This is a genomic window from Pseudonocardia sp. (assembly GCF_050250275.1).
Lineage (GTDB): Bacteria > Actinomycetota > Actinomycetes > Mycobacteriales > Pseudonocardiaceae > Pseudonocardia.
The window spans coordinates 3,073-60,743 of record NZ_JBFWOY010000027.1 but is presented as its reverse complement, the minus strand read 5'-3'; the positions used below and the strand labels follow the sequence as shown (position 1 = coordinate 60,743).

47 protein-coding genes, 2 tRNA genes and 1 pseudogene (1 of these 50 running past the window's edge) are annotated in these 57,671 nt (G+C 69.0%); 14 read left to right on the top strand and 36 right to left on the bottom strand.

The window, feature by feature from the left end; genetic code table 11:
- Window positions 1-929, bottom strand: the 5' portion of a protein-coding gene (locus tag AB7F12_RS22785; RefSeq protein WP_428502406.1) for a UDP-glucose dehydrogenase family protein. Its footprint begins 391 nt before the window's first position; only the first 929 of its 1,320 coding nucleotides appear in the window; it begins with the start codon at window positions 927-929; the stop codon falls past the left edge of the window.
- A gap of 95 nt (window positions 930-1,024) precedes the next feature.
- The gene (gene rfbB / locus AB7F12_RS22780) at window positions 1,025-2,011 is read right to left on the bottom strand and encodes a dTDP-glucose 4,6-dehydratase (RefSeq protein WP_428502407.1); all 987 of its coding nucleotides are present in this window, start codon (window positions 2,009-2,011) and stop codon (window positions 1,025-1,027) included.
- Window positions 2,012-2,181: 170 nt separating this feature from the next.
- Here rfbB and rfbA point away from each other — a divergent pair, with 170 nt between their 5' ends.
- Complete coding sequence (gene rfbA / locus AB7F12_RS22775; RefSeq protein WP_428502408.1) at window positions 2,182-3,090, top strand: glucose-1-phosphate thymidylyltransferase RfbA; 909 nt, start codon at window positions 2,182-2,184, stop codon at window positions 3,088-3,090.
- 64 nt (window positions 3,091-3,154) lie between these two features.
- Here rfbA and AB7F12_RS22770 read toward each other — a convergent pair whose 3' ends face one another.
- Window positions 3,155-6,574, bottom strand: a complete 3,420-nt coding sequence (locus AB7F12_RS22770; protein ID WP_428516816.1) for a tetratricopeptide repeat protein — start codon at window positions 6,572-6,574, stop codon at window positions 3,155-3,157.
- Window positions 6,575-6,777: 203 nt separating this feature from the next.
- Window positions 6,778-7,476, bottom strand: coding sequence for a sigma factor-like helix-turn-helix DNA-binding protein (locus tag AB7F12_RS22765; RefSeq protein ID WP_428499311.1), 699 nt, complete (start codon window positions 7,474-7,476; stop codon window positions 6,778-6,780).
- A gap of 287 nt (window positions 7,477-7,763) precedes the next feature.
- Here AB7F12_RS22765 and AB7F12_RS22760 point away from each other — a divergent pair, with 287 nt between their 5' ends.
- A complete protein-coding gene (locus tag AB7F12_RS22760; RefSeq protein WP_428499310.1) occupies window positions 7,764-8,975 on the top strand; it encodes a hypothetical protein in 1,212 nt (403 codons plus the stop codon).
- A gap of 1 nt (window position 8,976) precedes the next feature.
- The gene (locus AB7F12_RS22755; protein WP_428499309.1) at window positions 8,977-9,771 is read left to right on the top strand and encodes a hypothetical protein; all 795 of its coding nucleotides are present in this window, start codon (window positions 8,977-8,979) and stop codon (window positions 9,769-9,771) included.
- A gap of 87 nt (window positions 9,772-9,858) precedes the next feature.
- Here AB7F12_RS22755 and AB7F12_RS22750 read toward each other — a convergent pair whose 3' ends face one another.
- Window positions 9,859-11,178, bottom strand: coding sequence for a UDP-glucose dehydrogenase family protein (locus AB7F12_RS22750; RefSeq protein WP_428499308.1), 1,320 nt, complete (start codon window positions 11,176-11,178; stop codon window positions 9,859-9,861).
- A 128-nt stretch (window positions 11,179-11,306) separates the two neighbouring features.
- A complete protein-coding gene (locus AB7F12_RS22745) occupies window positions 11,307-12,233 on the bottom strand; it encodes a hypothetical protein (protein WP_428499307.1) in 927 nt (308 codons plus the stop codon).
- 891 nt (window positions 12,234-13,124) lie between these two features.
- Here AB7F12_RS22745 and AB7F12_RS22740 point away from each other — a divergent pair.
- Together AB7F12_RS22740 and AB7F12_RS22735 are read left to right on the top strand one after the other, a co-directional pair.
- A complete protein-coding gene (locus AB7F12_RS22740; RefSeq protein ID WP_428499306.1) occupies window positions 13,125-14,654 on the top strand; it encodes a sugar transferase in 1,530 nt (509 codons plus the stop codon).
- 86 nt (window positions 14,655-14,740) lie between these two features.
- Window positions 14,741-15,814 (top strand): LCP family protein, encoded by a 1,074-nt coding sequence (locus AB7F12_RS22735; RefSeq protein ID WP_428499305.1) that lies wholly within the window; start codon window positions 14,741-14,743, stop codon window positions 15,812-15,814.
- Between the two features lie 157 nt (window positions 15,815-15,971).
- On the opposite strand, the gene AB7F12_RS22730 is transcribed toward AB7F12_RS22735, so the two are convergent.
- The 16 genes from AB7F12_RS22730 to AB7F12_RS22655 all read right to left on the bottom strand — a co-directional run bounded on the left by AB7F12_RS22730 (window position 15,972) and on the right by AB7F12_RS22655 (window position 33,606).
- The gene (locus AB7F12_RS22730) at window positions 15,972-17,018 is read right to left on the bottom strand and encodes a polysaccharide biosynthesis tyrosine autokinase (protein ID WP_428499304.1); all 1,047 of its coding nucleotides are present in this window, start codon (window positions 17,016-17,018) and stop codon (window positions 15,972-15,974) included.
- Between the two features lie 330 nt (window positions 17,019-17,348).
- Window positions 17,349-18,764 (bottom strand): O-antigen ligase family protein, encoded by a 1,416-nt coding sequence (locus AB7F12_RS22725; RefSeq protein WP_428499303.1) that lies wholly within the window; start codon window positions 18,762-18,764, stop codon window positions 17,349-17,351.
- A gap of 2 nt (window positions 18,765-18,766) precedes the next feature.
- Window positions 18,767-19,438 carry an SGNH/GDSL hydrolase family protein gene (locus AB7F12_RS22720; RefSeq protein ID WP_428499315.1) on the bottom strand — a complete coding sequence of 224 codons (672 nt, stop codon included), beginning with the start codon at window positions 19,436-19,438 and terminating at the stop codon, window positions 18,767-18,769.
- 35 nt (window positions 19,439-19,473) lie between these two features.
- On the bottom strand, window positions 19,474-19,806 hold the full coding sequence (locus tag AB7F12_RS22715; protein ID WP_428499314.1) for an acyltransferase: 333 nt from the start codon (window positions 19,804-19,806) through the stop codon (window positions 19,474-19,476).
- 348 nt (window positions 19,807-20,154) lie between these two features.
- Window positions 20,155-21,183 (bottom strand): hypothetical protein, encoded by a 1,029-nt coding sequence (locus AB7F12_RS22710; RefSeq protein ID WP_428499302.1) that lies wholly within the window; start codon window positions 21,181-21,183, stop codon window positions 20,155-20,157.
- Between the two features lie 284 nt (window positions 21,184-21,467).
- Window positions 21,468-22,427, bottom strand: a complete 960-nt coding sequence (locus AB7F12_RS22705; protein ID WP_428499301.1) for a glycosyltransferase — start codon at window positions 22,425-22,427, stop codon at window positions 21,468-21,470.
- Window positions 22,428-22,471: 44 nt separating this feature from the next.
- The gene (locus AB7F12_RS22700) at window positions 22,472-23,560 is read right to left on the bottom strand and encodes a glycosyltransferase family 4 protein (protein WP_428499313.1); all 1,089 of its coding nucleotides are present in this window, start codon (window positions 23,558-23,560) and stop codon (window positions 22,472-22,474) included.
- Window positions 23,561-23,686: 126 nt separating this feature from the next.
- Entirely contained in the window at window positions 23,687-24,811 is a 1,125-nt protein-coding gene (locus tag AB7F12_RS22695) for a DUF1972 domain-containing protein (RefSeq protein ID WP_428517984.1), read from the bottom strand.
- 286 nt (window positions 24,812-25,097) lie between these two features.
- Complete coding sequence (locus AB7F12_RS22690; RefSeq protein WP_428499299.1) at window positions 25,098-26,114, bottom strand: glycoside hydrolase family 6 protein; 1,017 nt, start codon at window positions 26,112-26,114, stop codon at window positions 25,098-25,100.
- Window positions 26,115-26,182: 68 nt separating this feature from the next.
- The gene (locus tag AB7F12_RS22685; protein WP_428499298.1) at window positions 26,183-28,114 is read right to left on the bottom strand and encodes a galactose oxidase-like domain-containing protein; all 1,932 of its coding nucleotides are present in this window, start codon (window positions 28,112-28,114) and stop codon (window positions 26,183-26,185) included.
- A complete protein-coding gene (locus AB7F12_RS22680) occupies window positions 28,111-29,991 on the bottom strand; it encodes a glycosyltransferase family 2 protein (RefSeq protein WP_428499297.1) in 1,881 nt (626 codons plus the stop codon). Before AB7F12_RS22680 ends, AB7F12_RS22685 begins: the two co-directional genes overlap by 4 nt.
- A 223-nt stretch (window positions 29,992-30,214) precedes the next feature.
- Window positions 30,215-30,856: a hypothetical protein gene (locus tag AB7F12_RS22675; RefSeq protein ID WP_428499296.1), complete on the bottom strand. Its 642-nt coding sequence runs from the start codon at window positions 30,854-30,856 to the stop codon at window positions 30,215-30,217.
- A 77-nt stretch (window positions 30,857-30,933) separates the two neighbouring features.
- Window positions 30,934-32,331, bottom strand: a complete 1,398-nt coding sequence (locus tag AB7F12_RS22670) for a DUF2252 domain-containing protein (protein WP_428499295.1) — start codon at window positions 32,329-32,331, stop codon at window positions 30,934-30,936.
- A 91-nt stretch (window positions 32,332-32,422) separates the two neighbouring features.
- The gene (locus tag AB7F12_RS22665) at window positions 32,423-32,815 is read right to left on the bottom strand and encodes a PIN domain-containing protein (RefSeq protein WP_428499294.1); all 393 of its coding nucleotides are present in this window, start codon (window positions 32,813-32,815) and stop codon (window positions 32,423-32,425) included.
- On the bottom strand, window positions 32,812-33,078 hold the full coding sequence (locus AB7F12_RS22660) for a type II toxin-antitoxin system Phd/YefM family antitoxin (protein ID WP_428499293.1): 267 nt from the start codon (window positions 33,076-33,078) through the stop codon (window positions 32,812-32,814). Before AB7F12_RS22660 ends, AB7F12_RS22665 begins: the two co-directional genes overlap by 4 nt.
- Before the next feature lie 33 nt (window positions 33,079-33,111).
- Window positions 33,112-33,606 carry an HNH endonuclease gene (locus tag AB7F12_RS22655; protein ID WP_428499292.1) on the bottom strand — a complete coding sequence of 165 codons (495 nt, stop codon included), beginning with the start codon at window positions 33,604-33,606 and terminating at the stop codon, window positions 33,112-33,114.
- A gap of 289 nt (window positions 33,607-33,895) precedes the next feature.
- On the opposite strand from AB7F12_RS22655, the gene AB7F12_RS22650 reads away from it, so the two are divergent.
- Window positions 33,896-34,132, top strand: coding sequence for a hypothetical protein (locus AB7F12_RS22650; protein ID WP_428499291.1), 237 nt, complete (start codon window positions 33,896-33,898; stop codon window positions 34,130-34,132).
- 16 nt (window positions 34,133-34,148) lie between these two features.
- On the opposite strand, the gene AB7F12_RS22645 is transcribed toward AB7F12_RS22650, so the two are convergent.
- The 5 genes from AB7F12_RS22645 to AB7F12_RS22625 form a co-directional block, all read right to left on the bottom strand.
- Window positions 34,149-34,541: a permease gene (locus AB7F12_RS22645; RefSeq protein WP_428499290.1), complete on the bottom strand. Its 393-nt coding sequence runs from the start codon at window positions 34,539-34,541 to the stop codon at window positions 34,149-34,151.
- Between the two features lie 73 nt (window positions 34,542-34,614).
- Window positions 34,615-35,703, bottom strand: a complete 1,089-nt coding sequence (locus AB7F12_RS22640; protein WP_428499289.1) for an NADH:flavin oxidoreductase — start codon at window positions 35,701-35,703, stop codon at window positions 34,615-34,617.
- A gap of 175 nt (window positions 35,704-35,878) precedes the next feature.
- The gene (locus AB7F12_RS22635) at window positions 35,879-36,973 is read right to left on the bottom strand and encodes a cystathionine gamma-lyase (protein ID WP_428499288.1); all 1,095 of its coding nucleotides are present in this window, start codon (window positions 36,971-36,973) and stop codon (window positions 35,879-35,881) included.
- Complete coding sequence (locus AB7F12_RS22630; RefSeq protein ID WP_428499287.1) at window positions 36,970-37,980, bottom strand: NAD(P)H-dependent glycerol-3-phosphate dehydrogenase; 1,011 nt, start codon at window positions 37,978-37,980, stop codon at window positions 36,970-36,972. The genes AB7F12_RS22635 and AB7F12_RS22630 overlap by 4 nt, the downstream gene beginning before the upstream one ends.
- Entirely contained in the window at window positions 37,977-38,690 is a 714-nt protein-coding gene (locus tag AB7F12_RS22625; protein ID WP_428499286.1) for a lysophospholipid acyltransferase family protein, read from the bottom strand. Before AB7F12_RS22625 ends, AB7F12_RS22630 begins: the two co-directional genes overlap by 4 nt.
- 84 nt (window positions 38,691-38,774) lie before the next feature.
- Here AB7F12_RS22625 and cofC point away from each other — a divergent pair, with 84 nt between their 5' ends.
- The 3 genes from cofC (at window position 38,775) to AB7F12_RS22610 (ending at window position 43,022) form a co-directional block, all read left to right on the top strand.
- Complete coding sequence (gene cofC, locus AB7F12_RS22620) at window positions 38,775-39,497, top strand: 2-phospho-L-lactate guanylyltransferase (protein WP_428499285.1); 723 nt, start codon at window positions 38,775-38,777, stop codon at window positions 39,495-39,497.
- A 142-nt stretch (window positions 39,498-39,639) separates the two neighbouring features.
- Window positions 39,640-42,096 (top strand): RNA degradosome polyphosphate kinase, encoded by a 2,457-nt coding sequence (locus tag AB7F12_RS22615; RefSeq protein ID WP_428499284.1) that lies wholly within the window; start codon window positions 39,640-39,642, stop codon window positions 42,094-42,096.
- Window positions 42,093-43,022, top strand: coding sequence for an NUDIX hydrolase (locus AB7F12_RS22610; protein ID WP_428499283.1), 930 nt, complete (start codon window positions 42,093-42,095; stop codon window positions 43,020-43,022). The genes AB7F12_RS22615 and AB7F12_RS22610 overlap by 4 nt, the downstream gene beginning before the upstream one ends.
- Before the next feature lie 3 nt (window positions 43,023-43,025).
- On the opposite strand, the gene AB7F12_RS22605 is transcribed toward AB7F12_RS22610, so the two are convergent.
- The 3 genes from AB7F12_RS22605 to leuC all read right to left on the bottom strand — a co-directional run bounded on the left by AB7F12_RS22605 (window position 43,026) and on the right by leuC (window position 45,727).
- Window positions 43,026-43,577 carry an HU family DNA-binding protein gene (locus AB7F12_RS22605; protein ID WP_428499282.1) on the bottom strand — a complete coding sequence of 184 codons (552 nt, stop codon included), beginning with the start codon at window positions 43,575-43,577 and terminating at the stop codon, window positions 43,026-43,028.
- Between the two features lie 135 nt (window positions 43,578-43,712).
- Window positions 43,713-44,309 carry a 3-isopropylmalate dehydratase small subunit gene (gene leuD / locus AB7F12_RS22600; protein ID WP_428499281.1) on the bottom strand — a complete coding sequence of 199 codons (597 nt, stop codon included), beginning with the start codon at window positions 44,307-44,309 and terminating at the stop codon, window positions 43,713-43,715.
- A complete protein-coding gene (gene leuC / locus AB7F12_RS22595) occupies window positions 44,309-45,727 on the bottom strand; it encodes a 3-isopropylmalate dehydratase large subunit (RefSeq protein ID WP_428499280.1) in 1,419 nt (472 codons plus the stop codon). Before leuC ends, leuD begins: the two co-directional genes overlap by 1 nt.
- A gap of 82 nt (window positions 45,728-45,809) precedes the next feature.
- Between leuC and AB7F12_RS22590 the strand changes: the two genes are divergently transcribed.
- Entirely contained in the window at window positions 45,810-46,511 is a 702-nt protein-coding gene (locus AB7F12_RS22590) for an IclR family transcriptional regulator (RefSeq protein ID WP_296142926.1), read from the top strand.
- Window positions 46,512-46,761: 250 nt separating this feature from the next.
- Complete coding sequence (locus tag AB7F12_RS22585; RefSeq protein ID WP_428517982.1) at window positions 46,762-48,507, top strand: Hsp70 family protein; 1,746 nt, start codon at window positions 46,762-46,764, stop codon at window positions 48,505-48,507.
- Between the two features lie 1,184 nt (window positions 48,508-49,691).
- Here AB7F12_RS22585 and AB7F12_RS22580 read toward each other — a convergent pair.
- The 3 genes from AB7F12_RS22580 to gltX all read right to left on the bottom strand — a co-directional run bounded on the left by AB7F12_RS22580 (window position 49,692) and on the right by gltX (window position 51,440).
- Window positions 49,692-49,764: transfer RNA gene (locus AB7F12_RS22580), tRNA-Glu, on the bottom strand.
- A 42-nt stretch (window positions 49,765-49,806) separates the two neighbouring features.
- A tRNA-Gln gene (locus AB7F12_RS22575) sits at window positions 49,807-49,878 on the bottom strand.
- 68 nt (window positions 49,879-49,946) lie between these two features.
- Complete coding sequence (gene gltX / locus AB7F12_RS22570; RefSeq protein ID WP_428516822.1) at window positions 49,947-51,440, bottom strand: glutamate--tRNA ligase; 1,494 nt, start codon at window positions 51,438-51,440, stop codon at window positions 49,947-49,949.
- Window positions 51,441-51,497: 57 nt separating this feature from the next.
- On the opposite strand from gltX, the gene AB7F12_RS22565 reads away from it, so the two are divergent.
- Window positions 51,498-52,793, top strand: coding sequence for an FAD-dependent oxidoreductase (locus AB7F12_RS22565; RefSeq protein ID WP_428502559.1), 1,296 nt, complete (start codon window positions 51,498-51,500; stop codon window positions 52,791-52,793).
- A gap of 53 nt (window positions 52,794-52,846) precedes the next feature.
- Window positions 52,847-53,161, top strand: coding sequence for an EthD family reductase (locus AB7F12_RS22560; RefSeq protein ID WP_428502558.1), 315 nt, complete (start codon window positions 52,847-52,849; stop codon window positions 53,159-53,161).
- A 69-nt stretch (window positions 53,162-53,230) separates the two neighbouring features.
- Here AB7F12_RS22560 and AB7F12_RS22555 read toward each other — a convergent pair whose 3' ends face one another.
- A complete protein-coding gene (locus AB7F12_RS22555) occupies window positions 53,231-54,271 on the bottom strand; it encodes a 3-isopropylmalate dehydrogenase (protein ID WP_428502557.1) in 1,041 nt (346 codons plus the stop codon).
- A 253-nt stretch (window positions 54,272-54,524) separates the two neighbouring features.
- Window positions 54,525-56,126, bottom strand: a complete 1,602-nt coding sequence (gene serA, locus AB7F12_RS22550) for a phosphoglycerate dehydrogenase (protein ID WP_428502556.1) — start codon at window positions 56,124-56,126, stop codon at window positions 54,525-54,527.
- A gap of 228 nt (window positions 56,127-56,354) precedes the next feature.
- Between serA and AB7F12_RS22545 the strand changes: the two genes are divergently transcribed.
- Window positions 56,355-57,170 carry a methyltransferase domain-containing protein gene (locus tag AB7F12_RS22545; RefSeq protein WP_428502555.1) on the top strand — a complete coding sequence of 272 codons (816 nt, stop codon included), beginning with the start codon at window positions 56,355-56,357 and terminating at the stop codon, window positions 57,168-57,170.
- Between the two features lie 12 nt (window positions 57,171-57,182).
- Here AB7F12_RS22545 and AB7F12_RS22540 read toward each other — a convergent pair.
- A pseudogene (locus tag AB7F12_RS22540) lies at window positions 57,183-57,671 on the bottom strand (alkane 1-monooxygenase); the annotation flags it as partial.

Here is a 57,671-nt window from a genome sequence, read left to right as displayed (position 1 = left end):
CACACCTCGCGCGCGAGGTCGACCATCCGGATCCGGCGGCGCATGTTGATGTTGTCGACCTCGCGCAGGAACGTCAGCGCCTGGTCGGCACCCAGCTCCCCGGCGCGGGCCATGAATGCCCGGATGTCCTTCGGCAGACAGCCGCCGCCGAATCCCAGACCCGCGTTGAGGAACTTGCGCCCGATCCGGTCGTCGTGGCCGATGGCGTCTGCGAGCTGTTTCACGTCGGCGCCGGTGGCCTCGCACAGCTCGGCCATGGCGTTGATGAACGAGATCTTGGTGGCCAGGAACGAGTTCGCCGCCGTCTTCACCATCTCGGCCGTCGCGTAGTCGGTGACGACGAGCGGTGTGCCTGCCCCGACGATCGTCGCGTACACCTCGTCGAGGCGGGCGCGGGCGGTCTCGCCGTCCTTGCCGGAGGGGACCCCGTAGACCAGCCGATCAGGATGGAGGGTGTCCTGCACGGCGAAGCCCTCGCGCAGGAACTCCGGGTTCCAGGCCAGGATCGCGCCGGGCGCCTTGTCGGCGACCATCTCGGCGAGCCGCGCGGCCGTCCCGACCGGCACCGTCGACTTGCCGACGACGAGGTCGCCGGGCGCCAGCACACCGAGCAGGGATTCGGTTGCGTCCTCGACGTAGCGCAGGTCGGCGGCGTACTCGCCTCGCTTCTGCGGTGTTCCGACGCACACGAAGTGCACGCCGGCGCCTGCAGCCGCGGCCATGTCGGAACTGAACGAAAGGCGGCCGGACTCCAGCGAGCGGCGCAGGAGGTCCTCGAAGCCGGGCTCGTAGAACGGCGCCCGGCCCGCGCTGAGCGCCTCGACCTTGGCCGCGTCGACGTCCACACCGACGACCTCGTGCCCGAGCTCGGCCATCGCCGCCGCGTGGACGGCACCGAGGTAGCCACAACCGATGACAGAGAGCTTCACTGCCGAACTCCGATTCAAGGGATCCGATGCGCCCCGTCGACCGGGCGCAGATGACGTGTCGGTGCGGCGTCGCGACCGTGCCGCGGGCCGGGTGGTCACCGGGCCACCGTCGTGCTCTTGAGGGGTTCCCACCAGTCGCGGCGGTCGCGGTAGAACGCGACCGTCCCGGCCAGACCGTCGGCGAACGGCACCTCCGGAACGTACCCGAGCTCGTCGCGGATCTTCGACCAGTCCACCGAGTACCGACGGTCGTGCCCCAACCGGTCGGCCACCGGCTGGATCATCGACTCGTCGGCGCCGACGGCGTCGAGCAGCAGATGCGTCAGCTCCCGGTTGGACATCTCGGTGCCGCCGCCGATGTTGTAGACCTCGCCGTCGCGGCCCTTCTCGACCACCAGCTGGATGCCACGGCAGTGGTCGTCGACGTGCAACCAGTCGCGCACGTTGCGGCCGTCGCCGTAGAGCGGCACCTTCCTGCCGTCCAACAGGTTCGACACGAACAGCGGGATGACCTTCTCCGGGAACTGGTACGGCCCGTAGTTGTTGGAGCAGCGCGTGATGCACACCGGCAGCCCGTGGGTGCGGTGGTAGGCGCGTGCCAGCAGGTCCGACCCGGCCTTCGACGCCGAGTACGGCGAGTTGGGCTCCAGCGGGTGGGTCTCGGGCCAGGAGCCCTCGTCGATCGAGCCGTACACCTCGTCGGTGGACACGTGCACGAACCGGCCGACCTTCGCCTCCAGCGCGGCCTGCAGCAGCACCTGGGTGCCGACGACGTTGGTCGACACGAAGTCGCCCGCGCCGGTGATCGAACGGTCGACGTGGGACTCGGCCGCGAAGTGGACGACGACGTCGACGCCGGCCATGACATCGGTGACCGCGGTGGCGTCGCGGATGTCGCCCTGGACGAACCGGTAACGCGGCGAGTCGGCGACCTCGACCAGGTTGGTCAGCGTCCCGGCATAGGTGAGCAGGTCGAACACCGTGACGTCGGCGTCGGCGAACGCCGGGTACGCCCCGGCCAGCATCTTGCGGACGTAGTTCGAGCCGATGAAACCCGCTCCGCCCGTCACCAGCAGTCGCACGCGTGAAGCCTCTCGGTAGCTGTACGGCGGAGCGTCCGCCGATCACGATGTCGTTCGGGAGGCCATCAATGTTGCGTCGGTGTGGCGTACCCGCCGAGAGGTAACGCTGCGTGCACGTCGCCCGAACCACACCCCGGACAGCCCATCGGGGCTGAGTGGGGGGACTCGAGTTGTCGACGTGCAAGGGCATCGTTCTGGCCGGGGGCTCCGGCACGAGGTTGCACCCGATCACCCGCGGCGTGTCGAAGCAGCTGCTGCCCGTCTACGACAAGCCGATGATCTACTACCCGCTCTCGACGCTGATGCTCGCGGGCATCCAGGAGATCCTCGTGATCTCGACCCCCGACGATCTGCCCGGGTTCCGACGCCTTCTCGGCGATGGCAGTGAGCTCGGTCTCCAGCTGTCGTATGCGGAGCAGGCGCATCCGAACGGGCTGGCAGAGGCCTTTCGGATCGGGGCGGACCACGTCGGCGACTCCCCGGCTGCGCTCGTGCTGGGCGACAACATCTTCCACGGTCAGGGCTTCTCGGGGCTGCTGCACGACTCCCTGATGCGGGTCGCGAAGGACGAGACCGGCTGTGTGCTGTTCGGTTACCCGGTGCGCGATCCGGAGCGCTACGGCGTCGCGGAGGCCGACGAGACGGGGCGCCTGATCTCGATCGAGGAGAAGCCGGCCGTGCCCCGGTCCAACCGGGCTGTGACGGGTCTGTACTTCTACGACAACGACGTCGTCGAGATCGCTCGTGACCTGAAGCCGTCGGCTCGGGGCGAGCTGGAGATCACCGACGTCAACCGCGTCTACATGGAGCGCGGTCGCGCCGAGCTGGTGGACCTCGGGCGCGGATTCGCCTGGCTCGACACCGGCACCCACGAGTCGCTGCTCGAGGCGGGTCAGTACGTGCAGGTGCTGGAGAACCGCCAGGGCATCCGCATCGCGTGTCTCGAGGAGGTCGCGTTGCGAATGGGCTTCATCGACGCCGCGGCCTGCTACGCGCTCGGTGAGCGCCAGGCCAAGTCGGGCTACGGCGAGTATGTCATGGACATCGCCCGGTCCTTCGAGACCGGCGCAGCGCTCTAGGCCTCCTGTCGGAGCACCGCGTTGCTGCGGCCCGCACCCGGTGACGAGTGCGGGGCCGCAGCGGTCACGGCTGATCCCCCCTGGTCCGCCGAGGGCCCGGCGCCCGACCGGCGTGTCCGGGTCTCGGACGTCGACGGGCGTCGTCGAGCCATCTGACATCGACAGCATGTCCCGCCGTCGCGACCTCCTCGAGGTGGGAACGGGCGACGGCCGTGTCCGGATGTGACGGGCCGAGTTCCCGAAGCCGACGGTCGAGCACGTCGGAGAACACCGCGTGCGCTCCTACCGTGTTGCCGCGCCGCAGCAGGACGAGGCCGAGCGCATCGAGGCATCGCATCACCTCGAAATCGAACGCGCCGTGGATACGGGTCTGCTCGTCGACGACCTCGCGAGCCAGGCCTTCTGCTTGTTCCAGCTGTCCGGTCAGTCGAAGGAGCCACACTGCGGCAAGCCGGCAGCGCATCCGCTCAGGATGGTCGGTCGGCCTGCCGAGCGCGCCGAGCCGGTCGTCGAGTGTGCGCATCCGTCCCAGGCCGATGTCGTGGCGCCCGCTCGCTCCGAGCAGCCAGGCCTGCCGATAGACGCTTGTCAGCGTGTGCGGGTGTTCCGGACCGAGTACGTCCTGACGTCGTTCGAGCGCGCTGTTGCAGAGGTCGAGTGCCTCCGTGTACCTGCCCGCGATGCCGACGGCCCAGCTCAGGTAGTCGAGGGTCGCCATCGTGTCGCGGTGGTGCGGTCCGAGGGCGTCGTCACGGTCGGACAGGATCACTCCGAGCGACCGTTCGCACTCCGCGATCCTGCCGCGGAGCCCCTCGACGTAAGCGAGGGAGTGCCGAATTTCGAGCATGGGCCGGCTGCGGCGGCCGAGGACCGGTCCTCCGATCGCGACCAGCCCGCGGAGCCGGTCGCGGGCGTCGCCGAGTTGCCCCCGCCGTGTCACGACCCGGGCCAGGAGATATTGGGTCAGGAGCGTCACGGGGTCGGCCTCACCGAGAACGCCCCGCCTGTCGGCGAGGACAGCTTCGAACTCGCGAGCCGCGGTGCCGATGCGCCCGTCCTTGAAAGCTGCCCACGCTTGAAACGACCGGCTGTCGAGGGTGTGCGGGTGATCCGCGCCGAGCACGGTGCGCCGCGCGTGTGCGACCTCCCGGAGGGCGTCGGCGGCCTTCGCTGTGTGTCCCTGTTTGAGCAGCAGCTTGCCGAGCAGATAACGGGTCCGCAGCGTGCGTGGGTGGTCAGGGCCGAGCACCGCACGCTGGTCCCTCACGAGATCGAGGTAGATGCGCTGAGCGACGGAGAACCGCATCTGGCGCGTTGCGACCCAGCCCAGCCTGCTGCGGACCATCAGCGACATCGGATGTGTCGGACCGACCGTCCTGCGCAGGACTCCGCTCAGGTCCTCGAAGATCTCGAGGGCCTCGTCGCAGTGGTCGGTACGTGCGAGCAGCCACGCGAGCCGGTAGCGCGAAGTGTGCACCTCGAGATGGTCGGTTCCGCCCAACACCTCGGTACGCAGCTGGACCACCCGGCGCAGTTCGTCGGCCGCCTCCGCATCCTGGCCCCTGAGCGCCAGTACCCAGGCGACGCGGTGTCGGGTGGCGAGCGTGTCCCGGTGCCGGGGACCGAGGACCTCCGTTCGATCGACGAGAACCCCGGTGAACCGGTGCAGGGCAGGTCCCAGGAGCCGTTGCTCGGCGAGCAGCCACGCCAGGCAGTCGCGGGCCGAGAGAGTCTCGGGATGCCGACGGCCGAGCACCCGGACCTTGGCCGTCACGATGCGACGGACCTGTGCTTCGGCCCCGGCCAGGTCACCGTTCGCCGTCGCGGCCATCCACGCGCGGGTCTGCAAGGCATCGAGCAGGACGGGATCGTCCCCGTCGAGCCTGTCCGTCGCTGAAAGCGCCCGGTCGAGCAGATCCATCGCGCTCGGGTAGCTGTCCGCGCGCATCAGCCCAGTGGCGACGAGTGCGGCGGCGCGCAGCACGGCGGCACGAACGGTCCGGCCGCCGGGCCGGTCCTCCGCATTCAGCTGTACCGCTGCTGTCAGTGCCTCGACGTGGGGCTGCAGCACGAGGAGCATCGGCCAGTGCGCGGGCAGGCCGGAGTCGAGGGCGTTGACTGTGCGCTGCAGCGCAGCCGTGGCTGCGGCGAAGGCCCCGGCAGGATCAGCGTCGCCCCCCGGCCGCGCGAGGTCGGCCACTGCAGGGTGCAGGTTGACACACCGCTGTCCCCCGGCCGGTGTGGCCTCTCGGAGAAGTCCGACCTCCACGAGTTCGTCGAGCACGCCACTCGGGAGGTCGGCCAGCAACGACACCGGGAGCGGCTCGTCGACGGCGAACCAGGCGGCACGGCGCAGCATCGATCGTGCAGCGTCGCGGTGCGCGGCCGGGATCGCGTCGATGCAGGCACCGAAAGCCGTGGCGACCGGTCCCTGTGCGTCGCTGCCCGTCTGAGCCGGATCGAGCGCGGCGACGATCTGTTCGAGCCGCACCTCGCCGCCACGAGTCGCGGCGTCGGCTGCACTGACCAACGCGAGCGGTACTCCCCCGAGACGCTCGGACAGGGCACGTGCCTGCTGCACGCGGTGGTCGCCCACGTGTACTCCCACCCCGAACACACGATCGAGGACTAGGCGTGCACCGTCCGCCGCCTCGAGCGGGCCGATGCGGTCGATGGCAACGTCGGGTCCCCACCAGTCCACCGGGCCTGTCCGGCTGGTGACGATGACCGTCCCGTTGGGGCTGCGCCGGGACCAGTAAGGGGCACCGGCCAGGTCCGCCCCCGCGTCGTCCAGCACCAGCACCCAGGGCTGCGACGCCGCGTCGAGTAGTCGCCACAAGCGGTCCACCCGCTCGATGGGATCGGCCCGCAGCGCGGCTGCGACGGTCCGAACGCTGGCGCCGAGCGCCATCGCCGCTCGCCGAAGACCTTCAGCGAGCTCGTCGTGATCATGAGCGCTCGCCCAGAGGGTCCGGATTCCGAGCGCGCACAGTTCGTCGGTGACGGCGCGCGCAACAGTCGTCTTGCCGTGACCGGACTCTCCGAGGAGGACGCGAACGGGTCCACCGGGGCTGGCCCCCGCTGCTGTGAGGCGCGTGATGAGGTCGGCACGTCCGTGCACGGGCTCGTCGTAGACGGGGGGAGCGACTGCCGACATGACAGTGTCGGGATCGGTCGGGTCGGCTCCCGGCAGCCCGGAGACCTCCCGGACCGGGTGGCCGTGTTGCGCGGGCGGCCGACGCTGCTCGTGCAGTACCGCCTCGTAGAGCGCGCGGTAGCCGTCGTCGATCCATCGTCCGCCGAGGTGGCGCACCAGCTCTTCCATCAGGTCGGCGTCGTCGGGGACGTGGTCGCCGGTCAGGACCCGCTCGAGGTCCTCGACGCGGAGCGAGCCGGACGGCCCGGCCCCGGCCCCGGCCCCGGCCCCGACGACAGCGACGATGGTGTCCATCGGGCTGCCGTCGGCGTCGAGCAAGCGCCGCATCTCCCGCGACCATGCGTCTGCCGCCGCCGTTCGGGCTCCAGACGCGTCCGTTCCCGGCGGCATCCCGAGGACTTCAGCGACATCGTCGAGGGACGCCTCCTCAGCGATCTCCCGGACCTCACGACTTCCGAGTGACGAGGCCGCAATCAGTGCTGCGGGCTCGTCGTCCCCCCGGCCGTTCCTCGTTCCCGGCCGTGCGTCGTTCATCGCTCCCCCTTTCCATGGTTGCGTCTCCACCACTTCTTCCACCGGTACAGCTGGGCCTCGATCACCCGCGGGCTGATCTCGAGCCGGTCGGCGCACTCCTTCCACGTGAGGTCTTCCGCGAGCTTCAGCTCGACGGCGGCGCGCAACCTCGGCGGCATCGAGTCGAGCAGGCGTCGAACGCTCTCGTCGTCCTCCGCCTCATCGTCTGCGGCGGCCAGCACATCGGCCGGCATGTCGAGCGAGTCCAGCCCGACGGCGCCCCCGTCCGGCTCCTCCGCTCTCGTCGCGGCCAACCGCAACACGCTCCGCATCCCGATCAGGCAGCCGTTGACGAACCAGGTCGACAGGGACGCTCCGCCCTCCGACGACCATGTTCGGTCGAGGACCGTGGCCCGGAAGCGCTCGAGCCCCCGCAGGACGCAGTCGTTGACCACCCGGGTACGCAGGTCGGGATCGACACGCATGCGCGCGAGCAGCGCGACGGCGACTCCCTGCGCTGCCCGGACGCGGTGGAGGTCACCGCCGAGCCGTCCTCCGACGATCAGCTTGTGGAGGGTGGCTACACCAAGCTCGGCCAGTCGTTCACGAACGTCGGCCCATACGACGCCGGCGGCGTTCTCCGCCCGCAGCGCGGCCGCGAGGGCGGCGTCGCTCGCCCAACGGGCGCGATAGCGATCCCATCCGTGCCGACTCACTCCCCCGCACTCGGTCACAGGCACCCCTGACGCCGTGGGAGGTCAGGCCGACGATCTGACCCGACGCCCCGCCGAACTGCTCATGCGGAGTTCTAGGCAAGGTGCCTGGTCGAAACCCACACCCTGTGCGTCTTGACCGGTTCCGACCGTTCGGAGCCGATCGTTCGGAGGCGTCCGAGTGCGTGGGGCCACGGACGCGAGCAGCGCCTACCAGGAGGTGACTGGCAGGGCATCCGGCCTTGCCACCTGTCGGTGGAGCTGAGTCCATGGTGGGTTCTGAAGCACGGGTGAGCAAGGTCCGGCGGCTGCGCAGTCTCGTGGAGGCGCTGCTGCTGGTGGGTGGGTTGATCGTCGCCGTCGCCGTCGGCGGGTGCGACCGAGCACCGATCGCGACGGACGACAGAGCCTCCGTCGCCGCGGTCGTGCCGATCGCGCACACCTCGATCGTCGTCGCGCACAGCGGAAACGAGCAGGCGCCGACGGTGACCGATGCGGTGCGTCGACCGTTGCGGGCGGCCGCCTTGGACCGCGATCTGCCCGGTGCCGACGCGACGGTCGTCTCGGCGTCGCGTCCGGACGTCGAGGTGGTCGACCTGGAGCCGCGGCGCCCGAACGGCGACGTCGAGCTGGGGCCACGGCGTGACGACCTGGTCGACGCTCGGCTCGATGAGCTGCAACGTGCGGTCGACCGCGCAGCTGCGGCGGGTGGCGGCGGTGATCTGCTCGCGGCGTTGGACGTCGCCCGTCGCACTGGCGCAAAGGCGATCGTGGTCCTGTCGGCGGGGTTGTCGACGACCGATCCGCTGGACATGCGGCTGATCGGCTGGGACCAGGATCCCGAGGCGGTCGCGGCGGACCTGAAGGCCCGCGGACTGCTACCCGATCTCGGCGGGACCGCGGTGACGTTCAGCGGATTGGGGCTGACGGCAGGTTCTCAGCCGGCCCTCGAGCTACCCGCCCGCGCCGCGCTGACCAGGCAGTGGCTCGCTGTCTGCGCGGCCGCTGGTGCGGCGTCGTGTTCGGTCGACGACTCGGTCCGTCCGTTCCGGCCACCGCTGGTGTCGACACCGTCGCCGGTGGTGCCGGTCCCCCGTGCGGCGACCACCCACGGGCCGGGCGGCATCGACACGGTGTCGGTGCCTGCACCACTGCTGTTCCGCGCGAACTCGTGCGACCTCGTCGACGTCGAGGCGGCCCGTGCGGTCGTGGCACCGATTGCCGACCGTCTGCGACTCGGTGGCTGGACCGTGTCGGTATCGGGCCGCACCGCGCCGGTCGGCCCGGGCGACGGGGTCGAGCTCGCGACGTGCCGTGCGGGGGCTGCAGCGGACCTCCTGCGGGCGCTCCGGGTGCCGGAGTCCGCGATCGGCGAGGTGCGCGGCGACGGCTCGCTCGCCGATCCACCGGGTGCCGGACTCGGCGCCGATGGCCGCCCTGATCCCGCGGCACTCGCCGCCCTCCGGCGCGTGCTGTTCACCCTGACCCCGAAGGAGTTCTGACATGACACTCGACGACCACGCGCGCATCCCTGCCGCCCGGCGGCACGAGCGGGTCCGCGACCGGCACCTCGCCGCGACGGAGCTGTTCGGCGACACCACGGTCCGCGACCCCCGCGGGGGCGTGACGACCGTGATGACGTTGCTGCGGCGCACGTCGGAACTGCACGAACGGCTCGACCGCGACGAGCGGGCCGACCGGCTGTGGCACCGTCGGATCGGCACGTGGCAGCGCGTCCTGTCCAGGGCGTTGCCGGTGCTCGACCTGGTGATCCTGACCTGGTTCCTCGCGGTGACGATCAACGTGGACCTGTCGACGTTCGACCCGCTGCTGCTGGTCGCTGTCGCGCTCGCGGTGCTGTGCACCGTCGCCGTCGCGGCGTGGGGCGCAGTCGTGGGCGAGCACCTGCGCACGGCGAAGCAGGCGGACCGCTCCTTGAGCTGGGACGCCGTCGACGGGATGGGCCGGGCGATGTTGGCGGTCAGCGCCGTCGTGATGGTCGCGTTGGCAACGTTGATGTACGTCCGGGTCGACGACGAGGTGCGGCAAGCGACGGGTGGGTCGACGGTCGCCGGCCCGATCGTCGCGGTGACGTTGGCGTTGTCGGTGGTGGTGCTGCACGTGTTCGTGCTCTACCTGTCGTTCCGTGACGGGTCGGCACACACCACGGAGCTCGACCGGGCGGGACGCACCCTCCGTCCGCACCTGCGCCGCCGGGAGCGACACCTCCGCGCCGCACGCAGGGCCGAGGTCCGTGGCCGTGCGCTCGAGGCGTCGGACCGACCCGACCGGGATTGATCCGGGTTGATCCGCGGAGCGCCCGTGGGCCGCTCACAGAGGACGGGCGGTGGTGCCTCGGCGCCACCGCCCGTTCTCGTCGTCGGGTCAGCCGGCTCGTCGGCCGAGGGCGCGGTAGGCCCAGCCCGCGGCCTCCCAGCGGTCGCGGTCGAGGGCGTTGCGTCCGTCGAGTACCCGTCGCTGGGAGACGATCGCGCCGAACGCGACGGGGTCGAGCTCCTTGTACTGCTTCCACTCGGTGAGCAGCAGGACTGCGTCGGCGCGCTCGGCGGCCTCCTCGGCGGTGTCGGCGTAGTCGAGGTGGGGCCAGTCCCGCTTGCAGTTCTCGACGGCGGCCGGGTCGGTGACGCGGACCGTCGCACCTTGGAGCCCGAGCTGGGCGGCGACGTTGAGCGCCGGGGAGTCGCGGATGTCGTCGCTCTCGGGCTTGAACGCCGCGCCGAGGACGGCGATCCGCTTGCCGAGCAGCGATCCGCCGCACACCTCGCGGGCGAGCTCGACCATTCGGATGCGGCGTCGCATGTTGATGTTGTCGACCTCGCGCAGGAAGGTCAGCGCCTGGTCGGCCCCCAGTTCGCCGGCGCGGGCCATGAAGGCGCGGATGTCCTTGGGGAGGCAGCCGCCGCCGAAGCCGAGGCCGGCGTTGAGGAACTTGCGGCCGATGCGGTCGTCGTGGCCGATGGCGTCGGCGAGCTGCTTCACGTCCGCGCCGGTGGCCTCGCACAGCTCGGCCATCGCGTTGATGAAGGAGATCTTGGTGGCGAGGAACGAGTTCGCCGCGGTCTTGACCATCTCGGCCGTCGCATAGTCGGTGACGACGAGCGGCGTGCCGGTGGCGACGATCTTCGCGTAGACCTCGTCGAGCCGCGCCCGGGCCTGCTCCCCGTCGGGGCCGGAGGGCACGCCGTAGACGAGACGGTCGGGCGCCAGCGTGTCCTGGACCGCGAAGCCCTCCCGCAGGAACTCCGGGTTCCAGGCCAGGACCGCCCCGGGGACCTTGTCGGCGACGAGCCCGGCGAGGCGGGCCGCGGTGCCGACGGGGACCGTCGACTTGCCGACCACCAGCTCACCCGGCGCGATGACGCCGAGCAGGGCCTCGGTGGCGTCCTCGACGTAGCGCAGGTCGGCGGCGTACTCACCGCGCTTCTGCGGCGTGCCGACGCAGACGAAGTGGACCTGGGCGCCGGCCGCGGCGGCGATGTCGGCGCTGAAGGTCAACCGGCCGGAGTCGAGCGAGCGGCGCAGGAGCTCCTCGAAGCCCGGCTCGTAGAAGGGTGTCCGGCCGTTCGCCAGGGCCTCGACCTTGGCTGCGTCGACGTCGACGCCGACGACCTCGTGGCCCAGCTCGGCCATCGCCGCCGCGTGGACCGCGCCGAGATAGCCACAACCGATGACAGAGAGCTTCACAGCGGGATTCTCCGATACGACAGACGGGCGAACACGACGACGTTCGTTCGTGTGCCACCGAACGTTGCAGGGGTCGGCATCACATCACAGCGTGACGACGCGTGCAGTTCGACCTCTCACGAACGGCGTCAGTCCTCGACTCTCACCGAGTCGACTTCCGCGCGCCATTCCTCGGACTTGGTGCCGTAGACGTCGAAGGTGAAGCGTGCGAAGGGCGCGTCTCCGGGCGGTCCCTGTGCGAGCAGCTCGTCGCGGACGTACAGCTGGACCTGACCTCCGCTGTGCACGACCCGGACCGGTACCCGCTCCCCCGGCCCGATCCGCGCGTACTCGCCGGGCGGGTCGAAGTCGTCGTACTGGTGGCAGTCCGCACCCGGCCTCGTGCAGAAGAGCCCGGCGACGATCGACTGGACGGTCCCGCGGTCGTCGGTCCCGGCACCGAACACGACCTTGTGGATCCGGCCGTCGGTCTCGTGCAGCGTCAGCGACGGCCCGCCGGGCCCGGGTGTGGTCACCTCGGGCATCGCGACGACGAACGAGATCGACCGGAACGTGCCCTGCATCCGCGGCTCGATGCGCGCCTCGGCGGCCACCTCGGTGTCGGCGGCGCGCACCTGCAGGTTGAGCACGCCGTCGCGCTGGTAGATGAGGTCACCCCGCGTGGGCGGCAGCCACTTGTCCAGGTCGAGCCGGTCGGCGTCGAAGTTGTCGATCAGGGTGATCGGGGGCGGCGTGTCCGATGCGCCGGCGCGAGTTCCCGCACCGGGCGGCAGGGCCGCCCACAGGGTCGCGACGGTCGCCACGGCGACGACCGCCGCGGCCGCGACGTTCCAGCCGCGCCAACTCGACCGTCGGGGCGTCGCCGGCTCGGTGTCGGCCGGCGGGTCCGGTGCCGGATCAACCGGCGGTCCGGTGTCGGGGGTGGCCGGCTCCGGCGGCGTGGGGGCGTCGTCGCGTGCACGCCGTGCGACGGCGTAGAGCGCAACGGCTTCGTCGGCGATACCGCTCGTCCGTTCGTCGTCGCGACCCGTGATGCCGGCAACGAGGGACCGCATCTGTTCCTCGTCGACCGGCAGCCAGAGCCCGCGCACGAGATCGTGAACGCGGGAATGGGACAAATGCATCGTCTGACCGATGGCGCGCAACGACCGGCGCCCATGCACGCGATGGAGATCGTCGAGGAACTCCAACAGCGTTCGATGAGCGCCCTCGGCTGGCCAGGCAGCCCTGTTGAAACCCCTGGAGGGCACGTCCGGCTCCGTTCTGAACCGCCCCGACTGACAGAGGTGTAGTCCTCCGTGTGGGCCGCGGCGTTACGTCCCCGAACGGTCGCTGCCGCATCGTCGCAGGCCGAGAGGTACCTGACAAACGCCGGACAGGAGACTGACGCGCCAAGATCGCGACGGCGCCCCTCACGTGAATTACTTCCGGAGTCGCCGGCCCGCCCCGACCCCGGCACCACCGCCGCCGGTGGACGGGCGCGGGCCGGTGACCCGGTCGGCGGTGCACCGTCACGACGAGTGGCCCCATTCCGCCTGGACCGCGTGGCGCATTGCACCTGCACCGCAGACGGTGTTACGGAAGCATTCTCGACCAGCTGACCTGCAGGAGTCGCAACACGCGATCTTCGCCGCACTTATTTCGGAAATTGTTTCACGAAATCATTGTCTGCAATTACAGGCCCATTTCTGCACCGCTCGACGGATGAGGGCGACCGCTCAGCGCAGCGCTGGGACTGCCCTTGACATGGACATCTTCGAGAATATGTGACCTAGATCACGTCAATCGGACGCAACCTGCTCGGCCGCGAATGAAGTCGAAAAAACTGTTCGTTCGGTGTGTAACGAGCGGCCGTGCGGTGGCGAACTTCCTGCCGAGCACGGCGACAGAGCCTGCGCTCAATTGTCGCCGCAGAGAGCATCTGCTTACTTCCGGGGGAAGTTCTGGTGGGAACCGAGTTCGAGGTGACCGTGTCCGCGGACACGTCCGCTGACGCCGCGGCGCTGCCCGCTCCACGTGCAGCCGTTGGTCCCGGTCCGGTCACCGCGCCGATCCCGCTCCCGGCAGCCGTCGAGGAGACGTGGCAGCGCCGCTACGCGGTGACCGTGGCCACCGCCGACCTCACGATCGTCACCGGCGTCATCGCGGCCACGGTCGTCGGCGTCTTCGGCTCGATCTTCAACGCCTCTCACGACGCCCGTCTGGGCAGCGGCATCGCCGCGTTCGTCCTGATCGTCGCCGCGCTCACCTCGCTGCGAGCCTGGGACGAGCGCATCCTCGGGACCGGCAGCGTCGAGTTCAAGCGGCTCGGCCGGGCAGTCGGCTCGTCGGCGGTAGCACTGGCACTCGTCGGTCTGCTGTTCGAGGTCCGCTCGATCCGCCTGTGGGTCTTCGTCGTCTTTCCGATCATCGGCGCGCTCTGCTTCCTCTCCCGATGGGCCCTGCGCAAGTTCCTGCACCGGGCGCGGGGCAAGGGCCGCTGCATGCAGCCGGTGCTGGCCGTCGGGAGCCCGGAGTCAGTGGCCGACCTGATCACCCGCACCCGCCGCGACAGCCACTTCGGCTGGGAGGTCGTGGGCGCCTGCACCTCCACCGGCCGCGGCCTCGACGACTCCCCCGCCATCGACGGAGTACCCGTCCTGGGCGACCTCGACGCGATCACCACCGTCGTCGGCACGGGCACGCACCGGGTCGTCGCCGTCGCCCCGACGCCCGGCTGGGGCGCGCCGCGCCTGCACCGGCTCGCCTGGCAGCTCGAGGGCACCCGCACCGAGCTGGCCGTCGACCCCGGGCTCATGGAGATCGCCGGCCCCCGCCTGCACATCACCCCGGTCGACGGGCTGCCGATGCTGCGGCTGACCCAGCCCCGCTTCACCGGGGTGCGCCGCGTGCTCAAGCACACCCTCGACCGTCTCGGCGCCGCATTCCTGCTGCTGCTGGCCGCCCCCACGCTGCTGGCCATCGCCATCGCGATCAAGCTCGACGGCGGCCCGGTGTTCTTCCGCCAGGAGCGCGTCGGCGTCAACGGCACGACGTTCCGGATGGTCAAGTTCCGGTCGATGGTCGTCGACGCGGAGGCCCGCAAGGCCGAGCTCGCCGCGGCCAACGAGGGCGCCGGCCCGCTGTTCAAGATGAAGGACGACCCGCGCATCACCCCCGTCGGCCGCTGGCTGCGCCGCTACTCGATCGACGAGGTCCCGCAGCTGTTCAACGTGGTGACCGGCCGGATGTCGCTGGTGGGCCCACGCCCGCCGCTTCAGTCGGAGGTCGACGCCTACGCCGACGCCGCCCGGCGCCGCCTCCTGGTCCGCCCGGGGATGACCGGCCTCTGGCAGGTCAGCGGTCGCAGCGACCTGACGTGGGAGGAGTCGGTGCGGCTCGACCTGCGCTACGTCGAGAACTGGTCGATGGCCCTCGACGCCACGATCCTCTGGAAGACGGTCGGCACGGTCCTGGGCGCCCGCGGCGCGTACTGATCCACACGTAACGAACCGGCCCGGATCGCGAGCCCTACAGGGAGCGCGCGATCCGGGCCGCTGCATGAGCAAGGGGAGTTCACAGGATGGTCACGCGCGAAGCACCGCCGAGCGGCGGCGTCCCGGAGCCGGCCCCGCCCAGCCGTTCGCCGAGTTCGAGGCGGACCCGCCGCATCCTGATCGGCGTCGGGGCCACGCTTCTGGTGATCGTCCTCGGCATCGCCGCCACGATCTACTTCGTGACCGAGACCCTGGGCAACAACGTCACCCGCGTGCCAGGGGTGTTCCAGGGCCTCCCCGCCGACCGTCCCGCCGACACCGGTGCGCTGACCTTCCTCCTCGTCGGCACGGACAGCCGGGCGACGGAGGCCACGACCGGTAGCGACGCACCGGCCGGCGTCAACGCGGGTTCGCAGCGCAGCGACGTCATCATGTTGGCCCAGATCGCCCCGAACAGGTCGCAGGCGTCGATCGTCTCGATCCCCCGCGACAGCTGGGTCGACATCCCCGGCCGAGGCAAGAACAAGATCAACGCAGCGTATGCATTCGGTGGCCCCAGCCTCCTGATCGAGACCGTCGAGAACATGACCAAGGTCCGTGTCGACCACTTCGCCGTGATCGACTTCTCCGGCTTTCAGAACATGGTCGACTCGGTCGGCGGTATCGACGTGCGGGTCGCGAAGACCACGAGCACGTTCGGCGGCTACACGTTCCACGAGGGACTCAACCATCTCGACGGTGCTGCCGCCCTCGCGTACGTGCGGCAGCGGTACGAGCTGCCTCGTGGCGACCTCGACCGGGCCGCCCGCCAGCAGAACGCGCTCAAGGCGTTACTGAGCAAGGCTGTCGAGAACGGCTCCTTCGCCAACGTGGGAGCCCTCTACGACCTCGCAGACGCAACGACCAAGACAGTGTCGGTCGACGACACGCTCACCAACAACGGCCTGCGCGGACTGGCCTTCGACCTGCGAGAACTGCGTCCCGCGGGCGTCACCTTCCTGACCACGCCGGTACGCGGCCTCGGGATGGAGGGCGCGCAGTCGGTGGTGTACCTCGACGACACCGCAGCCTCTGCCCTGTGGGCAGCATTGAGGGACGGGCAGTTGCAGACCTACCTGCAGACCCACCCAGCCGACACCCTAGCCTCCGTACCTGCATAACTGGAGGCCACAGTATGGACATCGATCTCTAGAACTCCAACGCGGCAACCTGCCGCAACCACGAGAAATCCACTTGCGAACGCAATCCCGCAGCGTAAGAGAAACCCATCGCTAGCATCCGCGCCAAGGCCTGCACGCCGACAAACAGGGAGATCCCCTAGAGACTTCGACCCGAGACGGTCGGCGCAAGGTTCAAAACCGTCCCCAGCACCCGCGCATCCACCAATTTGACTCTAGCAACCACCGTGCCGAGTCGATCCCTATCTGTTTCGGCATACTTTGCGACTAAGATTACACCGTCGCATTCGGCCGACAAGACGGTCGCATCCGTGAACGCCAGAGCTGGCGGCGTATCCACGATAACGTAGTCGTACATCCGCCCAAGCTCCGAGAGGGCATGGCGAGTACTCCTCGAGCTAAGTAGTTCGCTCGGATTAGCCAAGTTTCCGCCCGCCGGAAAGACGTCGAATGTCGCATCGGAGATAGACCATTTTGCCTGATTGATCGAGCAAGCACCAACTACAGCGTCTGTAAAGCCCATGGCGTCGACAAGTCCGACTTCTCGAGTCAGGCCGCACGACCTCAAATCGCCATCCACTAACGCAACACCGTAGCCAAGGGCCGACAACGCAACCGCGACACCAATCGTGGTGGTGGTGCGCCCCTCGGAAGAACTAGGGCTTAGGAGAGCGACGACGCTCGAACTCGTATTCCTCAATCCATACATCAGGTTAGTGCGGACCTCACGATACCCCTCGAGCGCACCACTATCACTCGCCAATACCTTCAACACCGAACCAGGGCCTCTCGGAATGCGCGGAACCGTCGCGTACACTGGCGCGCCTGTCGTCGCCTCGATAGCTTCCAGCGTTGAAACGCTCCGTCGAGTACGAAGTCGCAAGTTCGCCAGAAGCAGTCCTGCGACGATACCAACAACTGCTCCCAGGCCAATGTTCTGAGAGTAGCTCGGCGAAATTGGTCTTTCAGGCGTCACCGCTGGCTGAACAAGCGCCACCTTTGGGTGAACACCCGCACCTCCGGAATCAGGCTGCAGTCCATCCACAAAGTCTGAAAACTGAAACCCGACCTCATTAACGACTTCCCGAGCCTGACCCGCCGACGTATCCGTATAGGTCAGAGTGATCAGCGCAGTCTCTGGAGTCACGGATGCAGTGAGGTTCAACGACAGATTAGCCGCCGTCATTGGTAAATGCATTGTATCCACTACCCGCTGCGTTACGGCTTCCGACGTTGCTAGCGGTGATAGTGTAAGCGCGAACTGTTGAGCAACGGACGTCTCCTGGAACGGGGACCCACCTTGCTCACCAGCACCGGCTGCCGCCGAAACCAGAACCCGAGCGTCGGCTTGAAATTTTGGGGTCGTCACTGCCGACAGGAGTAGGCCGCCAAGCGCTCCCAAGAGCGCCAACACTCCCGCCACGACTGCGTATACCCGATGTGCTTCTTGCGGAAGACTCAGAAATCTCACCTGACACTCCGATTCATCGCAAGGCATCTTACAGCTGGCTGAGACCTACACACTCTTCAGCCTCTGCGTCTGCTCGACTCCACTCACATGCCGATCTACAGGCCGATGTTCGGGCAGAAGTTCAAATCTCATCGCTGGATAGCAGACACCTAGTAGTACTAGCAGCCCCAGATACACCGCCGGAAAGCCCAGTCCACCTGTCGTAATCGTTCCGACTGCCAACGCGAGGGCACCAACCAACAACACCCTTCGCCGGCCGAAATCCTCACTCGAGCCCGACCATCCCAGTGTCGAAACAGCGCGAAACAGCAGAGTGACGATAAATCCGAGGTAGGTCGCAAGACCTAGAAACCCAGTCTTCATCAAGAAGTAGGCATAGCCGTTATGAAGGAAGGCGGCAGAAGTTCTCGAAAAATCAGACTGCGTCGATGCCGTCTCAATGCCAAAGTTTACAGCACTTCCCCAACCCTGCCCAATCCATTGGAGGGCCGGCGACTGCTCCTCGAACTGGGCAACTGCCCGATCCAGTTCGAATGCCCGATAGTCTTCGGTAATTTGATCTTTCGTCTCAAAGTCGGAGCTTGATATCTCACTACCACTGTTGCGAAGCCTAGAGAGAAACGACTCTCCCAAGGTCTTTAAGGTCGGATTTGACGAGTGCGCCAGCAAGAAAAATGTGATTCCGAAAGCAACGGAGAGGGCAAGTATCGTCGCAACGATCCGCACACCTCTGGCTCGCATCTTTCCATCGGCATGTCGGAATCCTAGCCCCATCGCCGCAAAGAGGAGGATAATGAGGAGCAGGATCAGACCCCTAGACAGAGTAAGCATGATCGAACAGCAAATACAAATCGCCAAAATGATAAGCAAGCGCCTCCTAGCCAAGCGCATCCTCATCCACGGAGTCGAGTACAGTAGAATGCAGGCGCACAGAGCAGCGAATTGAGTAATCGATCCACGGCCCGCATCCAAGCGCAACTGATAGAGGTCCGACACCCCGCCCGCAAGGACTACTGACAGCCTCAAAAGATGAACCAGCGAGACAATAGTTCCGGCGGCAACAATTGCCGCCAGGAGCAGTCGATAGGATCTGGCGCCGGCCGCACCCATCGAACCAACTGCGAAAAGCACGATGTTCGAAACACTCATCGCCAAGTCACGCTGCAAGTCGACGTCGAAGACTGTTTGGCCTAAAGCGCCTGAAACGATCCTGCTAACGCACCCCAGAACAAGGATTGCGAACAGCCAATATAGTGGGGTCCAGGCAAGAACCCCGCCCTCGCGATTTGATACAAGGACCGCAAGAAGCGGGGCCGCGCAAGCAAATAGAACCGCGAGCAAAGGCCCTTCGTACTCCGCCACGAGGAGAACAACGAGTACTGACAGCGGAACGCTGAAATCTAACAACGATCGCGACCGCCTGTCGTTCTGCCGATAGATTGTTCCGGCGAAAACTGCCATAGCTAGATCCTCTGCACGACTATCGCCTGCTCCAGCCGTTCCGCAATGGCCTTGTGGCCGCGGTCGTTGGGATGGAAATCATCTGACTTTCCTCCGAACACGGCCCTTCCCGCGGGTCCCCTCAGTTCGGCGTCGTCGAATAAGTCCGCCAGCTGTCGAAATACGCCACCTCTCGTCTCGCACGTATCCTTAATGATCACGTCGAAGCGCTTCGAAATCTGTTCTGGGCGCCATACCCCGACACAGAGAAGATGTGCCTGCGGAGACGCAGCGAGCACGCGATCCAGAAGTCGCCGATAGTTGTCCCGGAATGTACCGGCGTCAACCTCCGCTACATCATTTGTTCCTAGTTCAATAATGTATAGATCCTGCCCTGCGGGGAATTGAGCGTTCCCTAGCGCTCTAGCCGATGTACCGCCAACAACACTTAGAGGACGATCTACTACAGGGGCCAAGGTCCGAAGCTCTGCAACCAGCAATCCATGAAACCCGCCCTGCGGCGTGGTGGCGTACAAGCCGGCGTCAAGTGAGTCACCGACGACTGTGAGACTCAATTGCTGACTTGAAGCAACTGAGATAGTCACGATCCCAGCAGCAGAAGTGCTGGCTACCTGATGGCCGCAACCTGCGAGCAAAAGTAGAGCCGTAGCAACGAGAATAGCCACCCCTCTCATACTGCCCTCCAGTCTCGCCACCGCACCCTTCCCCTCTACCGATACTTCAAAATCTTAGCCGGAACCCCTCCCACTACACAATTCGAAGGGAACACACCTCTTACAACACTACCTGCTGCCACAATTGACCCTGAGCCCACTCGCGAACCAGCAAGAAATGTCACACGGGCACCGATCCAGACATTATCCTCAATACGGATCGGGGACTCAACAGTCCCTTGTAGTCGAATCGGTTCACTCAAGTCATCTGCCACATGCTCCTGCGAGTGGAACGTAACGTACGGGCCGGCTATTACATTCGCTCCTAGGAAGACGCCACCGCTACAACCAATGTGCGCGTGATCCCCAATGCCGCTGTACTCCCCCATCATTAATCCAACTCCACGCTTCGACAACTGGCTCGTCGCAGTGACGATCGAACGCCGACCAATTTTCGCCCCTCTAGCCAGCTTGACACCGCACGATCCGCTCCCATCGATGATCGAGCCCGCGCCCAGAGTCGAGAGCTCAGCGAGGTCCAACCCTCTCTTATAGAAGATTTGAACGTTCGGTCCACGAAAGACTGCTCGGCGAAAGGTAAGGAGACCCCGAAGAGCGTCGATTCCCCGCTCACGGTAACGTGAGAGTATAAACCTTTTCGGAATATCTTCGTCGATCGAATAGTTGCGTCCCGCGCGAGTGATAATCCGTTGTCCAAGCTTCAGCACACTGGCCCCTCAATTCTCCGACTTCATTTTCCGCTGATTTCGCCATAAAGTGAAGCAGTGGCAGGCCACTACAATGGTCCAAGCCAGCGACGATGACACCGCCGCCCCTACCTCGCCTCCAGAAGGAACCAGGACGATCGCTGCCACTAACAGCGCTATCGCGCCTATGGCGGAGTTCGTCGCTGCCGCAACATGCTTTCCCAGCAATAGAAGGTGCGTTCCGAGCAGCGCCGAGATACACATGCCAAAGCTGGCAACTGCAGCGAATACAATGACGTCAGTACGGAAGTCGAAATCGGGCCAGATCTGCCGCCCGAAGAAGAACATCGCTAAACCCACAAGCGTCGAGCCCGTGAAGCCGATGCTAATTCCTGCGGCAGTCAACTTCCGCGCCCTGCTCCACCTGCCCGAATTAGATGCTGCCTGTATCAGGGAGACGACCGGAAGATACAGATAAGTTACCCCCGTGAGAGGCCGAACCACCGCCTGATACTGCCCGACAGAAGCTATTGGCGCGGAAATCGAAAGCACATACGTTTCCGCCCAGGTGGCGATGAAAGCGGTCGCTGCTACGGCCAGTCCCGGTCCCCAGAACCTGGCCGTTTTCCGAACCCATCTCAAGTCGATCGCATTCGGGAAGGCAGGACGACTGAAAAGCGCAGCCGATACTGCCGCGCCCGCCATCGTCAGCAGCGCACTGTGACCAAAGCTTCCAATGATTGATCCAAGTTTTGGAGAGTTCTGCCAACTCGTGTTGTTCCGGGTCGCGCGTACTTCGTCTCCAAGGTGTACGGCAGCCGAACCCCGGGCCTTGTCGCCCACTACAAGAAGGGCGCACACGAACGCAAGTACAGCAAGCAGCGCCACGCCGGAGACCGTGATCGACGCTACGGTAGCTGCTAGCATTCCCGATACGCACGTAATCCAGGCAATACTCACACCCGCCTTACGAAGCGTCGTGCGGTCGACTGCGGAAAGATCTGACCGTAGCGATGCGTTAAAGAATCCGAGATCGGCGAACTGCAGCGCAGCCTGCAACAATGACAACGCTAGGATGGTTAGCCCAAAGTCGGCAACGCTCAGGTTCTTGGGGAGAAAGAAGAACTGTCCCGCGGCTAAGAGAATCGTTGCTCCAACAACGACACAGTACTGAAGGAGCGATAGCTTTCGTGGAGGAGGGCGCCGGCCCAGGAGCGTCGCCTCGTTAAGTCCGTGAAGCGATCTTGGCGACGGCTTCCGATGACGACCGGTTCTTTTTGATGTCGTACGACTAGGCACACGAGGAGGCAGTGGTAGGTCGAATATCTGGCCGTTATGTGGACCTAGCGCCATACTGCCAACGCGTTTCGAGCTAGCCCTTTCGCACGGCGACGATCCGCGTCTCGTAGAGCTCGAATCATCGCGCGCGAGAGATTGCCGAAGGTAAATACGAGCTTCCAGACGAATGCTGTCACTATCGATGGGCGGTACTCGCGTCGATAGAAGTCGTACAGGTTCCTCGCCCACAGCGTAGATACATGACCGTTGACGGACTCACGACGGCCTGACTGAAAAGCCGCAGTCTGGTGCACGTCCGACGCTTCCTGCGATGTCGGTGAAGCCGATGACGATCCCCCGACTTCATGGTATGCACGGACTCGTGAAAGAATCTTAATTCGCTTGCCGCCATTAAGCACTCTACTGCAAAATTCGACGTCCTCGCCATACATGAACCATGCCTCAGACAGCATGCCGATATCGTTAATCGTACGCCGTGGAATGTAGACACAACAGCCGGACGTCCACTCGACAAACTGATCGTCATTCGAATGCGGATCGATAAAGAGGTGCCTGCCCTTAAATGCTCCAACGTGGGGGAACACTGCGCTGAGTCCAGAGTAATGGGTGAACATTGGCCATAGCCGCGGTTGACGGCCGGCCGACATAACCTTTATATCACTCGCACCAAGAACGACAGGTGCGACCAAGCCTAGTGTCCGATCCTGTTCAATTTCATTTCGCATCGCCAGAATCGCATCTATGTCGATTCGCGCGTCTGGGTTGAGCAGGATCACGTCGTCGTCCCCGGCATCGCGAATTATTTCGTTCACCGCGACTGCGAAGCCTACATTTTCATCGTCAAGTACCACGGAGTCGACGAAGCGATTAGTCTGGAGTTCCTTCAGCAACGTTGGCGTGCCGTCAGACGACGCATTGTCGCGAATACCGACTCTTAACCAACTTGGTCGCTGCCTGAGCCGCTCGACGCAGTCTCCGATGTGAGCAGCCGAATTGAACGTCACGATCGCGACAGTAACATTGTTGCCTGCCGTTCGTGTGTCAATATTCACTGCACCTTCTCCAGTACGGACACGACTGCACTTTTATACGATTCGAGACTAAACCTCTCTGGTACGGATTCCTGTCCCGCAATTGCGATTCTCGTCGCGTCTCCAGCGTTCTTGATCGCCCACACACAGGCTTGAGCAAGGCTTTCAGCCTTACCGGCTTCGAACGTGAGGCCGGTTTCTCTATCTGTCACAATTTCAATTAGCCCCTGGACGTTCGCAACTATGGTGAGGACGCCCGCAGCCATTGACTCTGCTGCCACTGTGCCAAATGGTTCGATCCTTGATGGGACGATGGCAATATCGGTGGTGCGCAGGGTCGGAATAATGTCATGTTGAAAGCCGAGAAACTTTACTCGATCCGCCATACCGAGTTTTTGCGCTAGTGACCTCAGCTCGTCGTAGAACCACTCGTACCCTGCGAAGGTATCTCCAACTAGAGAGAGGTCGACGTCTATCCCGAGGTCCTGCAGCATAGCTGCTGCTCGGATGGCTAAGTCTTGCCCCTTGCGTGGACTCAGCCGGCCCACAACTGTCAGCGACGTTTTTGCAGAATCTGACTTCTGCGGTATTGACAGATCCCCTTCACTCAAATAGGGGGACCAGTCTTTCCCGTTGTAGATCACGACCGTCCTGCGAGCCAGCCCTCGGACGGCAGCGGAGACTTCAGACGCTGTGGCCCTACTGTTGCAGATTATCCGACTAGCTCCGAGCAACGGAAGGTGAAGCATCGTGCGAACGATACGGCTAGAATTTGACTCTGCCTCTCGGACGTGCACTACCTGCTTACGACGCGTTAGCAGGGCAGCTATCATCCACCATGGTTGGACGATCGTATTAATATAGATGACTTGGGGATCCTCCTGCCGAACAATATGCAAAAGTTGAGGGATCGACCTAGCAACTTGGCGCACGAGTCGAAGAATACCTGAAGATGACAGGTCTGATTTCCGAAGAACTGGGACTTGACTCGGTATGAATCGAGCTCCAGCTTCAAGAAAGTTGGCTGCCAATGGCCCGTCTCCGGGCGCAATAACGGTCACCGAGTGCCCTGCGTCCACTAAAGCCCGAACAGCTTGGACTGCCATCCGGTCACTGCCATACAACTCGGCCGACGGGTGCGTAAAGAGAATTTTCACTTAAAACTCCCGTCGGAGGCGCGGGTCCCGTCCGAAACCCTGTTCGTCTCTTTCATCACTTATATCGTTGCGCCATCATCTATTCTGGCTACGATGACCGCGTACCCGCTCTCGGTTGTTCAGTTCGCGGCAGAGGCTCTCATAACGGGTTGCGACATCGTCCCAGTCATAAAGGTCTATCGCACGCTGTCTTGCCGCCTCGCCTTGGGCGGTCGCTTCATCCGGCTCCGTTTCGGCGGCGGAAACTGCATGCGCCAAGGCTGCCGGGGTGGAAAAGAATCGCGCGTGGTCTCCCAGAACTTCGCGATTGAAATTTACATCCCATGCGATAACGCTGGCACCAGCGCCCATCGCCCTCAGAAGCGAAGGATTCGTTCCTCCGACAGAGTGTCCATGGAGGTATGTCGCCGCACCTGCGTAAAGAGAATCCAGGAGATTGCTGTCCCAAACACCACCGACCAGTCTGATCCGCGAGTCCTGTCGGGCCAGTTCTTTCACCAACTTTTCGTGCTCGCTCCGGTATGGAACTGATCCAACTACAATTAGCGGCTTGACCGCGTTACTCATCGCGTAACCCTTGACTATGACGTCAACATGATTCTCAGGCTCGAGCCGTGCGACGACGAGATGGTAGGAGTTGGGATGGAGCCCAAGTTTCAGTAGTTCTGCGGCATCACATTCTTTCTGTATCGCCGCTCCGTACGGAATGAAGACGCTTCCTGCGTTGTACCGGTCACGATAGTAATCCTGGATTCCTACAGCGTCCGCAATAAGCTCGTCCGCTAGCCGAACTGCGAGGCGTTCGTTTGCTAGGTAGTATCTCCTTCCATTGGGACCCCACTTAGCACGCTTCCACTCGAGTCCGTCGACGTGCACCGCGACTGGGATGCGCGATGCTCTGATTACCGGCAACAACGGTGCGTTAGCGGCGTTGAAGACTAGAGCGACGTCGGTCCGATGAAGAGCGAGATGCGCTACGGATAGTGCGGTGTGACTGAGGGTTTCGGTTATCGGATGCTTGAGAGCAGGGAGGCGGGTTCGTCTCATGCCAAGATAGTGGGACGATCTATCGCCGCCTCTGCAGTAGACGCGAATGCCGTGGCCTGCTTCGGCAAGTCTTCGTCCGATCTCCTCAACCGCGGTTTCGAACCCGCCGTAACGGGCTGGCACGCCGCGCGTACCGATCATTGCGATTCGCACTTTCTAGACTCCCAGGATCGGTGTAGGCTCCAAAGGGCGCATGTTGACGCATGGGTCGGCTGGACAAGGTGCGCACTAGGACTTCGAATGCTGAGGCCGTAGCGTTACAGGCAAGTTCCCTGTTCGCGGGGTATGCAGGGCCCGTGATCGCTCGTGCCTCGCAGCCGGTTGCGAATTGGGGGGCTCAGCTTCAGCCAACACCCCAGTTAGCCGGCTCTAGGTTCTGCCTCACGCGAACTGAGAAGGTTCGGATGTCGATAGAACCTTATCGCTTACCGGACACTTCTTATCGACCGTTGTCGACCAACTCAATCGCAGATGTCGGCGACCAAGTTCCAGCTGCTAGCTCACCCGGTCGACATGCGCCGTCGGACTCCCCGACTCTCTTGACCCAAAGGTAGGCATCGACGCGATCCTCGCCGCTACTCAGCGTGGGTTCCTGGCCGAGCGCTCGCCCCGGCGGGTTGCAGAAGGTCGGGCCACCGTCGATGGTGTCCCCTGCAACCGGGCCGTTGCCGTTGCGGCTCGTGTCGATGATGAAGTGCTTGCCGCTCAGTCTGTCGGAGATCGCGCGGCCGTATGTCAGGTTATCGGCGGTCGTCCAGAAGTTGGCGACGTTGAGGCTGAACCCGTCGGCCTGGGCGATACCGCTGGCAGCCAGGGCGTCGGCGATCGCGGCGGGGTCCTTCACGAAGCCCGGGTTGCCGGCGTCGAGATACACCGTCACGGGGCCCGCGGCCTTCAGCACGCTGATGGCGTCGGACAGCATCGTCTTCCTCTGGGAAGCGGCATCGCCGACGCAGCCGGAGACCTCGTGGGGCACGGCGTCGGGCTCGAGGACGACCGTCGCTTCCCTGCCCTTGAGCGCGCTCGCCACCTGGCGGATCCAGGCTGCGTAGTCGGCGGCGTCGGCCGCTCCCCCGCTGGAGAAGCTGCCGCAGTCGCGGTTGGGGATGTGGTAGGCCACGAAGAGTGGCTTCTGCCCGACAGCCGCGGCGCGGTCGGCGTATCCGCCGGCCTGGGCGGCCACCGACGCGGTGTCGGCCGTCAGCCACAGCGGTACGGGCTGGGAGGCGATGCGGCCGATCGCCGCGGCGTCCTCCGTACGGCCGGCGGCCTGCCATTCGCGTTGCTGCTGCGCGGCGGGCGAGTCGGGGTCGACGTAGTATCCCGTCGGTGAGGGCAGGGCGACAGGTGGAGCTTGTGTCGCCGGGGCGTTGCCGCCGGAGGCGTTCCCGCACGCGGTGAACAGCACCAGCGCCACCACCACTCCGACGATCGCACCGGCCAGCGACGTGAACACCCTCCGGGACCTCACGATCGCGGAGTCTCCCAGAACCTCGGGACGCCCCGGGCGCCCGCCCGACTGCCTCACGTGACCTGCACCCACCGCGCCACCGACGGCGTCCCGTCGTCGGCGACGAGGAACAGCATGTAGAAGCCGGGTGGGACGATGTTGCCGTCGGCGGGGACGGTCACCGACAGCGCGTCGTCGGCCCTGGTGACGTCGAGTGCGACGGACCTCTGCTCGACGTCGGTCACGTGGGTCACCGCGCTGGGCCGGATCAGCCGGGCGGAGGCGATGCGGGCGGCGTCGGGCGTCGACACCGTCATGGTGGCTCCTGTGGCGACGGTCGGGGGCGCGTCGGTGATCTGCGGCCGCGTACCCCGGTACAGGTAGGCGGGCGTGTAGATCTCGATGCGCTTCTCGAAGGCCCCCGGCTTGGTGTTCGCGGCGTCCTTGAACAGCGGGTTCGAGCCGAGGGTGGCGACGCGACCGTCCGGCAGCAGGAGTGCTTCGGAGTGGTAGTCACGGCCGACGGACGGGTCGGCGGCGTCGGAGAGCGTGTTGGTGTCGGGGTGGTAGATGCGGGCGGTCAGGTTGTCGCTGGCGCCCTCCCCGCGGTAGCCGGAGGAACCTCCGGTGATGAGGGTGGTGTCGTCGGGCAGCGTGACGAGGTTGGGGTAGCGGGTGCCCTGCGGCAAACTCGGGCCAGGTGTGAAGGCCGGGTGCGGCGCCGTGAGGTCGACGACGTCGATGCGGGCGGTGGAGCGGTCGGACTCGCCGACGCCGCCACCGCCGACGACCATCACCTTCTGGTTCTGCACGGTGCCGGCCCACGTCGAGCCGCTGGTCTCGAGCATGTCGGGGTCCCGCAACCCGGGCACCGTGCGGAACGTGTTGTCCGCCAGGTTCCAGAAGCCGGGGGTGCGGCCCTTGTCGTCGGGGCCGTAGCCGGCATTCGAGCCCGAGTAGAAGAGCTCGCCGCGCTGGGTGGGGAATAGCGCGGGGTAGGTCGGGAAGTACTGACGCAGGTCGGGTCGGTCCACCCACGTGCGGGTGCGCGCGTCGTAGACCTCGTTGTAGCCGTCGACGACCTGGCCGGTCCCGTCGAGGCCCGACACCGCGATGACGCCGCCGTTGTCGGGCAGGCCGACGAGCGTCGGGTACCAACGCTTGTGGTTCATCGAGCCGACCTTCTGGTACGACTCGGTGACCGGGTCGAACTCGTAGCTGTCGGCGATGCCCTGGAACTCCTGCTTGTCGAAGGTCATCTTGTCGGCGATGCCGTACACGTCGTTCGCGTCGGCCAGACCCGCGACCGAGTACTGCTGCCGGTCGGTCGTCGCGTACTGCGGGCCGGGGGCCTCGGCCTCGACCCACACGGTGTCCTGGCTCGCGGTCACGGTCGTCCTGGTGTGGACGGACGTCTTGGCGGCGGGCGGCAGTGTGACGTCGGCCGTGCTGAGGTAGCGCAACCCGTTGGGCGCCACGAACACCGTGCCCTTCGGCAGGCTGCGCGCGACGTCGGGCGACTCGTTCTTCACCAGCATCCCGCCTGCTGCCTTGGTGACGTCGGGCGGCAGCACCTCGTAGCGCTGTGTGCCGCCGGCGACGAGCAGCTTGCCGTCGGGCAGGAAGGCGTGCCCACCGCAGAACAGGTCGGCCGGGGTGGGGACGAGCTTCGTTCCACCGGTGGCCGGGTCGTAGATCAGCGTCCTGAAGGTGCCCGCCTGGAAGGCCTCGGTGTCGTTGCCGGAGCCGGCGATGATCAGCAGCTTCCCCGTCGGCAGCAGCGCCGCATGGATGGCGTTGACCTCCATGTCGTCGGGGAGGTCGACGACGTCCCAGTGCCCGTACTGGCGCTTGTAGTCGTCGCTGTCGACGAGCATCTGGTGGCGCATCTGCGACACGAAAGCCATCGCCGGCGCGACGTTCACCCCGATCAGCACCAGCGGGATCACGACGAGCAGCGCGATCCGCCGCCACTTGCGTCCCGTGGGCGTCCGCAGCCACGTCATGACGCGACCTGCTCCTTCTCGTTCGTGCGTGCCTCAGGGGCTGCGGCCTGCAGGGGTATGAGCGGCAGCACCGGCCCGACCAGAGCGTTCGAGGACGCGGGGACGGCGGCAGCCGCTGTGGGCGCGCCTCGCCTCGCGAGGAGCCAGTTGGCGACCGGCACCAGACAGATGGCCACCGCGATCAAGGGCCACAACAGGATCTCGATCCCAAGGCTGTTGCGGGCCAGCGCGACCACCAGGGCAGCGACCAGCAGCACACACCACGTGAGGTGGGTACGGAACGCCGACCAGTGGTCCGACGACGATGCCGCGTCCTTCGGAGTCACGACGAACCTCGCCGGCCGCCTCAGGATCGTCTGCATCAGCGCGCGGACGAACAACGGCGCGCACAGCAGGGACATCAGGACACCCGTGAGGCCCGGGGATCCGTCTGCCTCGTACGGGCTGACGTTGTAGCGACGGTTGCGGACGAACATCCACACCTGCGTCGCCATGACGTCGACGTAGAGCGCCAGCCAGACCGTCGGGCTCACGACGAGGCCCGTCGCGCCGACGGTGAGGCACAGGATGGCGTTGACGCAGCCCAGCACCCACGACAGCGCCATCGCCGGGTAGAAGCTCGTCAGCAGCAGGTAGTGCACGGCGCGGCCGAGCGAGAGCCGGATCAGCCGCCGCCACATCAGGCTGCGCAGGATCTCCAGCGTCCCGCGCGACCACCGCAGCTGCTGACCGAAGTAGTCGCCCCACGACGACGGCCCCTCCCCCAACGCCACCACGTCCGGCGTGTAGACGGAGTCCCAACGCCGGCCCGTCTCCGGATTGCGACGCGAGTGCAGCAGAAGACCCGTCGCCATGTCCTCGGTGATGGAGTCCTGAAGGCCGCCCACCGTCCACAGGGCCCTGATCCTGATGGCGTTGTTGGTACCGACGAGCATCCCCGCCCGATTGCGGTTCGCCGCCCGTTGAATCAGCCCGTGGAACGGGAACTGCTGCGACTCCGCACCACGCGTGACGAACGTCTCCTGGTTGGCGTAGGTCTGCGGACCGCACACGAACGCGACGTCCGGGTCGCGGAAGTACCCGAGCATCCGCTCGGCGTAGCAGGGCAGCGGGACATGGTCCGGATCGACCGACAGCATCACGTCGTACCGGTGGCCGAACCGATCCAGCCAGGCGTTGTAGTTGCCGTGCTTGGTCCGGGCCTTGAACTCGCCGCGCACGGTGTTGTACTCGGCCTGATAGCGGCGCGTGAAGTGCTGAACCCCCAGTTCGGCACACATGCGCTTGACCGCCGGGTCGTCGCCCTCGTCGAGCAGCCAGACGTCGATGATCCCGTCCTCGTAGCGGACGCGTCGAGCCGCGGCGAGGGTGCGCCGCACCATGTCGATCGGCTCCTTGCCCGGGACGATCGTCGTCAGGAACGCCACACGCAGACCTGCGGGCGGGGTCACCGGTACCGGGTCGCGCACCAGGACCGAGGCCAGCGCGAGCGAGATCAGGTTCAGCAGCCGGAACACTTCGATCACCGCGATGGAGGCGATCAGGAAGACGTCGACGAACCGTGCTGCCCCATGGTCGTCCTGCCATTCCATGTGGGACGGCGAGAGCAACCAGAGGACGAAGAGGACGTCGAAGGCCACCCCGAGAAGGGCGATGGACACAGCACCCGCCACACCCCGCACACCGGCCGCCGCCGTCAGGCTGCGATAGCGGACACGGTAGGGCTCACCGTCGGGCACCTCGGTGACCTTCCCCGCGAGGTCACTGAACTCGTGCGGCTGGCGCCGGATGACCATCGTTGCCTCGACGTCGGGCTCGCCCAGGGGCGTCTCGCCTGCTGGGTCGGCCACGTCGCGACGGGCGAGCGTTTCCGTCATCTCGTCGGTCACTCCTGCGCATTCGGGGGATGCGACGCACCGTCAGAGAGATGACCGTCGGCCATCGCCCTAGCACCCGTTCGGCGTAGTGCGCGCGTCTCGTACTAAGTAGAGAGACGTCGGACCCCGCAAGCGGGTTACATGGTGACGAGGCGGCGTGACCGTATCGTTATACAAAAAGGACGTTCACCACCAACGGGTGACGCACCCAGCTACCAGTTCGTTACCGACTGCGATGGGTCACCGGCGACGGCAGGTTCCCAGGGACGACGATGTCCACGACGCGGGCCACCGCATCCGCGATCATCGTCGCGGCGTCGTGGTGGGCCGCCGGCTCCCCGCCCATCGGGTCGGGGACCGAGTGGCCCTCCGGCGGGATCGTCACCACGCCACGCATCGCCGCCACCTGCCCAGGCAACGCGAACGCCCGCGCCAGCGGGTCGGCCGGCAGCCGCAGCGGCTCCACAGCCTCCGCCAGCCTGGCGAACTCCAGCAGCCCGAACGTGCGGGCCATCGCCGTCGGCGCCAGGGCCGCGATGATCCCTCGGTGCCGCCGCGACATCCCGAGCACGAGGTCGGCCTGCTCCACCATCGACGCGACCAGCTGCTGCGACCGGAACCGGCGGGCCGGACGGCCGTCGAGGCGCCATGGCGAGAGCTCGTCGCGGGTCAGGTCGTGCATCGGCGCACCCACCACCGCCTGCACCCCGGCACTGGAGACCACGATCCAGCTCCCCAGCACCGACCCCAGCCGCTCGTCGACGAGATGCCTGGTCAGGACCTCGGCGAAGGGCGAGCGACAGATGTTGCCGGTGCAGACGTATACGAGACGGAACGGCCGCGGCGGGTACGGCCGCCCCGGCACACGTCTCTCCTCCACCGGCTCATTGTGCGGCCCCGACGCTCGATCCGCGTCACGACGTGACAGTGCACCCACCGGCCTCACCCCAGCGAGCGACGGACCACCTCGTGGTCGGCCTCCGTCTGGTCGGCGTAGCGGCGTGCGAAGGCACAGAGGGCGCGCTCCAGGTTGTCGCCGTGCCCGCAGTACCCCGCGATCATCGACGCCCCGCTCGTCCGCGCGTGCCCCTTGGCCAGCATCAGCCCGCAGACGGCGGCGTAGTCGGCCAGCGCGGCGGCGTCGATCCCGTCGAGGACGATCGCGCCCTTCATGTCGCGGAACTGCCGCACGTAGTACTGCCGCTCCCCCACCGTGGTCCAGCCGAGCAGCGGGTCCGAGACCGTCTGCAACGCCTGCTGGTACTCGACGACCCGCTGGCCCTGGTGGGCGTGCCAGGCCGAGTCGCCGTGCACGAAGGGCGCCACCACCGAGCGGCGGGCCTGCTTGAGCTGCAGGAACAGCACGTCGTCGGGCGTGGAGCCCTCGCACAGCGCCAGATAGGCCCGCAGCCCCACCGAGCCCACCCCGACGACCTTGTGGGCGATGTCGACGAGGTGATAGCCGCCGACGACCCGCGCCCAGTGCGCGGGCAGCGTCGTCACGTATTCGTCGAGACCGGCGACGAGCCCCTCGTACTCGGCGGGCGCGGGCCGGGTGATCAGCGGCGGCTCGGTGACGATCCGGCGCGCCCCGCCCTGGTCGGTGGTGAACCGCGGCAGCGCCCGGTCGCTGGTGCGCCGCCGTGCCCGCTCGGCGGCCTGGCGGACGGCCTTGCGGCTCGACCGGCCGCTGACGTAGCGCTGCATCGCGTCGGCGTCGATGCGTTCGTAGGAACGGGCGAGCAACGGCTCCTCCGCCAGCCGCCGCAGGTTCCGGCGGTAGGCGCGCACGCAGCGGTACACGGCGTGCTCACAGTCCTGCTCCGACGCGCCCGCCTCCCGGCCCGCGACCCAGGTGCTGGCGACGAGCCGGCGCAGGTCCCACTCCCAGGCGCCGGGGTGGGCCTCGTCGAAGTCGTTGAGGTCGAACACCAGGTCCCGCTCGGGTGAGGCGTAGAAACCGAAGTTGCCCAGGTGCGCGTCGCCGCAGATGACGGGCTGGATGCCGGTGGCGGGCAGCGTCGAGAAGTCGGCGGCGTTGATGCCCGCCGCGCCGCGCAGGAACCCGTAGGGCGACGCCGCCATCCGCTCCAGCCGCACCTGCACGAGCTCGGGGACGCGGCCGACGTGCGCAGCGCGCAGCTGCGTGAGGATGTCGACACGGTCCGGCGAGGGCGTCCACTCCCCCAGCGCGCTGCGCGGGGTCGCCTGCCGCAGCGACCGCCCGATCGCCGTCCGCTCCGCACGCGGGACCGCCGGACGCGACAACGCCCCGAACGCGGACCGGTCGACCGGTGCGGCGGACTGACCGAGCACGGCGTGACCCTCGGGAATCGGCACGATCTACTCCTGGCGACGTACGAGACCGGACGGTGAGGTCGCGATCATCGTCGCAGCGCCGCCACTTGCCGCCACCCACGCGGGGGAGCCGTCAGGCGATCGGGATGACGTCCACGAGAGGCGTCAGCCCCTCGAAGTCGCGGGGGTTGCTCGTGAGAACCGGAAACCGTGCTGCTGCGGCTGTCGCGGCTATCTGCAGATCGAGGCGGCGAGGGCGTGGGTCTCGGCCCGACCACCGAACCATCGAGGACAGGACTCCGTAGAGCTTCGCCTCTTCCACGCCGAACGGCATGATCTCGAACGACTCGAGTACGCGTCTGAAGCGGATTGCCCGGGCATCCGCTTCGGTCTTGTCTCCTACGTCCAGCCCGTAGGCAAGCTCGGCAGCGGTGATCGCGCTGACGACGAGGGTCTCTCCTTCGACCAGCGTCTCCGGCAGTTGTCCGAGTGCGATGACCGCCGAGGTGTCGAGCAGGATCGTCACGAGTCGATGTCGTCCGGGCCGAAGATCGCGTCGGCTTCTTCCCGCTCGCGCCGCCACGCCTCGGGATCGATCGGCGGGATGTCCGCGAAGAGCTGTCGTGCCTCGGCGAGGGTGACCCTGCGTCGGGCCGCCTTGCTGTGCGGAACGATCTCCGCGACCGGTCGGCCGTTCCGCGTCACCGTGAAGGTCTCGCCGGCCTCGACACGCCGCATGATCTCGGCGTTGTCGTTGCGCAGCTCTCGCTGGCTGATCGTCGCGCTCACACCCCGATGCTACCGGGCTGTAGCGCAAAGGTGCTACGCGGCGGCCTGCAGCCAGGGCTCCCAGGTCGGGTGGGGTTCGACGGCCAGCACCAGGATTCCGCCTGCCCGCGAGGGCGGGGCGGGGGGAACGGCCAGGGTCCAGCCGATCTCGTCGAGCATCCGGTCGGCCTTGCGGGAGTTGCAGGCGCGGCAGGCCGCGACGCAGTTGTCCCAGCTGTGGGCGCCACCGCGGCTGCGGGGGACGACGTGGTCGATGGTGTCGGCGCGGGCGCTGCAGTAGGCGCAGCGGCGGTTGTCACGTCGCAGGACACCGGAGCGGGTCATCGGCACCGCACGTCGGTAGGGAACGCGCACGTAGCGCGAGAGACGCATCACCGAGGGAGCAGGAACGGTGAGGTTCTCAGAGTGGAAGGCACCGCCGTCGAGGACGGCCTCCACGCACTCCGCCTTGCCACTGAGCATCAGCACGATCGCGCGCTTCGCCGTGACGACCGCCAGGGGTTCGAAACTGGCGTTCAGCAGGAGCACCCTGGACCCCGCTGGGACCACACCCGGGCTCGGCGTGATCCTCGGTACCTCCCCTGGGTCGGGGTCGGTGCCGATGGGGTCGGGTTGTCGATGGGGCACGCGACCACCTCCCGCTCGTCGCACCTAGTCGACCATACGGAGGGCGTCCGGCGCGACTGTGATCTCGACGTGTCCCACAGGTGGCCGACGGATGGCGAAGAACGTGCGGCGAAGGCGGCCGAGCGGTCGATCAAGATCGGTTGCCTGGGAGTGACCCAGGTCATACCCAAGGTCTTGTAACGTGGGGTCCTTGAAGCGCGAACTTGGTCACATGAAGCTCGGTCGGATCGGAGTCCGTCCTGCAGCCGTCGACTACGTCGATTACGTCGTCGAGGTGCCGGACGGAGAGTTGCTGTGCGGCACCTTCCGTCTCGAAGGCACCCGCACCGAGGACGAGGCGCGCACCTTCATCGCCGGCCGTCTCGGCGAGGCCCACGGCATGCGCGTGTCCTGGCGCGACGTGCACCTGCTCCAGCCTGCGTCCTGACCTGCGACGACAGGGGTCACTCCCCTGCCGGACGCTCCTGCTCGTCGACCAGCCGCGACAGCATCCCGGCGATCCGTTCCTGGCCTGCCGCCGTGGCGTCGAGCGCGCCACGCATCGACGCAAACCCCCTGTCCACGTGCTCGCGAAGATCGCGCACGTCTGCCCTGACGTCGGTGAGGTCGACCCGGACGTCGGCGAGGTCAGCTCGCATCGCGTTCAGCACCCGGTTGTTCTGACTCCGAAACTCGCGGATCTCGGACCGGATCTCGGCGACGTCACGATCTGCACCACCCGCGAGAACACGGGCGGCCGCGGCGTCATGCTCGCTGTGCCGCACCCGCTCGCCGAGCGCGCGCACCTCACCCTCGAGGGCGCTGACCCGCCGCTCCAGCTCCTCGTCTCCGGCCACGACCCGAGCCTAACGGCCGATCGCCGACCCTGCGGAAAGTTGTCCACAGGCGCCGGCGATCGGACGTCGCTGCTCAGAGGCTGCCGCGCTGGACGAAGGCCGGCCAGCCGCGCATGTGGTTGATGAAGCGCTCGCTCAGCCCACCGTTGCGAAGGTGCTGCGCCGGGACCGGGGTCCGGACTCTCTCGTAGGCGTGGTTCGCCTGCACCTGCAGGGGGAAGTCGCGCTGCAGGATGCCGGCGCGCGCGACGAGGATGAAGTCGGCACCCTCGTCGAGGAGCTGCCCGGCACGCTCGGCGGTATAGATCTTGCCGGCCACCCCCAGCGCGACGCGCTTGCGGGGGAGCTCGGCGAAGACGCTGACCATCGTCTTCCCGCAGTACCTGCCCTCCTGCACGATCTGCTTCGACTCCCACAGCGCGAGGTCGAGGTAGTCGATCAGCTCGCGGTCGAGGATGTCGGCGGTGATCTCGACCAGTTCCTCGAGCTGCAGGCCGTAGCGCTCGACGGACAGCCGCCAACCGATCTGGAAATCGGGCCCGCACTCGCGGCGGATGCCTTCGAGGACCTCGAGGGTGAGCCGGGCGCGGTTCTCGGGGCTGCCGCCGTACTGGTCGGTGCGGTCGTTGAGCAACGGGGACATGAACTCCGACAGGATCCAGCCGAATGCACCGTGGGCGGCGATGCCGTCGAACCCGGCGCGCTCGGCGCGCTCGGCCGCCTCGATGAAGCTGTCGCGGATCCGCTGGACCTCCTCGGTGGTCAGCGCCCGGTAGCCGGGCACGGTGTAGCCGGAGGCGGGCGAGGGGTGTCCGCCCAGCTCGGGACGGGCGCGGTGGCCGGCGTGGTGCAACTGCACAGCGGAGAGAGTGTCGCCCTCACGCAGCGCGTCGGCCATGTCGGTGAGGCCCGGGAGCAGGTCGTCGCTGTAGATGCCCAACTGCCGTTCGAACGCGATCCCGCTGGGCTCGACGAACGTCGCGGCGGTCTGGGCCAGGGCGTAGCCGCCGCGGGCGACCTGCTCCATCCAGTCGATGTCGTACTTGGACGCGGAGCCGTCGTACTCGCTCTGCTGATTGGTGAGCGGAGCCAGCATGAACCGGTTCCGCATCGGCTTGCCGTGGATGAGTGGCAGCGGTTCGAACAGACCTGAGACGGACACGTGAATCTCCAGATTGCCGTGGTCGGGCGGACAGTGCAGCCGGACGGCTCGGGGCACGCGGGGTGCCCGGGCGCGTCGGTGCGCAGCTGTCATCCGGAGGCCACTCGGCCGGAGCCCAGTGTATTAGAATTTTCTACTACTGTAGCAAACTCTCGGAACAGGGGCGATCGAGACCTCACCCACAGGCGTCGAGAGCCGCCAGCACGTCGGCGACCAGATCGGCGGTGTCCTCGCAGCCCGCCGAGAGCCGCACCAGGCCGGGCGCGACCGCATCGCCCCAGCGTTCGCGCCGGTCGGCGGAGGTCTTCAGGCCGCCGAAGCTCGTCGCCGACTCGACGAACCGCGACGCGGCGAGGAAGGCGGCGACGGCGTCGGTGTCGCGCAGGGTGAACCGCAGGACACCGTTCCACCGGCGCATCTGCCGGGCCGCGACCTCGTGCGCGGGGTCGTCGGCGAGACCGGGCCAGCGGACGTCGCGCACCGCGGGGTGCGCGCGCAGGGCCGTGGCCAGCGTGCGGGCGTTGGTGGCCTGCCGCTCCAGGCGCAGGTCGAGAGTCCCGAGCCCGCGGTGGGCGAGCCAGACCTCCATCGGCCCGGGAACAGCGCCGCCGCGGGTGCGGGCGTCGCGGATCCGGGCGGCGAGGCCCGCGTCGGCGGTGGTCACGTGCCCGAGGACGACGTCGCCGTGCCCCGCGACGGCCTTGGTGTCGCTGGCCACGACGATGTCGGCGCCCAGATTCAGCGGCCGCTGTCCGAGCGGCGTCGCGGTCGTGTTGTCGACGGCCACGAGCGCCCCCGCCGCGTGCGCCCGTGAGGCGACGGCGGCGATGTCGCAGACGTCGAGCCCGGGGTTCGACGGCGTCTCCAGCATGACGAGCGCGACGCCGTCGAGGTCGGCCTCGTGAGCCTGCGTGGTCGGCACCGTGCGCACCGGCAGGCCGAGATCGGCGGCCAGCGCGCGGGCGAGGTAGTAGCCGTCGGACGGGAGCACGACGGTGCCGTCGCGCCCGCGCGTCGCGAAGACGGCGGCGATCGCGGCCATGCCGGAGGCGAACAGGGTGCACTCTCCGCCCTCGAGCCCGCCGATCGCCGACTCCAGTGCCCGCCAGGTGGGGTTCCCGGCGCGGCCGTAGAAGTCGGCCGGGGTCTGGGCACTGGTCCCCAGCGCGAACGTCGACGACAGCACCGGCCCGGGGTGCAGCGGGTCCCCGACCCCCGGCGACGGAGCACCGCCGTGGACGCAGCGCGTGCCGTCGCCGAGGTCGGTCATTCCGGCTTCGGGGCCCGCGTGATCAGCTCCTTCGCCATCGCCGGCGCGGAGAGGCCCTCGTGGCAGACGCGGCGCACGGCGTCGGCGATCGGCAGCTCGACGCCGTGGCGCGCCCCGAGCTCGCAGATCGACTGGCACGACTTCACGCCCTCGGCGACCTGCCCGTGGTTGGCCTCCTCGGCCTGCGCGAGGCTCTCGCCGCGACCGAGGCGCTCGCCGAAGGTGCGGTTGCGCGACAGCGGCGAGGAACAGGTGGCGACGAGGTCGCCCAGCCCGGCGAGGCCCGCGAACGTCATCGGGTCGGCACCCAGGACGGCGCCCAGGCGCGAGATCTCGGCGAGCCCGCGGGTGATGACCGACGCCCGGCTGTTGTCCCCCAGGCCCATCCCCGCCGCGATGCCCACCGCGAGCGCGATGACGTTCTTGCCCGCACCGCCCAGCTCGCAGCCGACGACGTCGGTGTTGGTGTAGGAGCGGAAGTAGTCGGTGGTGCAGGCGTTCTGCAGGGCGACGGCACGGTCGTGGTCGGCGCAGGCGATAACGGTGGCCGTCGGCTCCTCGCCGGCGATCTCCCGGGCCAGGTTCGGCCCGGAGACGACGGCGACCTGCTCCGGGGACACGTTGGCGACCTCGGCGACGACCTCGCTCATCCGCTTGAGCGTCCCCAGCTCGATGCCCTTGGCCAGGCTCACGAGTGTGCGCCCCGGCGGGAGCAGCCCGGACCAGCCGGACAGGTTGGCGCGCAACGTCTGTGACGGCACGGCGAGCACGACGACGTCGGCGCCGTCGAGCGCGGCCGCGGCGTTGGTCGTCGCGGAGAGCCGGGAGGGCAGCTCGACGCCGGGCAGGTAGCCGGGGTTGGCGCGTTCGGAGTTGACGGCGTCGGCGATCTCGGGCCGGCGCGCCCACAGCGTCACGTCGCGGCCGGCGTCGGCGAGGACCTTGCCGAACGCCGTACCCCACGACCCGGCGCCGAGGACGGCGACGCGCTGCACGGCGCGGCTCACGCGGTGTCGCCCTTGCGGAAGAAGGCGGCGGGGGCGGGCTCGCCCCGGACCTCGGCCAGCAGGTCGCGTACCCGGACCATCAACAGGTCGGTCACCTCGCGCAGCAGGGCGGCGTCGACGGGACGGCCGCGGTACTCGGACAGGTCGACCGGGTCACCGGCGCGCACGACGATGTCGCGGCGCGGCAGCGGCCGGAACTTCTTGCGGTAGTGGTCGTAGACCTCGCGGGTACCCCAGTGCACCACCGGGATCACGGGGACGTCGGCACCGAGGGCGAGCCGGGCGACGCCGGTGCGGGCGTGCATCGGCCAGCCGTCGGGGTCGCGGGTGATCGTGCCCTCCGGGTAGATGACGACGATCTTGCCCTCGCGCAACGCCTGCTCGCCCTCGCGCAGGCTGTTCTGCGCGTCGGCCGACTCCCGGTAGACCGGGATCTGCCCGGACGAGACCAGCACCCGTCCGAAGACCGGGATCTTCCACAGGCTGGCCTTGGCCAGGAAGCGCGGGATCCGGCGCGACGTGTGCACCCACAGCGCGGTGTGCACGGGGTCGAGGTAGGAGATGTGGTTGGCGACGACGAGCGCGCCGCCCGTGCCCGGCGTCGGCAGCCGGTCCCTGCCCTCGTAGCGTGTCCGCCCGGTCAGGAGCGCGATCGGGTAGAAGAACACCGCCGCGAACCCGACCCAGAAGCCGCCCTTCTCACGCCTCACCCGCGCCCTCCCGTCCGTGATCTCGCCGTGAGTCTCCCGGGACGGGCCCCCCGGGTCCACCCGCGGGTGTTGCACGATGGTGGGGTGCCATCGCCGGTCGATCTCGTCGTGCCCGTCAAGGGGCTGCCCGCGGCCAAGTCGCGGCTGCGCGGCGCGGCCGACGGCGGCGTCGGCGAACCGGGCGCACACAGCAGGCTGACCCTCGCGCTGCTGCTGGACACGCTGGCCGCGGCCCGGCGGTCGGGGGTGCGCAGGCTGCTCGTCGTCAGCTCCGACCCGGACGTGGCGGCGGCCGTCGCCGGGCTCGGTGCGGCCCCGGCGCGTGCCGTGACCGACGGCACTCGTGACGACGGCGACAGCGCGCGCCTCGACGTCGTCCCGGAAGGGCCCGTGGCGGGCCTCAACGCCGCGCTGACGCACGGGGCGACGTTGCTGCGTGCCGACGACCCGGCGTCGACGGTCGGGGCGCTGCAGGCCGACCTGCCCGCGCTCCGCCCCGACGAGCTGCGCGCGGCGCTCGCCGAGGCCGCCACCCGGTTCGCCGCCGGGGCCGTCGCCGCCTTCTCCGCGGACACTCCCGGTGACGGGACGACGCTGCTGCTCGCCGCTCCCGGTGCCGCGCTGGCCCCGGCGTTCGGGCACGGCTCGGCGGCCCGGCACGCCGCGGCGGGGGCGGTCCTCGTCGGCGGGTCGCTGCCCGGGCTGCGCCGCGACGTCGACACCGCCGACGACCTGCGCGGCGCCGTTGCCCTCGGCGTGGGCCCGCACACGACGTCGGCGCTGGCCGTCGTCGCCCGGGGTGCCTGACCGTTCCGACAGGCGTGTGACGTGACCTCCTTGCGCCACAACGATCCGCGACGGCGACGTCGTCGTCACGTCGCCCAGAGTTCACTCGGATGCCACCTGCCCAGGCGCTTCGTCCCGCAAGGTTTGGGGAAGAATCCCGACCGTGAGTGACGACGCGCGGAACCCGGACCAGGACGAGCCCGGCGAGGCCACCGGCGGTCCCGCGCGCACCCGACGCACCGGCCGGCGGGCGCCGCGCCCGTCGAGCAGGCGGGTCTCGGCCACGGCCACACGCTCCGAGTCCGCCGCCCAGCCGGCCAAGCCGCGCGCCCGCGGCACGGTGCGGCGCGCCGCGGCCGCCGCCGCGACGACGTCGTCCACGCACACCGCCGCCCCCGAGCCCTCGGCGACGACCCCCGCCGCTCCCCCGCAGGCCGCCTCGACCACCGCGGTCGCGCCCGCCGGTGCCCCCGCGCCCGGCGCCGCCCCGATCGGTCCGCCCGCGCCGACCACCGCCCCGGCCACGTCGACGGCGCTGCCCGACGACCGCTACCTCAACCGCGAGCTCTCCTGGCTCGACTTCAACGCACGCGTCCTCGCCCTCGCCGAGGACCCCAGCCAGCCGCTGCTCGAGCGCGCCAAGTTCCTGGCGATCTTCGCGTCGAACCTCGACGAGTTCTACATGGTCCGCGTCGCCGGGCTGAAGCGCCGCGACGAGACCGGCCTGGCCGTGCGCAGCGCCGACGGCCTCACCCCCCGCGAGCAGCTGGGCCGCATCACCGCCCGCAGCCAGGTCCTCGCCGACGCGCACGCCCGGGTCTTCCTCGAGGAGGTGCGCCCCGAGCTCGCCGAGCACGGCGTGCACATCCGCCGCTGGACCGACCTGTCCGACGACCAGCGCGACCGCCTCTCCGACTACTTCACCGAGCAGGTCTTCCCCGTCCTCACCCCGCTCGCGGTCGACCCGGCACACCCCTTCCCCTACATCTCGGGGCTCTCGCTCAACCTCGCCGTCACCGTCCGCGACCCCGAGGGCCGCACCGAACGGTTCGCGCGCGTCAAGGTCCCCAACAACGTGCCGCGGCTCGTCCGCGTCGCCAACGACGAGGGTGTCGACGAGCGGGGCGTCACGTTCCTGCCCATCGAGGACCTCATCGCCGCGCACCTCGGCAAGCTGTTCACCGGCATGGACGTCGCCGAGGTGCACGCCTTCCGCGTCACCCGCAACGCCGACCTCGAGGTCGAGGAGGACCGCGACGAGGACCTCCTGCAGGCCCTCGAACGCGAGCTGGCCCGGCGCCGGTTCGGCCCGCCCGTGCGGCTCGAGGTCGTCGACACCATGAGCGAGCACGTGCTGGAGCTGCTCCTGCGCGAGCTCGACGTCGACCCCGGCGACGTCGTCACCGTCCCCGGCCTGCTCGACCTGACGTGCCTGTGGGAGGTCTACGGCGTCGACCGGCCCGACCTCAAGGACGAGCCGTTCCGCCCCGCCACCCACCCGGCCTTCGCCGACCGCGAGACCCCGCGCAGCATCTTCTCCACGCTGCGCGAGGGCGACGTCCTCGTCCACCACCCCTACGACTCGTTCTCGACGAGCGTGCAGCGCTTCATCGAGCAGGCCGCCGCCGACCCGAACGTGCTCGCGATCAAGCAGACGCTCTACCGCACCTCCGGCGACTCCCCCATCGTCGACGCCCTCGTCGACGCGGCGGCCGCCGGCAAGCAGGTCGTGGCGCTCGTCGAGATCAAGGCGCGGTTCGACGAGCAGGCCAACATCCGCTGGGCGCGTGAGCTGGAGAAGGCGGGCGTCCACGTCGTCTACGGCCTCGTCGGGCTCAAGACGCACTGCAAGACGTCGCTGGTCATCCGCCAGGAGGGCGGCCAACTGCGCCGCTACTGCCACATCGGCACCGGCAACTACCACCCGAAGACGGCGCGGCTCTACGAGGACATCGGCGTCCTCACCGCCGACCCGACCATCGGCGCCGACCTCACCGACCTGTTCAACACCCTCACCGGCTACTCGCGCCAGACGTCCTACCGCAGCCTGCTCGTCGCCCCCTACGGCGTGCGGCGCGGCATCGTGCGTCGCATCGAGGACGAGATCGAGGCCTTCCGCGAGGGCAACACGAACGCCTGCGTCCGGATCAAGGTCAACTCGCTGGTCGACGAGCAGGTCATCGACGCGCTCTACCGCGCCTCACAGGCCGGTGTCCCCGTCGACGTCGTCGTCCGCGGCATCTGCGCGATCCGCCCGGGCCGCGAGGGCATGTCGGAGAACATCCGGGTCCGCTCGATCCTCGGCCGCTTCCTCGAGCACTCGCGGATCTTCCACTTCGGAGCCGCCGACGAGTACTGGATCGGCAGCGCCGACATGATGCACCGCAACCTCGACCGCCGCGTCGAGGTGCTACTGCGCGTGGCCGACCCGCGGCTCGCGGGCCAGCTCGGCGACCTGTTCGACTCCTGCCTCGACCCGGCCACCCGCTGCTGGACGCTCCAGGCCGACGGCAGCTGGGAGCCCTCCCCGCCGCCCGGTTCCGACATCGACCGGGTACGCGACCACCAGGCGGAGATGATGGCCCTGCACGCCGCGGCCGCGATCGTCGAGACCGAGTGACCCGCAGCGACCTCGCCCGGGCCCTCGCGGTCGACGTGCTCGCCGCAGGTGCCGTGCTGTGGCGCCACGGCACGGCCGGCCCGGAGGTCGGCCTCGTACACCGCCCGCGCTACGACGACTGGTCACTGCCCAAGGGCAAGCTCGACCGCGGGGAGCACCTCGCCACCACGGCCGTCCGGGAGGTCGTCGAGGAGACCGGGCACCGCATCCGCATCGGCGGCCGCCTCGGCGACGTCCGCTACACGGTCGAGGACGGCGCGAAACTCGTCCGCTACTGGGCGGGCGAGTCCCTCGGCGGGGCGTTCGAACCCAACGAAGAGACCGACGAGCTGCGGTTCCTCACCCCTACCGACGCCTGCGGGCTGCTCACCTACGACCACGACCGGACCGTGATGCGCCGGTTCGCCGCGCACCCGCGGCCGATGTCGACACTCGTCCTCGTCCGCCACGCCAAGGCCGGCAGCCGCGACGGGTGGGACGGCGACGACCTGCAGCGCCCGCTGTCGGCCACCGGTCGCGCCCAGGTCGCCCGGCTCACCCCGTTCCTGCGGCTGTTCGGGGCCGACCGCATCGCCTCGGCGCCACCGGTCCGCTGCCGCACGACCGTCTCCGACCTGGCCGCCGCGGCCGGGCTGCCCGTCACCGACGAACCCGCGCTCGGCGAGAACGCGCACACCGACGACCCGACCGCCGCGACCACGCGGGTCCGCGAGATCGCGGCACAGCCGGGTGTGACCGTGCTGTGCAGCCAGGGCGGCGTCATCCCCGACCTCGTCGACGCCCTGACCGCGGGCACGCCACTGGCCGACCGGGTGCGCCCCGGCGGTGCGGCGATCCCCGCGCGCAAGGCGAGCACGTGGGTGATCGGGTTCGGCGCCGACCTCACCCCGCGGTTCGCGGACTACTACCGCGAACCGGCGGGTTGAGAGCTACTTCTTGGCCTTGGCCTTCTTGGGCTTGGCAGCGGCGGCTGGCTTCTCCGCCTTCGCCGCCGTGGCCTTCGGCGCCGCCTTCGTGGCCGCCGCCGCCTTCGGCTTCGCCGCCGCCCGCGGAGCCGCCTTGGCCGACTTCGGCTCCGGCTTCTCCGCGAACGACGTCGACGCCTTGGCCCGGCTGCGGGGCGCCCTGGCAGGGGCGGCCGGCGCCGATGCCGCGGCACCGCGCGCGCGACGGGCCGGCGCCGGCTTGGCGGTCTCGGCCGCCGCGCCGTTGCCCGACACCGTGGCCTTGAAGGCGATGCCCGGCCGGAAGGCCGGCACCACCGTCGGCGGGACGGCGACCGTGTCACCGGTGCGGGGGTTGCGGGCGACGCGCGCGGCCCGGGCTCGCGCCTCGAAGACGCCGAACCCGGTGAGCGACACCGAACCACCCGAGCCGACCGTGTCCACGATGATCGAGAGCACTCCGTCGACCGCGGACGCCGCGGTGCGCCGGTCGCCGAGCCGCGCCGCGAGCGCGTCCACGAGCTGCGTCTTGTTCATGACTGGGCAGGTTAGAGTGTTGTCGCAGCTCACACCAGAGATCAGCCCAAGAAAAACCCTTGCCGTGCAACAACAGTCCCGTTTCGGGGACTGTGCCGCAAGGCGTCCGGGTGATCTAGGAGGGTCTTGACGCCCTCAGCCGGCCGGTGTCGTGACCGGCAGCCAGGCCGGGCGCGTACCCTCGAACGTCGTGATCTCACCCTCGTGGCGCAGCGTCAGACCGATGTCGTCGAGCCCCTCCAGCAGCCGCCAGCGGGTGTAGTCGTCGATCTGGAACGCGAACGTCAGGTCCTTGGCCTGCACCGTACGTTCCTGCAGGTCGACGGCCACTTCGGTGCCCGGCTCGTTCTCGAGCAGCTTCCACAGCAGCTCGACGTCGTGCTGCTCGCACTGCGCCGCGACGAGCCCGCCCTTGGCCGAGTTGCCGCGGAAGATGTCGCCGAAGCGCGCCGAGATCACGACCCGGAAGCCGTAGTCCATCAATGCCCACACGGCGTGCTCGCGCGAGCTGCCCGTCCCGAAGTCCGGGCCGGCGACCAGCACCGATCCCTTCGAGAACGGCTCGGTGTTGAGGATGAAGTCCGGGTGCTGACGCCACGCCGCGAACAGCCCGTCGTCGAACCCCGTGCGCGTCACGCGCTTGAGGTAGACAGCCGGGATGATCTGGTCGGTGTCCACGTTGGACCGGCGCAGCGGAACGCCGATCCCGGTGTGCGTGCTGAACGCGTCCATCAGTCCAGGTCCTCCGGCGACGACAGGGTCCCGCGCACGGCCGTGGCGGCGGCCACGAGGGGCGAGACGAGGTGGGTGCGGCCGCCCTTGCCCTGGCGGCCCTCGAAGTTGCGGTTCGACGTCGACGCGCTGCGCTCCCCCGGCTCCAGCTGGTCGGGGTTCATGCCCAGGCACATCGAGCAGCCGGCCGAGCGCCACTCGGCGCCCGCGGCGGTGAAGACCTTGTCCAGACCCTCGTCCTCGGCCTGGAAACGCACCCGCATCGAGCCCGGGACGACCAGCATCCGCACGCCCTTCGCGAGCGAACGACCGTCGAGCACCGACGCCGCGGCGCGCAGGTCCTCGATGCGCCCGTTGGTGCAGGAGCCGACGAACACCGTGTCGACGCGGACGTCGCGCAGCGGCATCCCCGCCTCGAGTCCCATGTAGTCGATCGCGCGCTCGGCCGCGATGCGCTCGTTCTCGTCGACGATCGCAGCCGGGTCGGGCACGTTCTCCCCCAGCGGCAGGCCCTGCCCCGGGTTGGTGCCCCACGTGACGAACGGCGTCAGCGCGTCGCCGTCGATGTCGACCTCGGCGTCGAAGGTCGCGCCCTCGTCGGTGCGCAGCGTCGCCCAGTCGGCCAGCGCCGCCTTCCACGCGTCGCCCTTCGGGGCGTGGTCGCGGCCCTCGATGAAGTCGTAGGTGACCTGGTCGGGCGCGATCATGCCCGCCCGCGCACCGGCCTCGATCGACATGTTGCAGATCGTCATCCGGGCCTCCATCGAGAGGTTCTCGATGACGTTGCCCCGGTACTCCAGGACGTAGCCCTGGCCACCGCCCGTGCCGATCCTCGCGATGATCGCGAGCACCACGTCCTTGCTCGTGACGCCCGGGCGCAGCGTGCCGTCGGCGGAGTTGACGTTGATCGCCATGGTCTTGAACGGCTTGAGCGGCAACGTCTGCGTCGCGAGGACGTGCTCGACCTCGGACGTGCCGATGCCGAACGCCATCGCGCCGAACGCCCCGTGCGTCGAGGTGTGGCTGTCGCCGCAGACGACCGTCATGCCCGGCTGGGTGAGCCCCAGCTGCGGGCCGATGATGTGGACGATGCCCTGCTCGGCGTGGTTCATCGGGTACAGGTCGACGCCGAACTCCGCGCAGTTGCGGCGCAGCGTCTCGACCTGGGTCCGCGACACCGGGTCGGCGATCGGGAGCTCGACGTCCTTGGTCGGGACGTTGTGGTCCTCGGTCGCGATCGTGAGGTCCGGGCGACGCACCGGGCGACCCGCGAGCCGGAGGCCGTCGAACGCCTGCGGGCTGGTGACCTCGTGCACGAGGTGCAGGTCGATGTAGAGGAGATCGGGCTCCTGCCCCTCCCCCTTGCGGACCACGTGCCGGTCCCAGACCTTCTCGGCCAGCGTGCGCGCCTTCGTCACGGCGCCGCCTCCTCGCGTTTTCGCCTCTTGTGGTGGTGGATCGACCTAGACCTCCCAGATGCTGGGAAGCTAGTATCGAGGCGTGAGACAGTCTAGCGGGATCGGCGTGCTCGACAAGGCCGTGGGCGTACTTCGTGCCGCAGCCGCCGAACCGTGCGGCCTCACCGAGCTCTGCGAACGCACCGGCCTGCCCCGCGCCACCGCCCACCGCCTCGCCGTCGGACTCGAGGTCCACGGCCTGCTCCACCGCGGTGCCGACGGCCGCTGGCGCCCCGGCCCCACCCTCGCCGAACTCTCCAGCGGCCACGGCGACCCCCTGCTCGACGCGGCCGCCGCCGTCCTGCCCCGGCTGCGCGACATCACCGGCGAGAGCGTCCAGCTCTACCGCCGCGACGGCACCCACCGCATCTGCATCGCCACCGCCGAACCCGTCAGCGGGCTGCGCGACACCGTCCCCGTCGGCACCCGCCTGCCCATGACCGCAGGCTCCGGCGCCAAGGTCCTCGCCGCCTGGGCCGACCCCGCCACCCAGCGCGCCGTCCTCCACGACGCCACCTTCACCGAACGCGTCCTCGTCGACGTCCGCCGCCGCGGCTGGGCCCAGTCCGTCGCCGAACGCGAAGCCGGCGTCGCCAGCGTCTCCGCACCCGTACGCGACGGCACCGGCAAGGTCGTCGCCGCCGTCTCCGTCTCCGGCCCGGTCGACCGCATCGGCCGCCGCCCCGGCGTCCGCTGGGCCGCCGACCTCCTCGCCGCGGCCGAAGCGCTCCAGCACCGGCTCTGAGCCCGTCCCCCTGGCCGAGCGTTCCGATTCGGCCACGGCTGCCGCGTCCCGCCCTGCTCGCCGGCGAGCGCTGTCATCCTGGGGTCGCGCGGCTTCCCGCCGCCGTCCACCGCCCCCGGGCCGCCGCCCGGCACCGAGGTCGCGGACCGGTTGCCGAAGACCGTGCATCGTGACGCTAACGTGACGTCGATCCGGCTCGATGGACACGGAGAGTCGCATTGGTCGGGGAACCTCAAGAAGACGGGTGACGATGAGCTACCTGCTCGGCATCGACGTGGGCACGACACGGACCGCGGCGGCGATCACCCGCCTCGACGGCGGCCGGATCGTCGAGACCGAGATGGTCAACCTCGGCGACCGCTCCGTCCACGTCCCCTCCGTCCTCTTCATCGGAGCCGACGGCGGCGTCGTCGTCGGCGAGGCGGCCGAACGCCGCGCCCTCACCGACCCCGACCGCGTCGTCCGCGAGTTCAAGCGCCGCGTCGGCGACCCCACCCCCATCCACGTCGCCGGCCAGCCCTGGACCGCCGAGGACCTCTCCGCGCGCCTCGTCCGCTGGGTCGTCGACCAGGTCGCCGCACGCGAGGGCGGGGTCGCCGAACGCATCTCCGTCACCCACCCCGCCTCCTGGGGCGGCCACAAGAAGGAACTCTTCGCCGGCGCACTCGCCCGCGTCGGGCTCACCGTCACCTTCCTCGCCGAACCCCAGGCCGCCGCCCTCCACTACGCCTCCTCCGAACGCGTCGAACAGGGCGCCACCATCGCCGTCTACGACCTCGGCGGAGGCACCTTCGACGCCGCCGTCGTCCGCAAGGACGGCAACTTCGGCCTCCTCGGCCGCCCCGAAGGACTCGAACGCCTCGGCGGCATCGACTTCGACCAGGTCGTCTTCGACCACGTCGTCGAAGGCATGCCCGACGCCTTCGCCGACCTCGACGAGGCCGACCCCGCCGTCCTCAACGCCGTCGCCCGCATCCGCCGCGACTGCACCGAGGCCAAAGAAGCCCTCAGCTCCGACACCGAGGCTTCCGTCCCCGTCCTCCTGCCCGGCAGCCAGGGCTCCGTCCGGCTCCACCGCAGCGAGTTCGAGCAGATGATCCGCCCCCAGATCGACGAGACCGTCGCCGCGCTGGGCCGCGCCATCGCCTCCGCCGGACTCACCCCCGAGGAGACCTCCGCCGTCCTGCTCGTCGGCGGCTCCTCCCGCATCCCGCTCGTCGCGCAGACCGTCTCCGAGGAGTTCGGCCGGCCCGTCGCCGTCGACGCCGACCCCAAGAACGCCATCGCCAAGGGCGCCGCCATCGCGCTCGCCCCGCAGCAGCCCGTCGCCCCACCCGTCGTCCCCGGCGGCAACGGCACCGGCGGCCACCCCGCCCACAACGCGCCCCCGCCCGGGATGGGCGCCGCCGCGCTCGGCGCCGGCGCCGGCCTCGCCGCCGGTGCGGCGCTCGGCCCCGGCGGGATGCACGCCCCCGCCACCGACGAGCTGCCCACCATCGACGTCCGCCGCGTCGCCGCCTCCGGCGGCTACCACCCGCCCGTCGCCCCGCCCCCGCCGCCACCGCGCGACAACATGCCGATGGGCGGCTACGGCGACCCCTACGCCTCCCCCGACCTGGAGCGCGACGCCCCGCCCCGCCGCACCCCCGTCCTCCTCGTCGCCGCCGGTGGCGTCCTCGCGGCCCTCGGCGTCATCGCCGCCGTCCTCTTCTGGCCCCAGAGCAACCCCCAGAGCGCCGCCAACACCCGCATCGTCCCGTCGGAAGCGGTCACCACCACGGAAGCCGCCCCGACGACGACCGAGGCCCCGCCCGAGACGATCTCCTCCCGCAACAACGCCCCGCCCCCGGTGGTCCGCACGACGACGAAGCCCGTCGTCCCGCCGCCGGTGGTGACGAGCAGCGCTCCGCCGCCTGCGTCGAGTTCCTCGTCTTCGCCGAAGCCGACCGAGAGCTCCCCGAAGCCAACCGAGAGCTCGGTTAAGCCCTCGACCTGACGCTGTGAGTGGCAATAGTCGCTATAGCGACTATTGCCACTCACGACCCGGCCGGGCCGGTTCGACCGCAGCTCTCGTGCACCGGAAGTACGCGGCCGAGCCGCACCCTGCACGCCGAGACCGACACCAGTGCTGCGCACGCGCGCCGGAACAGCACTCACGTAGAACTCGGCGACCCCGCCGATCCCGAGTGCTCCCCCGGCGCCGAGAAGCGTGCCTCGAACACCCGGGCCCGCGGCGGGTCGAGCGCGTACATCGCGGTGTCGCCACGTGGGTTCTGCGCTCGTCGAGCAGCCTGCCCGACAGCCGCCGACCTCCACCTGCGCGCGCCGAGCACGGGCAGCACGCAACGAGCTGTATGCGGCCCGGGTCGACGCCCTGACCCACGCGCGGCCGCCCGGTCCGACGAACTGATCCCCGCCGGCTCCGACGCGGCCTCGCCGCGCGGGTTCTTCGTTCTCCGAGCAGTCTGCGGCACGGCCGCCGACCCGTGGATGCACGCGGCGATCCTGGGCAGCACGCGACGAGCCCGTACGCGAGCGCCGGCCGGACCGGTTGCACATCGCGCGGCTCGGGGCCCATCTCGTTACCGTGCGCCGCCCCAGCACCGGCGCGCGCAAAGCAGCATCGCCACGTAGGTTCTGCGGTCGTCGAGCAGTGTGCGGGACATCCGCCGACCAGCAAAGGTGCGTGACGGTCCTGAAAGGCACGCGACCGCCCCCACGAGGGACCTCACCGTCGCACTCCGGCTCCACCGCGACAGGCTTTGCCCTCGCCACAGCCGGCCCCGCCCGGCGCGGCCCGGCCGTGCCGCCCCGCCGCGGAGCCGCGGCCAGCCCGCCGCAGCCCAACCCGGCGCAGCCCAACCCGCCGCAGCCCAACCCGCCGCAGCCCAGCTCGGACGCGGCGGGTGTGCCGAGTGCAACCTCACTGCTCTCCCGAGGTTGCTCCAGAGCAGTGTGGTTGCGCGCGGGTGGCCTGGTGGCTCGCCCCCGGAAGCACACTCCCGCCGAGTTCGACATCGGACTGCTTTGATCATGGTCCTCGGCAGTCTCACGTCGAACTCGACGGGAGTCGGGAGTCGGGGACCGACCGCACGTGAATCGGGGCAGGGGCTGGCCGGAGTCAGCAAGGATCGCAAACGGAAAAGGCTCCCGCACCGGAGTGCGGGAGCCTTTTCATTGTAGCCCCGACGGGATTTGAACCCGCGCTACCGCCTTGAGAGGGCGGCGTCCTAGGCCGCTAGACGACGGGGCCAGGAACTTTCTCAGTATACTCATGGAAACTTCGGCGTTTCCGCTGGGGTACCAGGACTCGAACCTAGACTAACTGAACCAGAATCAGTCGTGCTGCCAATTACACCATACCCCAATGGGTCCGGTTCTCCGGGCCTTGCGGTTTCCCGCCGGCTCGGTTTCCCGTGCCCTGCGACGAGAACTCTAGACCACGCCCCGAGCCCGCTCCAAACCGGCCCCCAGTCGCCGCATCGACCGCTCGCGCCCCAGCAGTTCCATGCTCTCGTAGAGCGGCGGGGACACGGTCCGGCCGGAGACGGCGACCCGCACCGGGCCGAAGGCCTTCCGGGGCTTGAGGCCCAGCCCGTCGACGAGCGAGGCCTTGAGGGACTCCTCGATGGCGGGGGCGGACCAGTCGTCGATGCTGGTCAGACCGGTCATGGCGGCGTCGAGGACGGGTGCGGCGTCGGCGCCGAGGTTCTTGGCGGCGGCGTCGTCGTCGATCGCGAAGCCGTCCTCGTCGACGAAGAGGAAGCGGAGCATGCGGGCGGCGTCGGAGAGGACGACGCTGCGTTCCTGGACGAGCGGGGCGGCCGCGGCGAGCAGTTCGGCCTGGGCCTCGGTGGGGGTGCCATCGATCACACCCTCGGCCTGGAGGTAGGGAACGACGCGGGCGGCGAAGTCGTCGACGGGAAGGAGCCGCATGTGCGCGGAATTGATCGCTTCGGCCTTCTTGAGATCGAAGCGGGCCGCATTCGAGGAGACGCGTGACACGTCGAATGCGGCGACCATCTCGTCGAGGGAGAACACGTCGCGGTCCTCGGCGATGGACCAGCCCAACAATGCGAGGTAGTTGAGCAGGCCTTCGGGGAGGAATCCGCGGTCGCGGTAGTGGAACAGGTTCGACTCGGGGTCGCGCTTGGACAGCTTGCGAGCCCCTTCGCCGGTGACGAGGGGCAGGTGCGCGTAGGTGGGGGCACCGGTGCCGATGCCGACGCGCTGGAAGGCCTCGAAGAGCGCGATCTGCCGCGGGGTGGAGGAGAGCAGGTCCTCGCCGCGCAGGACGTGGGTGATGCCCATGAGGGCGTCGTCGAGCGGGTTGGTGAGCGGGTAGAGCGGGCTGCCGTCGCCGCGGGCGAGCACGAAGTCGGGGACGGTGCCGGCTTTGAAGGTGACGTCGCCGCGGATGAGGTCGGAGAACGTGACGTCGCGGTCTGGCATGCGGAGCCGGTAGACCGGCTTGCGGCCCTCGGCGCGGAACGCCGCCTTCTGCTCGTCGGTCAGGTCGCGGTCGGCGTTGTCGTAGCCGAGTTTGGGGTCGCGGCCTGCGGCGCGGTGGCGGGCCTCGATCTCCTCGGCCGACGAGTAGGACTCGTAGACCTCGCCGGCCTGGGTGAGGCGGCCGAGGGCGTCGCGGTAGAGGTCGTGACGCTCGCTCTGCCTGTAGGGGCCGTGCTCGCCGCCGACCCCGGGGCCCTCGTCCCAGTCGAGCCCGAGCCAGCGCAGCGCGTCGAGCAGTGCGTTGTACGACTCGACGCTGTCGCGCGCGGCGTCGGTGTCCTCGATCCGGAACACGAACGCGCCGCCGTGGTGGCGGGCGTGCGCCCAGTTGAACAGCGCGGTGCGGATGAGGCCGACGTGCGGCGTGCCGGTGGGCGACGGGCAGAACCGCACCCGGACCTGGGAGGGAGAGCTCACGAGGCCATCGTCTCGCACCGCTCGCGCCGGCCGGGAACCGGGGATACAATTCAACACATGGGGAAAAACACGACCGTCGCCGTCGTCGGTGGCGGCCCCGCGGGGATGGTCCTGGGGCTGCTGCTCGCCCGCGCCGGGATCGAGGTCACCGTCCTGGAGAAGCACGCCAACTTCCTGCGCGACTTCCGCGGCGACACCGTCCACGCCTCCACGCTGGCCCTGCTCGACGACCTCGGGCTCGGCGAGAGGTTCGCCGCGCTCCCGCAGCGCCGCCTCGACCGGGTCGCCGCCCAGCTCGACGGCGGGCTCGTCCAGATCGCCGACATGAGCAGGCTGCCGGGGGCCCACAAGCACGTCGCGCTGGTCCCGCAGTGGGACTTCCTCGACCTGCTCGCCGACGCCGCGGCCGACGAGGCGTCGTTCACCCTGATCCGCAACGCCGACGTCACCGGCCTCCTGCGCGACGGCGACCGCACCACGGGTGTCCGTTTCACCGACCGGGTCACCGGACAGGAGCACGAGCTCACGGCGGCACTGACCGTCGCCTGCGACGGCAGGCACTCCGCGGTACGCGCCGCCGCGGGGCTGCGCCCACGGGGCTTCGGCGTCCCCATGGACGTCTGGTGGTTCCGGCTTCCCCGCCGCGCCGACGACGTCGACGGTGGGCTCGGCCGCTTCACCGCCGGGCACTTCTGCGTCCTCATCGACCGCGGCGACTACTGGCAGTGCGCCTACATGATCCGCAAGGGCAGCGACAAGGCGTTGCGTGCCAAGGGTATCGGCGAGCTGCGGCGGCGGATGGTGGCGCTGGTGCCGTGGCTGGGCGACCGGGTCGACGCGCTGGAGTCGTGGGACGACGTCAAGCTGCTCGACGTGCGGCTCGACCGGCTGCGCCGCTGGTCCCGCGACGGCCTGCTGCTCATCGGCGACGCGGCGCACGCGATGTCGCCGGTGGGGGGCGTCGGCATCAACCTGGCGGTGGCCGACGCGGTGGCCGCGGCCCGGATCCTGGCCCCGGAGCTGCGCCGGGACGGCACCGCGTCGACGACGGCGCTGCGACGCGTCCAGCTGCGTCGCTGGTGGCCGACGGCGCTGGTGCAGGGCGGGCAGCGGCTCGCGCACCGCGCGGTGCTCGGCAAGGCGCTGAACGGCGACCCGCAGGTCACTCCCCCGTCGACGGGAACACTCCCGCTCCCGATCCGGGTCGCGCGGCGGTTCCCGGTCCTGCAGGGCATCCCGGCCCGGCTCGTGGCGATCGGTCCGCTGCCCGAGCGTGCACCCGCGTGGGCGCGACGCCCGGAGGCACCCGGCAGGGGAACGACGAGCGGCGGGGACAGCGTCCGGTCGGCATGATGGCGGTGGAGCCCGCGGACACCGGAGTCCGCGGGACGGTCCCTGGAGGTCCCGTGTCGTTCCAGCTCACCGCGCTCTACAACCACCCTGCCGACGCCGCCGCGTTCGACACGCACTACGACGAGGTGCACGCCGAGCTGGCGTCGAAGCTTCCCGACCTGCGGAGCTTCTCGGTGACCCGGCCGCAGCCCGGCCCCGACGGCGCGAAGCCCGACTTCCACCTGGTCGCGGTGCTGGTGTGGGACTCGGCGGAGTCGATGGGCGCGTCGATGTCCAGCGACGCGGGCAAGGCGGCCGTCGCCGACCTGGAGAACTTCGCGGGCGCCGGCGTCACGATGCTGACGGGCCCGTCCACGTCGGTCGTCTGACCCGCACGAACGACGACGGCGGCGGCATCCCGGAAAGGGTGCCGCCGCCGTCGTGTGCGTGGAGCGCGATCAGGCCGGCGCGGAGGCCTGCCGGCTGACGAGCGCGGCGAGCCGGTCGCCGATGGAGCGGGTGTGGCTGTTGGCGCCGTGGTCGCGTGTCGCCAGGTCGAAGGCGACCGCCGCCTCGATGCGGCGGGCGGCGTCGCGGTTGCCGAGGTGGTCGAGCAGCAGCGCGACCGAGAGGACGGCGGCCGTCGGGTCGGCGATGCCCTGGCCGGCGATGTCGGGGGCGCTGCCGTGGACGGGCTCGAACATGCTCGGGTTCTTGCCGCTGGCGTCGATGTTGCCGCTGGCCGCGAGCCCGATGCCACCGGTCACGGCGGCGGCGAGGTCGGTGAGGATGTCGCCGAACAGGTTGTCGGTGACGATCACGTCGTAGCGCGACGGGTCGGTGACGAGGTGGATCGTCGTCGAGTCGACGTGCTGGTAGGCGACGGTGACGTCGGGGTGCTCGAGCGAGACCTCCTCGACGATCCGCGACCACAGGGCGCCCGCGAACGCCAGCACGTTGGTCTTGTGGACGAGCGTGAGGTGCTTGCGGGGGCGGCGCTCGGCGCGGGCGAAGGCGTCGCGCACCAGGCGCTCGATGCCGAACGCGGTGTTGGTGCTGACCTCCGTCGCGATCTCGTGCGGGGTGTCCTTGCGCAGGATGCCGCCGGTGCCGACGTACGGGCCCTCGGTGCCCTCGCGGACGACGACGAGGTCGATCTCCGGGTTGCCGGCGAGCGGCCCGCGCACGCCCGGGTAGAGCCGCGCGGGGCGCAGGTTCACGTGGTGGTCGAGCTCGAAGCGCAGCCGCAGGAGCAGGCCACGCTCGAGGATGCCGCTGGGCACCGACGGGTCACCGACGGCGCCGAGCAGGATCGCGTCGTGGCCGCGGAGCTCGGTGAGCACGGACTCGGGCAGCAGCTCGCCGGTGGAGTGCCACCGTGCGGCGCCCAGGTCGTAGTCGGTCGTCTCCACGCCGGGGGAGACCTCGTTGAGGACCTTGAGCGCCTCTTCGATGACCTCCGGTCCGATGCCGTCGCCGGGAATGACCGCAAGGCGCATGTCAAGGGTTCCTCTCTGCTTGGGGAGTCGCAGCACGCTACCCGCTGCGACACCGCCGAACGCCGTCGGCCACTCTTTCGAGGTCACCCGACACGGTGGTTCGGGCGCCCCCTGCGCGGCCGAACCGCGCAACCGGGGACTCGACACGCCCCCGAGCGGGTCTGATTGTCCGCCCGACGCATCGGACGGCGGCGACCGGGTTATCCCCGCCGCCGCCGTCCGCGTCGGTGCGCCCGCCAGTGGCGGGTGGTGCTCAGTCGAGCGAGATGAGCTTGATCGTCCGTGCGCCCACCGAGGCGCCGATCGGGTCGAGTACGGCCTGGTCGACAGAGCGGTCGATGCGCAGCAGCATGATCGCGTCGGCACCGTCGGTGGTCTGGCTGATCTGGGCGGCCTCGATGTTCACCGCGGCCTCGCCGAGCAGCGAGCCGACGCGGCCCATGACGCCCGGGCGGTCGCTGTACTCGAGGAGCAGGATCTCGCCCTCGGCACGCAGGTCGAAGTGCCGGCCGTTGATCTCGACGAGCTTCTCGACCTGGGCGCGACCGGTCAGCGTGCCGGAGACGGTGATGGCCTCGCCGTCGGGCATGGCGGCGCGCAGCTGGACGACGCTGCGGTGGTTGGCGCTCTCCGGGGCGGTGGTGAGCTCCACGGAAACGCCGCGCTCCGCGGCCAGGGCCGGCACGTTGACGAAGGTGACCTGGTCGTCGACGACGTGGGTGAACACGCCGCGCAGCGCGGCCAGCGGCAGGACCGAGACGTCCTCGGACGACAGCTCGCCCGCGACGTCGACGGTGATCGATGTGGGCACACGGCCCGCGAGGGCGTGCAGGACCGTGCCCATCTTCTGCACGAGCGGCAGGTAGGGGCGGACCTCCTCGCCGACGGCGCCGTCGATCTGGACGTTGACGGCGTCGGGGACGAACTCGCCGGCCAGGGCCAGCTGGACCGACTTCGCGACGTCGGTGCCCGCGCGGTCCTGCGCCTCGTCGGTCGACGCACCGAGGTGCGGGGTGACGACGATGTTCTCCAGCTCGAACAGCGGGCTGGAGGTGGTGGGCTCGGTGACGTAGACGTCGATGCCGGCGCCCCCGACGTGCCCGGAGCGGACGGCCTCGGCCAGGGCGACCTCGTCGATCAGCCCTCCGCGGGCCGCGTTGACGATGATCACGCCCTTCTTGGTGACGGCGAGCTGGTCCTTGCCGATGAGGCCCAGGGTCTCGGGGGTCTTCGGCAGGTGGATGGAGATGACGTCGGCGCGGCGGAGCACGTCGTCGAGCGAGGCGAGCTCGATGCCGAGCTGGGCGGCGCGGGCGGGCGCGACGTAGGGGTCGTACGCGATGAGCGTGACGCCGAACGCGGCGAGGCGCTGCGCGACGAGCTGCCCGATCTTGCCGAGGCCGACGATGCCGACGGTCTTGCCGTTGAGCTCGACGCCGGTGTAGGCGCTGCGCTTCCACTGGCCCTGGCGCAGGGCGGCGTCGGCCGGCGGGATGTGGCGGGCCGCGGCGAACAGCAGCGCGATGGCGTGCTCGGCGGCGGACACGATGTTGGACGTCGGGGCGTTGACGACCATGACGCCACGCGCGGTGGCGGCCGGGACGTCGACGTTGTCGAGGCCGACGCCTGCGCGGGCCACGACCTTGAGCCGCGTGGAGGCGGCGAGGACCTCGGCGTCGACCTTCGTGGCGGAACGGACGAGGAGCGCGTCGGCGTCGGCGACCGCGGACAGCAGCGCGGGCCGGTCGGTTCCGTCGACGTGGCGGATCTCGACGTCGTCGCCGAGGAGCTCCACCGCGGACGGCGCGAGCTTCTCGGCGAGCAGGACGACTGGACGGGTGGCGGCTGTGCTCACGGCGGCTGCATTGCTCCCGGATCGGTCGGGTGAGGACGGCACGATCCTATGGCCGCCGAGGGTGCTTGCTGCAGGCAGCGTGAGCGGGGCAATACCCAGACCTGCACCGATGGTCAGACCACCGGGCCACTGGGAACCGGCCGCCGACCGTTTCGTCCCGGTTCGGATCCGCGCGTGGGGGCGATCCGACCGTGGCGCACCCGGGCCGCTGTGGCCAGGATGACGTCCATGAGCCGCGCCGACGGGCTGTCCCTGCACGCGTTCACCGATCTCGACGACGCGCCCGAGATCGGTCCCTACGTCGCGGCGCTGGAGGAGTTCGACCGGCTTCCGCTGCTCGTCGAGCTCAAGCACCTCGGGATCCAGCGGACCCGCACCGGCCCCGGCGCGAGGGTGCTCGACGTCGGCTGCGGGTTCGGGCTGGAGAGCCTGCGGCTGGCGCGGGCGGTGGTGCCGGGCGGCGCCGTCACCGGCGTCGACGCGAGCGCCCGGTTCGTCGCCGAGGCACGACGCCGCGCGGCGGCGGAGGGGCTCGCGGTCACCTTCGTCGAGGGCGACGCCGTGGCGCTGCCGTTCCCCGGCGGCGAGTTCGACGTCACCCGGGCCGAGCGGGTGCTGGTCTACGTGCCCGATCCCGAGGCGGCGCTCGCCGAGATGGTCCGGGTGACACGCCGCGGTGGCCGGATCGCGGTGATCGCCCCGGACTTCGACACCAACACGGTCGGCGTCGGTGACCGGGCGACGACGAGGGCGATCCTGGCCCACGAGTGCGACACGGCCGTGGTGAACGGGTGGCTGCCGCGCCGCCTCGGGCCGGCACTGGCGGCTGTGGGAGCACATGAGGTCGAGGTCGCGAGCCGGATGGTCGTCCTCACCCCGGACCTGGCCGCGGCGTACTTCGCCGGCGTCGCCTCCTCGGCCGCCGCCGCGGGCGTGGTCGGCGAGGCGGTCGCCGCGGAGTGGACGGCCGAGCTCACCCGCCGTCGTGCCGACGGCACCCTGTTCGCCGCGATCGGCTACTACCTGTTCACGGCGACGGTCTGACCGCCCTCGGGCTCAGGCCGCGACCGTCGCCGCGCGACCGGCGAGCAGCTCGAACGAGCGGTACCACGCCGCCCGGTCGACGACGGGGCTCGCGACGATCAGCTCGTCGATCCCGACGCGCGCCGCGAACTCCGTCAGGTAGTCCTCGACGACGTCCGGGGTGCCGACGGCGGTGTAGCGCATCATGTCGAGGATCTGGCGACCCTGGGGCATGTCGATGGCCAGGGTGGCCTCCTCGTCGGTCAGCTCGTGACCCCCGCGGGACAGGAAGCGCTTGACCCGGTCGAGGCGCGCCAGCCGCATCAGCTCGTCGGCGGTGGCCGTGTCGTCGGCGGCGACGACGTTGACCCCGGCGAGCACGAGCGGCTCGGCCAGCTGGGCCGACGGACGGAACTTCTCCCGGTACATCTCGACGGCCCGCTCCAGCTGCTCGGGCGCGAAGTGTGAGGCGAACGCGTAGGGCAGGCCGAGGATCGCCGCGACCTGCGCGCCGTAGAGCGA

Bases quoted from the DNA above. Each gene is read 5' to 3' on its own strand.
- AB7F12_RS22770 (WP_428516816.1), bottom strand. From the start codon at position 6,574: ATGCGGCGCTTGCTCGACGCCGACGGCAGCCCGATGGACACCATCGTC.
- AB7F12_RS22755 (WP_428499309.1), top strand. From the start codon at position 8,977: ATGACACTCGACGACCACGCGCGCATCCCTGCCGCCCGGCGGCACGAG.
- AB7F12_RS22745 (WP_428499307.1), bottom strand. From the start codon at position 12,233: ATGCGGTCCCTCGTTGCCGGCATCACGGGTCGCGACGACGAACGGACG.
- AB7F12_RS22735 (WP_428499305.1), top strand. From the start codon at position 14,741: ATGGTCACGCGCGAAGCACCGCCGAGCGGCGGCGTCCCGGAGCCGGCC.
- AB7F12_RS22730 (WP_428499304.1), bottom strand. From the start codon at position 17,018: ATGACGGCGGCTAATCTGTCGTTGAACCTCACTGCATCCGTGACTCCA.
- AB7F12_RS22725 (WP_428499303.1), bottom strand. From the start codon at position 18,764: ATGGCAGTTTTCGCCGGAACAATCTATCGGCAGAACGACAGGCGGTCG.
- AB7F12_RS22720 (WP_428499315.1), bottom strand. From the start codon at position 19,438: ATGAGAGGGGTGGCTATTCTCGTTGCTACGGCTCTACTTTTGCTCGCA.
- AB7F12_RS22715 (WP_428499314.1), bottom strand. From the start codon at position 19,806: ATGGGGGAGTACAGCGGCATTGGGGATCACGCGCACATTGGTTGTAGC.
- AB7F12_RS22700 (WP_428499313.1), bottom strand. From the start codon at position 23,560: ATGGCAGTCCAAGCTGTTCGGGCTTTAGTGGACGCAGGGCACTCGGTG.
- AB7F12_RS22685 (WP_428499298.1), bottom strand. From the start codon at position 28,114: ATGACGTGGCTGCGGACGCCCACGGGACGCAAGTGGCGGCGGATCGCG.
- AB7F12_RS22680 (WP_428499297.1), bottom strand. From the start codon at position 29,991: ATGACGGAAACGCTCGCCCGTCGCGACGTGGCCGACCCAGCAGGCGAG.
- AB7F12_RS22635 (WP_428499288.1), bottom strand. From the start codon at position 36,973: ATGACCGACCTCGGCGACGGCACGCGCTGCGTCCACGGCGGTGCTCCG.
- AB7F12_RS22605 (WP_428499282.1), bottom strand. From the start codon at position 43,577: ATGAACAAGACGCAGCTCGTGGACGCGCTCGCGGCGCGGCTCGGCGAC.
- leuD (WP_428499281.1), bottom strand. From the start codon at position 44,309: ATGGACGCGTTCAGCACGCACACCGGGATCGGCGTTCCGCTGCGCCGG.
- AB7F12_RS22585 (WP_428517982.1), top strand. From the start codon at position 46,762: ATGAGCTACCTGCTCGGCATCGACGTGGGCACGACACGGACCGCGGCG.
- AB7F12_RS22565 (WP_428502559.1), top strand. From the start codon at position 51,498: ATGGGGAAAAACACGACCGTCGCCGTCGTCGGTGGCGGCCCCGCGGGG.
- AB7F12_RS22555 (WP_428502557.1), bottom strand. From the start codon at position 54,271: ATGCGCCTTGCGGTCATTCCCGGCGACGGCATCGGACCGGAGGTCATC.
- AB7F12_RS22545 (WP_428502555.1), top strand. From the start codon at position 56,355: ATGAGCCGCGCCGACGGGCTGTCCCTGCACGCGTTCACCGATCTCGAC.